At 61.3% G+C, this 56125-nt stretch carries 57 protein-coding genes, 1 pseudogene, 1 CRISPR repeat array and 1 riboswitch (2 of these 60 running past the window's edge); of the genes and pseudogenes, 45 read left to right on the top strand and 13 right to left on the bottom strand.

Going from position 1 to position 56125, the window contains the following annotated elements; all coding sequences use genetic code 11:
* The 3 genes from ACYQ0Z_RS10295 to ACYQ0Z_RS10285 all read left to right on the top strand — a co-directional run.
* Positions 1-390 carry the 3' portion of an FAD synthetase gene (locus ACYQ0Z_RS10295; RefSeq protein WP_459867650.1) on the top strand. 153 nt of this gene lie to the left of the window's left edge, so 390 of the gene's 543 nt are visible here — the last part of the coding sequence; the start codon falls outside the window, past its left edge; it ends in the stop codon at positions 388-390.
* 359 nt (positions 391-749) lie between these two features.
* A complete protein-coding gene (locus ACYQ0Z_RS10290) occupies positions 750-1430 on the top strand; it encodes a GntR family transcriptional regulator (RefSeq protein WP_459867647.1) in 681 nt (226 codons plus the stop codon).
* 47 nt (positions 1431-1477) lie between these two features.
* Complete coding sequence (locus tag ACYQ0Z_RS10285; RefSeq protein ID WP_459867644.1) at positions 1478-2335, top strand: alpha/beta fold hydrolase; 858 nt, start codon at positions 1478-1480, stop codon at positions 2333-2335.
* An 80-nt stretch (positions 2336-2415) separates the two neighbouring features.
* On the opposite strand, the gene ACYQ0Z_RS10280 is transcribed toward ACYQ0Z_RS10285, so the two are convergent.
* The 5 genes from ACYQ0Z_RS10280 to ACYQ0Z_RS10260 all read right to left on the bottom strand — a co-directional run bounded on the left by ACYQ0Z_RS10280 (position 2416) and on the right by ACYQ0Z_RS10260 (position 6308).
* Positions 2416-3180: a thiazole synthase gene (locus tag ACYQ0Z_RS10280; protein ID WP_459868890.1), complete on the bottom strand. Its 765-nt coding sequence runs from the start codon at positions 3178-3180 to the stop codon at positions 2416-2418.
* Positions 3181-3218: 38 nt separating this feature from the next.
* Complete coding sequence (gene thiS / locus ACYQ0Z_RS10275; protein WP_459867641.1) at positions 3219-3422, bottom strand: sulfur carrier protein ThiS; 204 nt, start codon at positions 3420-3422, stop codon at positions 3219-3221.
* Positions 3419-4588: a glycine oxidase ThiO gene (gene thiO / locus ACYQ0Z_RS10270; protein ID WP_459867638.1), complete on the bottom strand. Its 1170-nt coding sequence runs from the start codon at positions 4586-4588 to the stop codon at positions 3419-3421. The genes thiS and thiO overlap by 4 nt, the downstream gene beginning before the upstream one ends.
* A gap of 17 nt (positions 4589-4605) precedes the next feature.
* Positions 4606-5274 carry a thiamine phosphate synthase gene (locus tag ACYQ0Z_RS10265; protein ID WP_459867635.1) on the bottom strand — a complete coding sequence of 223 codons (669 nt, stop codon included), beginning with the start codon at positions 5272-5274 and terminating at the stop codon, positions 4606-4608.
* A 206-nt stretch (positions 5275-5480) separates the two neighbouring features.
* A complete protein-coding gene (locus ACYQ0Z_RS10260) occupies positions 5481-6308 on the bottom strand; it encodes a metallophosphoesterase (RefSeq protein ID WP_459867632.1) in 828 nt (275 codons plus the stop codon).
* Between the two features lie 188 nt (positions 6309-6496).
* Between ACYQ0Z_RS10260 and acsA the strand changes: the two genes are divergently transcribed.
* From acsA to ACYQ0Z_RS10240, 4 genes are all read left to right on the top strand, one after another.
* Positions 6497-8221, top strand: coding sequence for an acetate--CoA ligase (gene acsA, locus ACYQ0Z_RS10255; RefSeq protein ID WP_459867629.1), 1725 nt, complete (start codon positions 6497-6499; stop codon positions 8219-8221).
* A 156-nt stretch (positions 8222-8377) separates the two neighbouring features.
* Entirely contained in the window at positions 8378-8614 is a 237-nt protein-coding gene (locus ACYQ0Z_RS10250) for a ferredoxin (protein ID WP_459867626.1), read from the top strand.
* Between the two features lie 372 nt (positions 8615-8986).
* The gene (locus ACYQ0Z_RS10245) at positions 8987-9664 is read left to right on the top strand and encodes a TerC family protein (protein WP_459867623.1); all 678 of its coding nucleotides are present in this window, start codon (positions 8987-8989) and stop codon (positions 9662-9664) included.
* 453 nt (positions 9665-10117) lie between these two features.
* A complete protein-coding gene (locus tag ACYQ0Z_RS10240; protein ID WP_459867620.1) occupies positions 10118-10492 on the top strand; it encodes a DUF2642 domain-containing protein in 375 nt (124 codons plus the stop codon).
* Between the two features lie 81 nt (positions 10493-10573).
* On the opposite strand, the gene ACYQ0Z_RS10235 is transcribed toward ACYQ0Z_RS10240, so the two are convergent.
* Together ACYQ0Z_RS10235 and ACYQ0Z_RS10230 are read right to left on the bottom strand one after the other, a co-directional pair.
* Positions 10574-11137 (bottom strand): LabA-like NYN domain-containing protein, encoded by a 564-nt coding sequence (locus tag ACYQ0Z_RS10235; RefSeq protein ID WP_459867617.1) that lies wholly within the window; start codon positions 11135-11137, stop codon positions 10574-10576.
* 179 nt (positions 11138-11316) lie between these two features.
* Positions 11317-11811, bottom strand: coding sequence for a hypothetical protein (locus tag ACYQ0Z_RS10230; RefSeq protein ID WP_459867614.1), 495 nt, complete (start codon positions 11809-11811; stop codon positions 11317-11319).
* Between the two features lie 307 nt (positions 11812-12118).
* On the opposite strand from ACYQ0Z_RS10230, the gene groES reads away from it, so the two are divergent.
* Complete coding sequence (groES, locus tag ACYQ0Z_RS10225; RefSeq protein WP_459867611.1) at positions 12119-12400, top strand: co-chaperone GroES; 282 nt, start codon at positions 12119-12121, stop codon at positions 12398-12400.
* A 48-nt stretch (positions 12401-12448) separates the two neighbouring features.
* Positions 12449-14068 (top strand): chaperonin GroEL, encoded by a 1620-nt coding sequence (gene groL / locus ACYQ0Z_RS10220; protein ID WP_459867608.1) that lies wholly within the window; start codon positions 12449-12451, stop codon positions 14066-14068.
* An 86-nt stretch (positions 14069-14154) separates the two neighbouring features.
* Here the strand turns inward: groL and ACYQ0Z_RS10215 are convergent, their stop codons facing one another.
* Positions 14155-14487 (bottom strand): hypothetical protein, encoded by a 333-nt coding sequence (locus ACYQ0Z_RS10215; RefSeq protein WP_459867605.1) that lies wholly within the window; start codon positions 14485-14487, stop codon positions 14155-14157.
* Between the two features lie 315 nt (positions 14488-14802).
* On the opposite strand from ACYQ0Z_RS10215, the gene ACYQ0Z_RS10210 reads away from it, so the two are divergent.
* Genes ACYQ0Z_RS10210 through ACYQ0Z_RS10200 form a run of 3 tightly spaced genes read left to right on the top strand, consistent with a single transcriptional unit; the run spans position 14803 to position 18570 of the window.
* Positions 14803-15918, top strand: coding sequence for an inositol-3-phosphate synthase (locus ACYQ0Z_RS10210; protein ID WP_459867602.1), 1116 nt, complete (start codon positions 14803-14805; stop codon positions 15916-15918).
* Between the two features lies 1 nt (position 15919).
* Positions 15920-17323, top strand: a complete 1404-nt coding sequence (locus ACYQ0Z_RS10205; protein ID WP_459867599.1) for an NTP transferase domain-containing protein — start codon at positions 15920-15922, stop codon at positions 17321-17323.
* A 56-nt stretch (positions 17324-17379) separates the two neighbouring features.
* Positions 17380-18570 (top strand): MFS transporter, encoded by a 1191-nt coding sequence (locus ACYQ0Z_RS10200; RefSeq protein ID WP_459867596.1) that lies wholly within the window; start codon positions 17380-17382, stop codon positions 18568-18570.
* 41 nt (positions 18571-18611) lie between these two features.
* Here the strand turns inward: ACYQ0Z_RS10200 and ACYQ0Z_RS10195 are convergent, their stop codons facing one another.
* A complete protein-coding gene (locus ACYQ0Z_RS10195; protein WP_459867593.1) occupies positions 18612-19268 on the bottom strand; it encodes a YhcN/YlaJ family sporulation lipoprotein in 657 nt (218 codons plus the stop codon).
* 177 nt (positions 19269-19445) lie between these two features.
* Here ACYQ0Z_RS10195 and ACYQ0Z_RS10190 point away from each other — a divergent pair, with 177 nt between their 5' ends.
* The 20 genes from ACYQ0Z_RS10190 (at position 19446) to ACYQ0Z_RS10095 (ending at position 40768) form a co-directional block, all read left to right on the top strand.
* Positions 19446-20150: an N-acetylmuramoyl-L-alanine amidase family protein gene (locus ACYQ0Z_RS10190; RefSeq protein ID WP_459867590.1), complete on the top strand. Its 705-nt coding sequence runs from the start codon at positions 19446-19448 to the stop codon at positions 20148-20150.
* A 47-nt stretch (positions 20151-20197) separates the two neighbouring features.
* Positions 20198-21634: an RsmB/NOP family class I SAM-dependent RNA methyltransferase gene (locus ACYQ0Z_RS10185; protein WP_459867587.1), complete on the top strand. Its 1437-nt coding sequence runs from the start codon at positions 20198-20200 to the stop codon at positions 21632-21634.
* Positions 21635-21891: 257 nt separating this feature from the next.
* Positions 21892-22254 carry an ArsR/SmtB family transcription factor gene (locus ACYQ0Z_RS10180; protein ID WP_459867584.1) on the top strand — a complete coding sequence of 121 codons (363 nt, stop codon included), beginning with the start codon at positions 21892-21894 and terminating at the stop codon, positions 22252-22254.
* Entirely contained in the window at positions 22251-24716 is a 2466-nt protein-coding gene (locus ACYQ0Z_RS10175; protein WP_459867581.1) for a transglycosylase domain-containing protein, read from the top strand. The genes ACYQ0Z_RS10180 and ACYQ0Z_RS10175 overlap by 4 nt, the downstream gene beginning before the upstream one ends.
* Positions 24717-24773: 57 nt before the next feature.
* A riboswitch (cobalamin riboswitch) is annotated at positions 24774-24964 on the top strand.
* A gap of 351 nt (positions 24965-25315) precedes the next feature.
* On the top strand, positions 25316-26944 hold the full coding sequence (cobJ, locus tag ACYQ0Z_RS10170; protein ID WP_459867578.1) for a precorrin-3B C(17)-methyltransferase: 1629 nt from the start codon (positions 25316-25318) through the stop codon (positions 26942-26944).
* 67 nt (positions 26945-27011) lie between these two features.
* Complete coding sequence (locus ACYQ0Z_RS10165) at positions 27012-27986, top strand: sirohydrochlorin chelatase (protein WP_459867575.1); 975 nt, start codon at positions 27012-27014, stop codon at positions 27984-27986.
* A complete protein-coding gene (cobK, locus tag ACYQ0Z_RS10160; RefSeq protein ID WP_459867572.1) occupies positions 27983-28774 on the top strand; it encodes a precorrin-6A reductase in 792 nt (263 codons plus the stop codon). Before ACYQ0Z_RS10165 ends, cobK begins: the two co-directional genes overlap by 4 nt.
* The gene (locus ACYQ0Z_RS10155; protein WP_459867569.1) at positions 28771-29541 is read left to right on the top strand and encodes an energy-coupling factor ABC transporter permease; all 771 of its coding nucleotides are present in this window, start codon (positions 28771-28773) and stop codon (positions 29539-29541) included. Before cobK ends, ACYQ0Z_RS10155 begins: the two co-directional genes overlap by 4 nt.
* Before the next feature lies 1 nt (position 29542).
* Complete coding sequence (locus tag ACYQ0Z_RS10150; RefSeq protein ID WP_459867566.1) at positions 29543-29860, top strand: energy-coupling factor ABC transporter substrate-binding protein; 318 nt, start codon at positions 29543-29545, stop codon at positions 29858-29860.
* Positions 29841-30635 (top strand): cobalt ECF transporter T component CbiQ, encoded by a 795-nt coding sequence (cbiQ, locus tag ACYQ0Z_RS10145; RefSeq protein WP_459867563.1) that lies wholly within the window; start codon positions 29841-29843, stop codon positions 30633-30635. The genes ACYQ0Z_RS10150 and cbiQ overlap by 20 nt, the downstream gene beginning before the upstream one ends.
* Positions 30636-30639: 4 nt before the next feature.
* On the top strand, positions 30640-31500 hold the full coding sequence (locus tag ACYQ0Z_RS10140) for an energy-coupling factor ABC transporter ATP-binding protein (protein WP_459867560.1): 861 nt from the start codon (positions 30640-30642) through the stop codon (positions 31498-31500).
* A 14-nt stretch (positions 31501-31514) separates the two neighbouring features.
* Positions 31515-32168, top strand: coding sequence for a precorrin-8X methylmutase (locus ACYQ0Z_RS10135; RefSeq protein ID WP_459867557.1), 654 nt, complete (start codon positions 31515-31517; stop codon positions 32166-32168).
* A 30-nt stretch (positions 32169-32198) separates the two neighbouring features.
* The gene (locus ACYQ0Z_RS10130) at positions 32199-33395 is read left to right on the top strand and encodes a cobalt-precorrin-5B (C(1))-methyltransferase (protein ID WP_459867554.1); all 1197 of its coding nucleotides are present in this window, start codon (positions 32199-32201) and stop codon (positions 33393-33395) included.
* On the top strand, positions 33364-34785 hold the full coding sequence (cbiE, locus tag ACYQ0Z_RS10125) for a precorrin-6y C5,15-methyltransferase (decarboxylating) subunit CbiE (protein WP_459867551.1): 1422 nt from the start codon (positions 33364-33366) through the stop codon (positions 34783-34785). Before ACYQ0Z_RS10130 ends, cbiE begins: the two co-directional genes overlap by 32 nt.
* On the top strand, positions 34782-35495 hold the full coding sequence (gene cobI / locus ACYQ0Z_RS10120; RefSeq protein WP_459867548.1) for a precorrin-2 C(20)-methyltransferase: 714 nt from the start codon (positions 34782-34784) through the stop codon (positions 35493-35495). The genes cbiE and cobI overlap by 4 nt, the downstream gene beginning before the upstream one ends.
* A complete protein-coding gene (gene cobM, locus ACYQ0Z_RS10115; RefSeq protein ID WP_459867545.1) occupies positions 35492-36301 on the top strand; it encodes a precorrin-4 C(11)-methyltransferase in 810 nt (269 codons plus the stop codon). Before cobI ends, cobM begins: the two co-directional genes overlap by 4 nt.
* A 2-nt stretch (positions 36302-36303) precedes the next feature.
* A complete protein-coding gene (locus tag ACYQ0Z_RS10110) occupies positions 36304-37566 on the top strand; it encodes a cobalt-precorrin 5A hydrolase (RefSeq protein WP_459867542.1) in 1263 nt (420 codons plus the stop codon).
* The gene (locus ACYQ0Z_RS10105) at positions 37563-39032 is read left to right on the top strand and encodes a cobyrinic acid a,c-diamide synthase CobB (RefSeq protein ID WP_459867539.1); all 1470 of its coding nucleotides are present in this window, start codon (positions 37563-37565) and stop codon (positions 39030-39032) included. Before ACYQ0Z_RS10110 ends, ACYQ0Z_RS10105 begins: the two co-directional genes overlap by 4 nt.
* 128 nt (positions 39033-39160) lie before the next feature.
* On the top strand, positions 39161-39958 hold the full coding sequence (locus ACYQ0Z_RS10100; protein WP_459867536.1) for an SDR family NAD(P)-dependent oxidoreductase: 798 nt from the start codon (positions 39161-39163) through the stop codon (positions 39956-39958).
* A gap of 132 nt (positions 39959-40090) precedes the next feature.
* On the top strand, positions 40091-40768 hold the full coding sequence (locus ACYQ0Z_RS10095) for a MerR family transcriptional regulator (protein ID WP_459867533.1): 678 nt from the start codon (positions 40091-40093) through the stop codon (positions 40766-40768).
* A gap of 185 nt (positions 40769-40953) precedes the next feature.
* Here the strand turns inward: ACYQ0Z_RS10095 and ACYQ0Z_RS10090 are convergent, their stop codons facing one another.
* Positions 40954-41643, bottom strand: coding sequence for a lytic transglycosylase domain-containing protein (locus tag ACYQ0Z_RS10090; RefSeq protein WP_459867525.1), 690 nt, complete (start codon positions 41641-41643; stop codon positions 40954-40956).
* A 428-nt stretch (positions 41644-42071) separates the two neighbouring features.
* Positions 42072-43840: a CRISPR direct-repeat array (repeat unit 30 nt; unit sequence GTTTGGAGTCTACCTATGAGGAATTGAAAC).
* A 165-nt stretch (positions 43841-44005) separates the two neighbouring features.
* On the opposite strand from ACYQ0Z_RS10090, the gene ACYQ0Z_RS10085 reads away from it, so the two are divergent.
* A complete protein-coding gene (locus ACYQ0Z_RS10085) occupies positions 44006-45292 on the top strand; it encodes an IS110 family RNA-guided transposase (RefSeq protein ID WP_459863884.1) in 1287 nt (428 codons plus the stop codon).
* A 1025-nt stretch (positions 45293-46317) separates the two neighbouring features.
* On the opposite strand, the pseudogene ACYQ0Z_RS10080 reads toward ACYQ0Z_RS10085, so the two are convergent.
* Positions 46318-46707 (bottom strand): annotated as a pseudogene (locus ACYQ0Z_RS10080) (manganese catalase family protein); the annotation flags it as partial.
* A 16-nt stretch (positions 46708-46723) separates the two neighbouring features.
* A complete protein-coding gene (locus ACYQ0Z_RS10075) occupies positions 46724-48310 on the bottom strand; it encodes a recombinase family protein (RefSeq protein WP_459867522.1) in 1587 nt (528 codons plus the stop codon).
* A gap of 140 nt (positions 48311-48450) precedes the next feature.
* Between ACYQ0Z_RS10075 and ACYQ0Z_RS10070 the strand changes: the two genes are divergently transcribed.
* From ACYQ0Z_RS10070 to ACYQ0Z_RS10035, 8 genes are all read left to right on the top strand, one after another.
* Positions 48451-48705 (top strand): helix-turn-helix domain-containing protein, encoded by a 255-nt coding sequence (locus ACYQ0Z_RS10070; RefSeq protein ID WP_459867519.1) that lies wholly within the window; start codon positions 48451-48453, stop codon positions 48703-48705.
* Positions 48706-49017: 312 nt separating this feature from the next.
* Positions 49018-49209, top strand: coding sequence for a hypothetical protein (locus tag ACYQ0Z_RS10065; RefSeq protein ID WP_459867516.1), 192 nt, complete (start codon positions 49018-49020; stop codon positions 49207-49209).
* A 546-nt stretch (positions 49210-49755) separates the two neighbouring features.
* On the top strand, positions 49756-50133 hold the full coding sequence (locus ACYQ0Z_RS10060; protein WP_459867513.1) for an amidoligase family protein: 378 nt from the start codon (positions 49756-49758) through the stop codon (positions 50131-50133).
* Positions 50134-50399: 266 nt separating this feature from the next.
* Entirely contained in the window at positions 50400-51155 is a 756-nt protein-coding gene (locus ACYQ0Z_RS10055) for a hypothetical protein (protein ID WP_459867510.1), read from the top strand.
* 24 nt (positions 51156-51179) lie between these two features.
* Positions 51180-51638: a gamma-glutamylcyclotransferase family protein gene (locus tag ACYQ0Z_RS10050; protein ID WP_459867507.1), complete on the top strand. Its 459-nt coding sequence runs from the start codon at positions 51180-51182 to the stop codon at positions 51636-51638.
* Positions 51635-51916, top strand: coding sequence for an HU family DNA-binding protein (locus tag ACYQ0Z_RS10045; protein ID WP_459867504.1), 282 nt, complete (start codon positions 51635-51637; stop codon positions 51914-51916). The genes ACYQ0Z_RS10050 and ACYQ0Z_RS10045 overlap by 4 nt, the downstream gene beginning before the upstream one ends.
* Before the next feature lie 59 nt (positions 51917-51975).
* Positions 51976-52794, top strand: a complete 819-nt coding sequence (locus tag ACYQ0Z_RS10040; protein WP_459867501.1) for a conjugal transfer protein — start codon at positions 51976-51978, stop codon at positions 52792-52794.
* 189 nt (positions 52795-52983) lie between these two features.
* Entirely contained in the window at positions 52984-53616 is a 633-nt protein-coding gene (locus ACYQ0Z_RS10035; protein WP_459867498.1) for a sce7726 family protein, read from the top strand.
* On the opposite strand, the gene ACYQ0Z_RS10030 is transcribed toward ACYQ0Z_RS10035, so the two are convergent.
* Positions 53516-54634, bottom strand: a complete 1119-nt coding sequence (locus ACYQ0Z_RS10030) for a beta family protein (RefSeq protein WP_459867495.1) — start codon at positions 54632-54634, stop codon at positions 53516-53518. The genes ACYQ0Z_RS10035 and ACYQ0Z_RS10030 overlap by 101 nt on opposite strands.
* Before the next feature lie 238 nt (positions 54635-54872).
* Here ACYQ0Z_RS10030 and ACYQ0Z_RS10025 point away from each other — a divergent pair, with 238 nt between their 5' ends.
* The 4 genes in view from ACYQ0Z_RS10025 to ACYQ0Z_RS10010 are tightly spaced (at most 30 nt apart) and all read left to right on the top strand, a layout consistent with a single transcriptional unit that may run on beyond the window.
* Positions 54873-55469, top strand: coding sequence for a metal-dependent hydrolase (locus ACYQ0Z_RS10025; RefSeq protein WP_459867492.1), 597 nt, complete (start codon positions 54873-54875; stop codon positions 55467-55469).
* 14 nt (positions 55470-55483) lie between these two features.
* Positions 55484-55753, top strand: coding sequence for a hypothetical protein (locus ACYQ0Z_RS10020; RefSeq protein WP_459867489.1), 270 nt, complete (start codon positions 55484-55486; stop codon positions 55751-55753).
* 3 nt (positions 55754-55756) lie between these two features.
* Positions 55757-55894, top strand: a complete 138-nt coding sequence (locus tag ACYQ0Z_RS10015; protein ID WP_459867486.1) for a hypothetical protein — start codon at positions 55757-55759, stop codon at positions 55892-55894.
* 30 nt (positions 55895-55924) lie between these two features.
* Positions 55925-56125: the 5' portion of a hypothetical protein gene (locus tag ACYQ0Z_RS10010; protein ID WP_459867478.1), read on the top strand. Its footprint extends 258 nt past the window's final position; 201 of the gene's 459 nt are visible here — the first part of the coding sequence; it begins with the start codon at positions 55925-55927; its stop codon lies beyond the right edge, outside the window.

The raw sequence follows: 56125 nt of genomic DNA, 5'->3' as shown, positions 1-56125 counted from the left end.
GATCCGCCACCTCGCTGCTACCTTCAACGGGTTCCCATATTGACACCCTTAGAAGAGAAGGTCCGGCGGTTGGCGCAGTTGGAGGTTGACCACGTTGTCGTGGCCAACTTCAACGAGGCATACATGTCCCGAAGCGCCGAGGTGTTCATCGAAGAGTTGCGCGCGCTCCATCCGCTCGAGATCTGGGTTGGACGGAATTTCCGGTTTGGCCGGGGTCGCCAGGGCGGCCTCGATGAGTTAGCGGTTGCCTTTTCTGTTCGGGTGATGGATCCCGTTTGCTGCACCCGAGGTGAAGTGATCTCGTCCACCCGGATCCGATCGCTCATTGCTGCGGGACAACGGGAAGAGGCTTGGGCGCTTTTGGGCGGTTTGGATGGGTTGCCGGTGTAGGGAACGAGAAGAAGGAAGAGGTTCGCCTGCTGAGGTGCGGGGGAAGTGAATTCACCCGCGGGTGGAGCCGGAGATTGCGGTGCGTGTGGGACGCCACCTGTACGCTTTCGACCTGAAGCCGAACCAGGTGGCCGACGCGATCACGGCGGTGGCGCCCGCGCGGCCAACGCGCGGGTTTTCTCTTGGACAGAACGGCATCTGCACGGGTTCCGTTTGTGATCGAAGCAACGTGAGGAGATTGCGGCCCTTCTCTGTACAGGTTTGGAATATGATACAATATACGATATGGTACAGCGTTCGCAAGGGTTGGAACGAAGGGGCAAATCGCTTGAAGGGCTTTCCGGTAGGAGGTCGTGCGGATGGTGCGGATGCCGATCACCCGTTCTGAATGGGTTTATGAAAAGCTGAAGGAAGCGATTCTCTCCGGGGAGATTGCGCCGGGGGAACGCCTTGTGGTTGACCAGCTGGCCCGTGAGCTAGGCACCAGTCCAATACCGGTGCGGGAGGCGTTGCGGCGGCTGGAAGCTGAAGGGTGGGTGGAGAACAAGCCGTTTGTAGGGGCGCGGGTGGCGCCGGTGCGGGTGGAAGAGCTGGAAGAGCTCTTCACCATCCGCCTGGCTTTGGAGCCGATTCTGGCCCGGACGGCCGTGCAGGCCATTACGGATGAAGGCATCGATCGGTTGGAAGAATTGGTAGACGAAATGGACAAGTGCATCGAACAGAATGACGCTGCGCAGTTTAGCCGCCTGAACTACGAATTTCACCGCACCCTTTACGAGTTTTCGCCGTGGAAAGAGCTTTTCCGCATTGTGATCACCGTCTGGGAGCGCTCGGCTCGCTCGCGGTGGATTTTCGTGCAGACCCCGGATTCCATGCACGCATCCCAGAAGGAGCACCGAGCGATGATCGAGACGTTGCGCAAACGGAACGCCCAAGAACTGGAACGGTTGGTGCGTACGCAAAAGGAGCGGGCGTTTGCCCGTTACCTGGCCCTCGTGAAGGACGCCGCGAACGTGGGCGGACGAGATCGCGGGCAATAAGGGACAATTGTTGTCCTGATTTGAGCGAGACCGGAGGAGGGAGAGGAATGGGCGATGTGGCGTGCTTTCGGGTACAGACCGGCGCGTTCGAGACGTATGTGAACCGTGCGGGCGAGGGAAACCGTGAGGCCATTCTGTTCATTCACGGTTCGGGACCGGGGGCGACGGCCTGGTCCAACTGGCAATTTGCGCTGCCGTACTTCAGCGAGCAAGGGTTTGATTGCATCGCGCCGGACCTGGTCGGTTTTGGGCAGACCGACCACCCGCCTGCGCCTCCCCAAGGGATGCGCGCCTGGATGCGGCTGTGGCTCGACCAACTTCTCAATCTTCTGAACGAACTGGACATTGCGCGCGCCCATGTGGTGGGCAACTCCCTAGGCGGCGCCATTGCCCTCCATTTGTTGGTGGAAGCGCCGGAACGGTTCAGCCGAGCGGTGCTGATGGGTTCGGCGGGGGCTCCCTGTCGGTTGACCCCGGAACTTGACCGCGTTTGGGGGTTCTATGCGGATCCCTCTCCGTCCACGATGACGCAACTCATTCGCTGGTTCGCGTACGACGACCGCATTGTGGGGGATCAGCTGGAGCACATCAGCCAGATGCGCTTTGCGGCCGCCATGGATCCCGCCGTTCGCCGTTCGTATGAAGCAATGTTTCCCCCTCCGCGCCAGCAGCATCTGGATGCGCTGGTCGTGCCGCCGGCATCCCTGCGGCGCATCCCGCATCCCGTGTTGCTCGTGCACGGGCGGGACGATCCCATTGTTCCCCTGGAAACCAGCTATTTCCTCGTGCAGCACATTCCCCGCGCGAAACTGATGGTGTACGGCCAGTGCGGCCATTGGACGCAAGTGGAGCATCGGGACAGCTTTCATCGTTTGCTGTTTGACTTTCTAACCGGTGCCGTATAGGTTGAATCATCTCAATTCAATATCTTCATATGATAAACAGCCCTCGGTCGTATACCGAGGGCTTGCGCATCCTGCGAGGATCAAAACATGAGGCCTTCCATTGGGCTGGAGGCTGAGGCGTAGCGTTTCTTGGGGATGCGGCCGGCCAGATACGCCTTGCGTCCGGCCTCGACGGCCAGCTTGAAGGCTTCGGCCATCCGCACCGGGTCTTTGGCTCCCGAGACGGCGGTGTTGAGCAGCACGCCGTCGGCGCCCAGTTCCATCGCCTTGGCCGCATCGGCCGGTGAGCCGATGCCGGCGTCGATGATCACGGGTACTGTTGCTTCCTCGATGATGTAGCTGAGGTTGAGCGGATTAAGGATGCCGAGGCCGGTGCCGATCGGCGCCGCGCCGGGCATCACCGCGTGGGCGCCGGCTTCCTGCAGCTTGCGGGCCAAAATGGGGTCGTCGTTCGTGTAGGGCAGGACGATGAATCCTTCCTCGACGAGGATCTTCGTCGCTTCCAGTGTGGCCACCGGATCGGGCAGCAGCGTCTTCGGGTCGCCGATGATCTCCACCTTGATCATGTCGCACAGCCTGGAGGCGCGGGCGAGCCGGGCGATGCGTACCGCCTCTTCCACCGTGCGCGCCCCGGCGGTGTTGGGCAGCAGCTTGAACCGCGACAGGTCCAGTTCTTCCAGCAGGTTGGGCTGATTGGGGTCGTAGATGTTCATCCGGCGCACGGCGAAGGTGAGCACTTCCGCACCCGAGGCGGCTACGGCGCGCTTTTGCACGTCAAAGTCGGAGAACTTGCCGGTACCCAAAAACAGGCGGGAGCGAAACGTGTAGGGACCGATTTGCAGCACGTCGTCTTGTACGGCCGCAGGGTTGGCGGTCATGGCGATCATCCTCCTCCGACAAAGTGAACCAGCTCCAGCACGTCCCCCTCGCGGACCGGAACCTCTGCGTATGTGTCGCGGTCGAGCACGCGGCGGTTTTGCTCCACGATAACGAGCTTGCCTTCCAGGCCAAAGTGGCGAAGGAGATCGGCCACCGTCTGCACGCTGTCGGGCACGTCGTGCACCTCGCCGTTGATCGTCAGCTTCACGGCGTGTCACCTCCCTCCGCTGCCGCGGACACTTCCTTTGCTGACGCCCACAGGCGGTTGGGCGAAAAGGGTGCGAGCAGGACGGGTGTCTGCCCCGTGCGGATAAGCTCCGCGATCAGCTCGCCGGTGATGGGGGCCAGCAGGATGCCGTTTCGGAAGTGGCCTGTCGCCACGACCAGTCCGGGATGGCCTTCTACCGTTCCCAAAAAGGGCAGGCCGTCGGCGGAGTGGGGCCGCACGCTGGCCCAGGCCCGCTCGAAGGTCGCCTCGGCCAAGGCCGGCACGAGGGCCTTTGCCGCCGCCCCCAGCTTCGCGAGGGCCTTCAGCGTGACGGTACGATCGAAGCCGGCATGCACTTCCGTCGCCCCGATCACGACGCGTCCGCCCTGCTTCGGCACGAGGTAGCAGCCATGGGCAAACAGGGTCTTGCGGAAGGGGACGGCGGGCAACGTGACGGACAGCGACTCCCCTTTCACCGGCCCAACGGGGAGGCGAAGCCCGAGCCGCCGTCCGAGAACGCCGCTCCACGCGCCGGCGGCCAGGACGGTCCACTCGGCCCGGTGCACGCCCGTTTCCGTCTCCACGCCGACCACGCGCTTGCCGTCCATAAGGAAGCGTTCCACCGCGCTGTGCTCGACAATCCGCGCACCGCTGCGCACGGCCGCTTCGGCGAAGGCGCGCGTCAGCTTGGCCGCGTTCACCTGGTGGTCGCCGGGGATGGACAGGGCACCGACGACGGCATCGGACACCGCCGGCTCCATGTCCCGCAGGGCGGAGCCGTCTAGCCACTCGGCCGACTCGCCGAAGGCCCGCTGCCATTCGGCGCGCGCCAGGAGAGCTTGCCGCTCCTCTTCGCTTTGGGCCAGGCGCAAGAGTCCGGCGCGGTTCAGCTCGACGTCGATGCCCGTAACGGCGTACAGTTCGTCGGCGAGGCGGGCAAACCGCGCGCGGCTTTCCAGGCAAAGGGAGACGAAGGGACCGGGGTGGGTCGTTTCCACCTGCGCCCCCAGCATGCCTGCCGCGGCGCTGGAGGCGTGGGCGCCGACGGTGTCGCGTTCCACGATGGTCACGCGCGTACCATCCTTGGCCAGGGAGTAGGCGATGGCGCAACCGATGATCCCGCCGCCAACGATGACGACATCGGCGGACGGCTGTGTAATGGGCATGGAGGCTACCTCCTTCCCTAAAGGGTTCGCGGCGGCGCGCCGCTTGGGTGGGGACGCCATGCAGTGCGCGGGTGCACGGTACAACCGGCCATGACCTCGCGCAAGGCGCTCACCACCGCAGCCGGCCGGTCGGTGGACCAGACGGCGGACATCACGGCAATGCCGGCGCAGCCCGTCTCCAAAACCGCGCCCACGTTTTCTACCGTAATGCCGCCGATGGCGATCACCGGGATGGCGACGCGTTCCACCACGTCGCGCAGGGCCTCGAGGCCGCGGGGCGGCAGGCCGGGCTTGGAGTCCGTGGCAAAGACGTGGCCAAACAGCACGTAGTCGGCTCCCTGCGCTTCCGCCGCTTCGGCCTCCTCGACGCTGTGCACCGAAACGCCCACCGCCTGTTCGCTTTGGAGGACGCGGCGCGCCGCGCTGGGCGGCAGCCCGTGGGCGGGAAGGTGGGCACCAAAGGCGCCAAGCGCGCGGGCCACGTCGACGCGGTCGTTGACGATGAGCCGTTTCGGGTCGCCCAGCGCGTCGGCCAGGCGACAGGCCCACGTCCATTGCTCGCCGGCCGGGCGATGTTTTTCCCGCAGGTGTACGTAGTCGACACTGTCCCGGATCTGGCGGAGGCGCGCGCATACCCCGTCGAGCGGCGTTTTGCCGTCGGTGATCACGTGCAAGACGTGGGTCATGGCGGGTCACCTCCCGATGGACACGAAAAAACGGCATCCACTGCGGACGCCGTAATGATTTCCCTGTCCCCAATCGCATTCAGGCGGACAGGTGCCCGTTTCGCGCACCTTCCGCGCAAAACCCCAGTGGCGTGAACCTGCCGCGTATTCCTTTACTTCGAAGTGTACCAATTGGCACAAGATTCGTCAACGAAACGGGAGGCCGCTTATGCGCTGTGCTGAGCTTGGTAGATCGTGTGCAATGTCACTTCCGGCCGCGAGCGCAGGCGGATGTTCAGGGCGGTCTGGCCCAGCCCTTCGTTGATGTAGAAGGCTTTTTCGCCCCATATGTGCAGGCCGCGGATGATGTTGCGCCGCGGCAGCGCTCCCATTTTGGCAAGGTGGAACGGCTTCGGCCAGTGGATCTGTCCACCGTGGAAGTGGCCGGACAGGAGGTAGTCGCACGGATAGCCGTCCATATGGAGCACCAGGTTGGGGTCGTGCGTCAGCACCAGGCAGACGCTGTTTCCGTCGACGTCCTCGTAGGCTCGGGCCAAATTGCTGCGCCGCGTGCTGAAGTCGTCCACACCGATTATGGTCAACGTTTGCCCGCCAATGGAGAGGGTGCGCGATTCGTTTTGCAGCACGTGTACGCCGCGACGCATCATTTCCTGTTTCAGATAGGCCAGCTTCTCGGGCGGCAGCACATAGTCGTGGTTCCCGAACACGGCGTAGGTGCCGTAGGTGGGCTTGAGGCGCTGCAGGGCGTCCACATAGGTGAGGAACTTGCCGATGTTCGCGGGCTGGTCGAGGTAGTCGCCCGTGAGCGCGATCAGGTCAATCCGCTCGCTTCTTAGCTGCTCGTACAAATCCTCAGGGGTCACCGAGATGTTTTCCATGTGCAAGTCCGACAGATGCAAGATGGTCAGGCCCTGAGGGCACGGAACACGCCGGTTCAAGGGCAGATGGATGCGATTGAGCTGAAGCCGGTACGTGTTGTGATGGCCATACACCACGAGGGTGAGCAGGCCGATAAGGAGAAGCAAGAACCACACGGATCCATCTCTCCTTCATGCAAGTCAGCATTTTACACATCTATCATGTGCAATGCCAGTCAAAATATCATGCACGTCTGCCAAGGGAAACCGGGAAAGGTTCGGCGGAAGTGTTTGATCGTTGCATTGATTTCTATTATTCTTAAATATAGACCGTTCCCATTTCATCGTGCGGGAGGAGGGTCCACATGTTGCAACACGACGAGCGCATCGCGCCGATTCCGGGTGACTACAACCTGAAGGACTACGAGGAGGCCTATCGCACCTTTTCGTGGAAAGAGGCGGAAAAGGTCTTTTCGTGGGCTGAAACGGGCAGGGTGAACATGGCCTACGAATGCATCGATCGCCATTGCGAGGGGCCGCGCAAGAACAAGGTGGCCCTGTACTACAGCGATCCGAGCGGCCGCGACGAGAAATACACCTTTTACGAGCTCAAGCGCTTGTCGAACAAGTTTGGCAACGTGCTGCGGAAGCTGGGCGTCAAAAAGGGCGATCGCGTGTTTGTCTTTCTCCCCCGTTCTCCGGAGCTCTATGTAAGCGTTTTAGGGACGATTAAAATTGGCGCCATCATCGGCCCGCTATTTGAAGCGTTTATGGAGGGGGCGGTGCGCGATCGTCTCGCGGACAGCGAAGCCGTGGCCATCGTGACGAATCCGCAGCTGTTGCCGCGCGTCCCGCTCCAGGACCTGCCGGCGCTCAAGCACGTCATTCTCGTTGGGGCGGAGGGCGAACTGCCCGAAGGCCATTACGATTACCACAAGGAAATGGCCGAGGCGTCTGAAGAATTGGACATCGAGTGGGTGGATCGGGAAGACGGGCTGATCTTGCACTACACCTCCGGCTCGACGGGCAAGCCCAAGGGCGTCCTCCATGTTCACAACGCGATGATCCAACACTACTGGACGGCCAAGTGGGTGCTCGACCTCAAGGACGAGGACATCTACTGGTGTACGGCCGATCCGGGGTGGGTGACGGGCACGTCCTACGGGATCTTCGGCCCGTGGCTCAACGGGGCGACGTGTGTGGTGCGCGGCGGCCGCTTTAACCCCGACGATTGGTACGCCACCATTGAAAAATATGGGGTGACCGTATGGTACAGCGCCCCGACGGCCTTCCGCATGCTGATGAGCGCGGGCGAAGAGGTGGCGAAAAAGTACAACCTGTCAACCCTGCGCCACATTCTCAGCGTCGGTGAACCGCTCAATCCTGAAGTGATCCGCTGGGGTCTGAAGGTGTTCGGCAAGCGCATCCATGACACCTGGTGGATGACGGAGACCGGCGGCATGCTCATCGTCAACTTCCCGTGCATGGACATCAAGCCCGGATCGATGGGCAAACCGTTCCCGGGGATCCAAGCGGCGATCATCGACGACAACGGAAACGAACTTCCACCGTACCGGATGGGGCATTTGGCTATCCGGGTCGGCTGGCCGTCGATGATGCGGAAGATCTGGAATAACGACGCCAAGTACCAGGAGTACTTCCGCATCCCCGGCTGGTATGTTTCTGGGGACTCTGCCTATCGCGACGAGGACGGCTACTTCTGGTTCCAAGGTCGTGTCGATGACGTCATCAACACCTCTGGTGAGCGCGTCGGGCCTTTCGAGGTGGAGAGCTGTCTCCTGGAACACCCGGCTGTTGCGGAAGCGGGCGTCATCGGCAAGCCGGATCCCGTACGTGGCGAGATCATCAAGGCCTTTGTGGCGCTGCGGGACGGATACGAGCCCTCCGAAGAGCTCAAGCAGGACATCGCCCGCTTTGTGAAAGAGCGCCTGGCCGCCCATGCCGCCCCGCGCGAAATTGAGTTCCGCGATAAGCTGCCCAAGACACGGAGCGGCAAGATTATGCGCCGTGTGCTGAAAGCATGGGAACTGGGGTTACCCACCGGGGACCTGTCGACGATGGAAGATTGAGTGAATTCGAGGTGGACAAATCGCGCCGTTCCCACTATAGTGTTGTAGTAGAAGCAACAACTTGAGGGGAATCCTGGAGGATGAAGGCGGGTCGGCGGTCTTGCGGGGTCGCTGCCAGCCTGTCGGATGGGTCATCATGTTTAGGAGGGAAACCAGATGCCGAAGTATACGTGGGTGGACAAGGAGACTTGCATCGCTTGTGGGGCCTGTGGTGCGACGGCGCCGGACATCTATGACTACGACGAGGAAGGGTTGGCCCACGTCGTTTACGGTGGCGACAACAACACGGGCACGGTCGAGATCCCCGAAGAGCTGTGGGATGACATGCACGACGCCGCCGAGGGGTGCCCGACCGACTCGATTAAGATTGCGGACGAGCCGTTCAACAAGTGACGGCATTCCCAAAAGCGGAGGGTGTTGGAAAAAGCCCTTGGGTCCCCAAGGGCTTTTTGTTTTCAGGGTAAGCGTGCGGTCGAACCATCTTGTCAGGAAGCGTGGTAAAATGATATGTTGTTGCTGAAGCCACAACCGGTCAAAACGGCACAACAGTGCACGGTGTATTGCTCGTGCGAAGGGGAGTAGCCCCGGGAGCCTTCGGTGCTACCGGTTACAGGATCGTCAAAACGGGTGGCGGTGATGTGCCGGTGCCCCGGTCCTGTAGGGCCCGTAGCGGCAGGCGAGACCTTTGCCGTAAAGGCAAAGGTCTCGTTTTTGTTTGCTGTCGGGGCAGACTAAACGATGCGGGAAAACAAGGAGGGGATACGGTTGCCGTTCCTGTTGGATGCCGCCTGGTGGGCCGACCTTTTCAAAATCATCCTCCTCGATCTCATTCTTGCGGGGGACAACGCCGTGGTGATCGCAATGGCGGTGCGGGGGCTGCCGTCACGCCAGCGCAAGATGGCCATCCTATGGGGCACGGCCGGGGCGGTGGCTTTTCGTGGACTCCTGACGCTGGTGGCCGTATGGCTGCTGAAGATTCCCTTCTTGCAGCTGGTGGGGGGCGTATTGCTGTTGTGGATCGCCGTGAAACTGATGAAGGATGAAGAGGAGAAGCCGCATGAACACGCGGAAAGCCAGTCCTTCATCGCTGCGATGCGCACGATTATCCTTGCCGACGTGATCATGAGCCTGGACAACGTGTTGGCCATTGCCGGGGTGTCAAAAGGGAATTGGGTGCTCATCTTCATCGGTTTGGCTGTCAGCATCCCGCTGGTGGTCTACGGCAGCAACTTGCTCTCCGGGTTGATGAAGCGCTACCCGATTATCATCGCTGCGGGCGCGGCCATCCTGGGATGGACGGCGGGCGAAATGATCATCCACGATCTGGAGCGCCTCGTCACCCTGCCCTTCAATTGGCTGCCCGTTGTCAGCGCCCTTGCCGTCGTGGCGTGGGGGTACCTGACTAAGCGCCGGGAAGCTGCCGTGAACCCCGATTCGGAGTGAGGGGCCTCTTTCCCGGCGCTTCCGAAACCACGGCGCACGCGTTTGGAGGCAGATCCGGGCCACCTGCACGGATGTTCCCGGGGGACGCGCATACCTCTTAAGTAAAGGCGGTGCGGAAAAGGGGCAGCGTTTCGTGGGGTGGTCTTTCGTTTCAACGCATCGCCGTATGTTCCGGATGAGCGGATGACGGAATCGCCAGCGCCGACCCGTTGGCCCCGGTATGTCGCGGTGGTGGTGGGCAGCTTGGTTGGACGGCGGGGTGTTGGGCTTGGCGTTGATCGCCCGCTACCTTTGGGGATGGGACATCGGTCGCAGCGTGTAGTGCTGTACGGATTTGTTGGGCCGTAGGACGCCCAATCTGCCGTTCGGCCAGGCGGATGTCCACACGAGGGGCCGGCATCCCTGCATACCGTGAACATGCATGAATGTTACCGGAAAGGAGCGGATGTGCGAATGTACGGACCGCCTCCGGTGCCGCCGTACCGCTTTTCCTTGCAAGTGGGGATCCCACCGATCTTGCCGGTTCGTGAGCCGGCTCCACTCCGCCGGGATTCCACGAGCCGGGAGTCGACGCGCGAATCGATGCATGACGAGCCGAAAAGGAAGGAATCCTGCACGCGTTCGTCAGGGTATTCGCACCACTTCTACAAGCCCTTTCTCCTCCATGCCCAGCGCATGATGCGGCGGCGCGTGGAAGTGGGAACGACGTCGTGCAAGCTTGTGGGCGAGCTGCGTGGCGTCTTTTCGGACCACCTTCTCCTCGTGGTGGATGGAAGGGAATGTCACGTTCGCGTGGAGCAGATCGTGTACATCACGCCGGCCAATTGAATGCACGGCCTTGCGCGAGAAAAGTGGGCGCGCCAGCAAAAAAACCCGCCGCGACGGCGGGTTTTTGGCGATCGGCAACTCTTACGACGAGATTTGCGAGGTATAGGGACCAATCCAGCACCTGCGGAAGTCGTCTTCGTTGATCTCGATCACTTCGTCGGCATATTTCTTCAGTTCGGAGCGTTGTCCTTCCGGAAGGGCAATCTCGACAATCTTCCCCGTCTTGCGCACCTCTTCGATTACCCGTTTGTAGTCGCTGTCCGCGCTGAGCAGGACAGCCGTGTCGTAGCTGTTCATGTACGCACCGACGATCATGTCGGTTGTGAGATTGACGTCGGTCCCTTTTTCTTCTGCCCAGTAGGTGCTGGCATCCATCGGGTCGAACGTGTGTCCGGGGATCGGGTGTTTGACCAGTTTTCCGGTGACCACCAGAAACCGGGGTTTGTACTTCAAGGCGGTGATAATTCCCTGCTGCTGCGGTTCGTCAACGGTGTAAAAATAGGTTCGCATCAGATGACGGCCCGGCCGCTTGTTGACGAGGAGATAGGCCAGTTTTTCCAGGTCGACTTTCGGGTTTTGCTGCAGGTAGTGCCGGCACGTGTGATAAAAGTTGTTGCCGTCAATAAAGATCATGACGCGTTCCATCGGGTCACCTCCGGATAAAGAGAGAAGGCCAGACCGTGGCTGACCTTCCGAACGGATAGGTCTGGCTGGTATGCCGTAGCATACCAGCCTTTTCATATTTTATCCCGCTTTGCGGGGAGAAATACGGTCATGGGGGCACTTCTATTTTACACGAATCCCTTTCACGACAAAAGTCTTGCTTAGTCGGCAGGATGCGACAGCGTGACGAGCAGGCGGCCGTCATGATCGTAAAGGCCGTCGTGGTCGGCGTGAACGTAGCCGTTGCCGTGCCAGACGAAGAAGTGGAGAATGGCGTCCAGGAGGGTCCAGGCCCCTTCGTCGGCCTCCGTCAAGTCGCGGGGCAGCGAAACGCGCACAAGCTGCCGGGTCTGCGCCACCACGGCTCGGGCCTGTTCCGCGGCGTCCGTCGGGGGCAGGGCGTCGAGGGACGCCCGAAGGGCCTTCAGCTCTACAGCCAGGTCCTCGTCCTCCGGGGTCAAGCGCGTGAGGGTGAAGGGATCGCGATCGGGCGCGTGGTACACGGCGGCTTCCGTCCAGTCACCGGACGCGGCCTCGGCATCGTCGGGACCGGGCCAGACGCCAAAATGAAACCCTTCGTCCGCCAGTTCCTGATAGAGGCGGACGAGTGGGGGGAGATAGTCGCACAGGACGAGCACGCGCAGGGTATAGGCCATGGCGGTTCCTCCCACGGTAGGCGGTGCAATCCCATTCGCGATCGGGATACCGTTTTCCCTATTGTAGCGCGTTTTCCCCCCCAAGGCGATACCAGCGAAAGAAATCGCAAAAAATGAGATTAAGCGTGAGAAAAACCGAGAAAAAATGGCGATCTGCCCAGACTCCCTTTGTCCATGAAGGAAAAATACATAGTGGTTCCTTTTGCGGAGCACAATGGGTTATGGCACTATTGAAAGTGGTTGTTAGCACTCAATGACTCCGAGTGCTAACAGGCGTTACATAACCACGCCAGAAGGAGGAGTGCCCATGCTGAAGCCACTCGGCGACCACGTGGTGGTGGAACCGAAAGAGCGCGAGGAGAAGACACAAAGCGGCATTGTGTTGCCGGAGACCGCGAAGGAGAAACCGCAGGAAGGCGTTGTTGTCGCGGTGGGCAACGGCCGCATCGAAAAAGGGGAACGCATCCCGCTGGAAGTGAAAGTGGGCGATCGCGTCATCTTCTCCAAGTATGCGGGTACGGAAGTGAAGTACGAAGGGAAAGAGTACATCATCCTTCGCGAGAGCGATATTCTCGCCGTCGTCCAGTAACGGACACGCATTCCACCTTGGAAATCGCCGTGAGAAGGGGGATGACTGATGGCCAAGCAAATTCGCTTTGGTGAAGACGCCCGCCGGGCCATGCTGCGCGGGGTTGATTACCTGGCCAACACGGTGAAAGTGACGCTGGGTCCGAAGGGTCGCAACGTTGTTCTGGAGAAGAAATTCGGTGCTCCGCTCATCACCAACGACGGTGTGACCATCGCCAAGGAAATCGAGCTGGCCGATCCGTATGAAAACATCGGCGCCAAGCTGGTGAAGGAAGTGGCCACCAAGACCAACGACGTGGCCGGCGACGGGACGACCACGGCGACGGTCCTGGCCCAGGCGATGATCCGTGAAGGGCTGAAGAACGTCACGGCTGGCGCCAACCCGATGGCCATCCGCCGCGGGATTGAAAAGGCGGTCAACGCGGCTGTCGAGGAGCTGAAGCGCATCGCCAAGCCGATTGAGGGTCGCAAATCCATCGCCCACGTGGCGTCCATCTCCGCGGCCGACGAGACGATCGGCGAACTGATCGCCGACGCCATGGAAAAGGTGGGCAAGGATGGCGTTATCACCGTCGAGGAGTCCAAGGGCTTCACGACGGAACTGGAAGTCGTCGAGGGGATGCAGTTTGACCGCGGCTACATCTCTCCGTACATGATCACCGATCCGGACAAGATGGAAGCGGTCCTCGACGATCCGTACATCCTGATCACGGATAAGAAGATCTCCGCCGTGCACGACATCCTTCCGGTGCTGGAAGCGGTTGTGCAAACCGGCAAGCCGCTCCTCATCATCGCTGAGAACGTGGAAGGCGAAGCCCTGGCCACCCTCGTCGTCAACAAGCTGCGCGGCACGATGAAGGTTGTGGCGGTGAAGGCTCCGGGCTTCGGCGACCGCCGCAAGGCCATGCTGCAGGACATCGCCATTCTGACCGGCGGCGAAGTGGTGTCCGAAGAGACGGGCATGGACCTCAAGAACGTCACCCTGCGTCAGCTGGGTCGTGCGCGCCAAGTGAAGGTCGACAAGGACAACACGATCATTGTCGACGGCGCGGGCGACAAGGCGCAGATCGAAGCGCGCATCAAGCAGATCCGCAAGCAAATCGAGGAAACCACGTCCGACTTTGACCGTGAAAAGCTGCAAGAGCGCCTGGCGAAGCTGGCCGGCGGTGTGGCGGTGATCAAGGTCGGCGCGGCTACCGAGCCGGAAATGAAGGAGAAGAAGCTGCGCATCGAGGATGCCCTCAACGCGACGCGCGCGGCGGTGGAAGAGGGTATCGTCTCCGGCGGCGGTACGGCCCTGGTCAACGTCATCCCGGCTGTGGCCAAAGTGGAAGCCGAAGGCGACGAGAAAACGGGCGTGCAAATCGTCCTGCGCGCGCTTGAGGAGCCGGTGCGCCAGATCGCCGAAAACGCCGGGTTTGATGGCTCCGTCGTTGTCGAGCGCTTGAAGAAGGAGCCGCTGGGCATTGGCTTCAACGCGGCGACGGGCGAGTGGGTGAACATGATCGACGCCGGTATCGTCGATCCGGCCAAGGTGACGCGCTCGGCGCTGCAGAACGCGGCGTCCATCGCGGCCATCTTCCTGACCACGGAAGCGGTCGTGGCGGACAAGCCGGAGAAGAAGGAAGGCAACAACAATAACGCCAACATGCCGGACATGGATTTCTGATCCGGCGTGAACCAACCGGACGACCCATCGTGGAGCCTGTCCCCCAGGGGGACAGGCGTTTTTTTTTCGCGGGGAAAACCCGCGCGTTACCGCCGAGCCTCGTTTTCCCGTCGCGCCGACACCGGATGCGCCCATTCGCGTGGCGTTGGGGCGGCGTTGCGCCGCCAGGCCGACAATTTGAGCAGGGCCCAGACGAGCCGTTCGCGGGCCAGGCAAAGGTCGTCAGGCATAACCCCTTCCCAGGCCATGTCCGGGCGGATCTGGAACCTTTCGGCCGCGCGATGGGCTGCTTCGTCCAGCTTGATCAGGGCGGTGGCCACGGCTTGCCGCAGGGCCAGGTAGTCAACCACGGGTTTGTCCAGGACAGGAGCGTGCTCGCCGACGGTGCGGAACGCGCACCGCAATGTGGGAACGTACACGGAAGCCCCTCCTTTGCCGGGGTTCAGCTTCAGTTTTCCCGCCGATCCGGGTTCCCATCCACGGTTACCCACGTCTCGTTAGCACTCATCTTGATTGGCTGCTAAGAATTTGTTGACATATTCCCTAATCCTTATGTAAAATTAGAGGTGTGCCGACCCATTCGTGCATGGGATTGCCATCCACGATCGATCGCCGCACCGGTTGAAGCAACGCACGAGAAGCGGTCGGCGCCCCCCTCAGCGTTCGGTTCTTGCTGATGCGCGGTTGCTTCTTTCAGACCAAACAAACACCGGTTTGGAGGGAGGAGGTAAACCATGGGCAAAGGCAAGATTCGAATTGCCATTGCTGGGGTTGGGAACTGCGCCAGTGCGCTGCTTCAAGGGATCGAGCTGTATAAAAACGACCCCAGTCTGAAGGACGACCCAATTGGCTTGATGCATTATAATCTGGGCGGGTATGAGCCGGGCGACATTGAAGTGGTGGCTGCCTTCGACGTGGATGCGCGCAAGGTGGGCAAGCCGCTGAAGGAAGCCATCTTCGCCAAGCCCAACTGCACGAAGGTGTTCTATCCGAACTTGCCGGACTATCCGGTGACCGTGCAGATGGGGCCGGTGCTCGACGGTGTCTCCGAGCACATGAAGGATTATCCCGAAGACGATACCTTCGTTGTGGCGAAGGCCGAGCCGGTCGACGTCGTGAAGGTCCTCAAAGAGAGCGGTGCGGAGATCCTGATCAACTACCTGCCGGTGGGTTCGGAGCAAGCGGCGCGTTTCTATGCCCAGGCAGCACTGGATGCGGGCGTGGGCTTCATCAACGCCATTCCGGTGTTCATCGCCTCCGATCCGGAGTGGGCGCGCAAGTTTAAGGAGAAGAACATCCCGATCATCGGCGACGACATCAAGTCCCAGGTCGGGGCGACGATCACCCACCGCGTGCTGACCAAGCTGCTGGAAGACCGCGGTGTGAAGATCACCCGTACCTACCAGCTCAACTTCGGCGGGAACACCGACTTCCTGAACATGCTGAACCATGCCCGCCTGAAGTCGAAGAAGAAGTCCAAGACCCAGGCGGTTACGTCGGAGATGGCCGTGGAACCGGACAAGAAGAATGTGCACATCGGCCCGTCCGACTACGTGCCGTGGCTGAACGACAACAAGATCGCGTACATCCGCCTGGAGGGTCTGGGCTTCGGCAAGGTGCCGATGGAGCTGGAGGTCAAGCTGTCCGTGGAGGACTCGCCCAACAGCGCCGGTTCGATCATCGATGCCATTCGCTGCATGAAGCTGGCGCTCGACAACAACGAGGGCGGTGTCCTGGAGGCGATTTCCGCGTACACCATGAAGTCTCCGCCGGTGCAAATCACCGACAGCGTGGCGAAGCAGAAGGTCGAAGAATTTATCCGCGAGCGGTCCAAAGCACCGGTGGCGTAACGTGCGGGCCGTGGTGCTCGCCGCGGGGGAGGGGCGACGGCTTCGGAGCGTCCATCCGGGGCCAAAGCCCCTCTTTCCGCTCTTGGGCCTACCGCTTATCGTTCGGACCTTCTGCACGCTGCGCGAAGCGGGGATTACCGACATTGTCGTGGTGCTGGGGCACCGCGGCGACGAAGTGCGCGAGGCGCTTGGCGACGGCGCGCGATGGGGTGTGCGCCTGACGTATGCCGAGTGCCCCGATTGGGAGAAGGGCAACGGGGCGTCGGTGCTTGCGGCGGCGCCGCATGTGGCCGGCGAGCGGTCGTGGCTGCTGCTCATGGCCGACCACCTGGTGACACCGGAGCTGGTGAAACGGGTGGCGGAATGCGCACCGCCGGAGGGGGGCGTTGCCGTCGGGGTTGACTTCAATCCGGGGCGCGTTCCGGACCTCGATGAGGCGACAAAGGTGCAGACCGATCGGCTGGCGTCGTACGCCGAGACGGCTGCTGCCGCGGCGCCTGCAGCGAACGCCGTGGCGACCGCCCGCGGGGTCCGGCCGGCGGTGGTGGCCATCGGCAAAGACCTGACCGCTTTTGACGGTGTGGATTGCGGCGTGTTTCATGCCACGGGCGGGCTATTGGACGCCCTCCGGGAATGCGCGGCGGAAGGGCGGCATACGCTGTCGGATGGTGTGCGTCGCCTGGCCGCGGCGGGACGGGCCCTGGCCTGCGACATTGGCGACGCCCGTTGGTGCGACGTGGACGATCCGGCGGCGGTGCGTTATGCGCGGCGCATGCTTCTCGAGCAGCTGCCCACGCCGCGCGATGGCCTCATCTCGCGCCACCTGAACCGCAAGCTGTCGGTGCCCATCAGCGCATTCCTCGCGCGCTTTGCCGTGACACCCAACCAGCTGTCGTTTGCGACGTTCCTTTTGACCGCGCTGGCCGCCGGCCTGTTCGCGGTGGGGGCGTTTGCCGCAGGGGGCGTCGTGGCGCAAGTGGCGTCGGTGCTGGACGGTGTCGATGGGGAGATCGCGCGCTTGAAATTCTTGCGGTCGCGCTTTGGCGAGCTCTTCGACGCCATCCTCGATCGCATCGGCGACGGGCTTCTCCTCGCCGGACTTACCTACGGCACATACGCGGCCACGGAGAGCCGTTGGGCCCTGCTGTTCGGCGCCTTGGCGCTGATTGGCTCGCCGCTGTCGATGATGATCAAGGACCGCTATCGGGCGATGACCGGTGACCTCTACCGTCCCGATGTTCATGACGGCTGGGTACGGTACCTTTTGGCCAACCGCGACGGCAGGATGTTTGTCCTGTTTGTCGGCGGGGTGTTTGAGCTGGGGCTGGCCACGCTGGCCGTCCTCGCCCTTACGAGCCTGACCCAAGCCGTTGTGCGCCTGATACGGATAAGGAAATTCCTGTAAAGTGGCTATTGGCGGGGGGAGCTGGGCAGGCTAATGGCTTGTAGGGAGGGGACGGCATGTCGCGGCAAGCCTGGCTCCTCGTCGCCATCAGCGGCCTGTATGTCGGCGCCACAGCGCTGTCGAACACCTTCGTCAACGCGTACCTGTGGAAGCTGGAACGCAAGTTTGCCACCCTCGGGTGGTTCAATTTGGCCCAGTCGGTCGCCATGGGACTGGCATTTGTCACGGCGGGCTATCTCACCAACCGCTGCGACCGTGTATGGGCTTTGCGCCTGGGAATGCTGGCCCATGTGGCCTTTTACCTGACCGTGCTTCAGCTTGAGCGGCACGCGCCGGCCTATGCCCTCCCCCTTGGCCTGCTTTTGGGGGTGGGCATGGGCTTTTTCTGGTTTGGCTACAACGTGATTTTGTTTGACGTGACCGATCCGGAAAACCGTGACCGTTTTAACGGTACCAACGGTCTCGTTATGTCGGCTATGGGCATCGTGGCACCTCTTGTGGGTGGCTGGCTGATCGGGCGCGAAACCTTTGCCGGATACCGTTGGGTGTTTGGGCTGTCGCTCTGCATCTTTGCGCTGGCCACGGTTCTCAGCGGTCTTCTGCGTCCCCGCGCCGACGCCGACGGGTTTCACTTAAGGCCGGTATGGCGTGCCTCGTGGTCGCGGCATACGCGCTGGCACGCGGTGATAGTGGCCATGCTCCTGGAAGGCCTGCGCGAAGGGGTCTTTGCCTTTCTGGTGGGCGTGCTGGTCGTTGTGGCCACGGGAAGTGAGTGGCGCCTCGGGCTCTATGCCACCCTTTCCTCGCTGGTGTCCCTCGCGTCCTATGGTGTGGTGGGACGCTTTGTAAAGCCGCACCGGCGCCGGCAAGCGGCTCTCGTGGGCAGCCTGCTGGCGACGGCCTCCGTGCTCCCGCTTTTGGCCGAGGTTTCCTTTGCCACGCTGGTGGTCCTCGGCGTCGGTACGGCGATCGCATACCCGTTGTTCATTGTTCCCGTGACCTCGACGGCCTTTGACGTGATCGGCGCCGCCCCGCACGCGGTGCGCGATCGTACCGAGTACGTGGTGATGCGCGAACTGGCCCTCAACGTTGGGCGCGTGCTCAGCGTGGCGGGGTTTCTGCTGCTCGTGGCCTGGCGCGAGACGCTGACGCTCCTTGCAGCCTATCTGGCGCTGACCAGCTCGGCGCTCGTCGGAGCCGCGCTGTGGATGGGCCGAAGCGAACCGGAATGGAAGGCGAAGGAATGAAAGAGGGCGGAAACGCGATGTTTCCGCCCGGAGGTGATCCGTTACCGCAAACCCCGCAGCGGGGCCGTCGCCGTCCGCCCGATGTCGCGGATCAGGTCGGCAACGTCGTTGACGACCATGCGGGCCATCGTACCGTCGCCCATGCGGTTGGCGATATCCCGGGTGCGCCGCACGAGTTTTGGATCCGCCGTCACGTACACCCGGTACTGGGCCGGAACCACGGAACGCACATTTTTGTGAACGTTCCGTTCCATGGTTCGCACGTCGCCCGCATTTCGGAACGGCCGCGCAGGCTCAATGCCGATGACCACGTTATTGCCGGAGATGAGGACTGTGGCGTTCTGCACTCCGCGCACGCGTTCGGCGACCGCGTCAACGCGGCTGGCCAACTGCCGGTTGGTGAGGGCGGTGGCGCCGTCGGGACCGCTCCGGTTGGCCCAGGGACCGGTCCGCGTTCCGTACGGGGCGACGGACCAGTCGTTTCGGTCATACATCAGGCCGTCGCGCATAAAGGAACGACTGGTGTACGGGGACGCACGGTCCGGGGCGGCGGGCCCGGGGATCATGCGCTCGTTGGCCGTGTACGGTGCCGTGCGCATGTCCGCGTTCGGGCGGGTGTCGGGCGGCGCCGCTGTTTGGCACGCCGCCAGCGTCCCGGTCAAGCCGGCAAGCACGGCAAGGGTCAACAGCTTTTTCAAGCGGATTCACCTCCACGGTTAGTGTGGCTGGCGGCGCACGGACGTTATGTGTGGAAAGGGCCGCATGGGCACCCAGCTCTTCACACGCCCTGGCATACAAGCTGCAGGCTTCTCGGAGGAACGTTAACGACTGATGGACGAAAACACGATCGGAAACGGGAAAGCGGATGAGCGAGGATGAACGGAAGACGAATGGGAGCAGCGGTTTGCGCCGCCCTCACAATGGTGCTTGCGTGGATCGGCACTGCGGCCGCTGCGGCAGATGGACGGCCTTTTCTCCCCCTCGTCCCCTGTGATATTCTGGTGGATGCCGGTCATGGCGGCATCGACAGCGGGTGTGTGGTGGGCAGCGTTGAGGAGAAAGATGTCAACCTGGCCCTTGCGATGGAGTTGGGCAATCGCCTGCGCGCGTTGGGGTACCACGTTGTGCTGACCCGCACCACCGACCGGGCCCTGTCCGACGACACACCGGAAACCGGACGGGGACGCCACGCGCGCGATTTGCTGCAGCGTAAGCGTTTGGCGGATGCGCTGCGCCCTCTGGTGGTCATCAGCCTGCACGCCAACTGGGCGAAAAGCGAATCCACACGCGGTGGGGAGGTGCTGTATCCGGCAAACGGGCAAAGCCTCATGTTGGCCACGCTGCTTCAGGAAGCGCTGAACCGGCATTACGGTTTGGTGCGGCGCCCTGTACCTGCGCGCACATACTTTTTGCTCAATGCGGTACGAAGCCCAGTCGTGATTGTCGAAGCCGGGTATTTGAGCAACCCGGAGGATCGCCAGCGGCTTGCCTCTCCGGTTGAACGGACGCGCTTGGCCGAGGAATTGGCTGGTGCTATCCACCAGTTTTTGCTTGTCTTCCCAAATGTGCGCCCACGCTAACCAGACGATCAAGGCGTGTGGCGAGGGACAGTGAGGGGGGATGGAGAGTGGAACTGCCCCAGTCCTTTGAAGAGCGCATGGCCCGATGGCTCGGGGCGGAGTACCCGGATTTTCGCCAGGCGCTGGAGGCCGAAAGCGTGCACGGTCTGCGCGCCAACCGTCTGAAGGTGACCCCGGAGGCGCTGGCGGCGCGCCTGCCCTTTTCCCTCGAGCCGGTTCCGTGGGCCCCCGATGGTTTTGTGTACGGTCAAGGAGAACGGCCTTCCCGGCATCCATATTATTTTGCCGGCCTGTACTACCTTCAGGAGCCGAGCGCCATGCTCCCGGCCACGCTGCTCGACGTTCGGCCCGGCGAGCGGGTTCTCGACTTGTGTGCGGCCCCGGGCGGAAAGGCGACGCAGTTGGCTGCTGCCTTGGGCGGCCGCGGCTTGCTGGTGGTCAACGACGTGCATCCCAAGCGCATCAAGGCCCTCGTCCACAACCTGGAAGTGCACGGTGTCAAAAACGCCGTGGTGACGAACGACTATCCGGCCCATTTGGCCCGCGTGTTTCCCGCGTTTTTTGACAAGGTGCTCGTCGACGCGCCGTGTTCGGGGGAAGGCATGTTCCGGAAGGACCCGGCCCTCATAAACGAGTGGAGCCTGGAGCTGGTCACCTGGTGCATCCAGCAGCAAAAGGGCCTCTTGCGCCATGCCGCGACGATGCTCAAGCCGGGTGGGCGCTTGGTCTATTCCACGTGCACGTTTAACCCCGAGGAAAACGAGGCGATCATCGAATGGTTCTTGCGCCGTCATCCCGAATTTGAGCTCGTAGAGGTGCCACGGCAGCCGGGATGGGAGAGCGGTCGTCCTGATTGGGTGGACGGCGGCCGTCCCGAACTGGCGCGCTGCATTCGCCTGTGGCCGCATCGCGTACGAGGTGAGGGGCACTTTGTCGCTGTGCTGCAGAAGCGCGGGGATGCGGAAACCGCCGTCGATGCCGCTCGCGCGCAACGCACGGGGCCTCCGCCGCATTTGGGCAAGCAAGCCCTTGAGGTGACGCCGCCCGACCCGTGGATGGCGGAGGCGGTGGCTCGTTTCGAAGCGCGACACTTTACGCGCCCGGTGCTGACCGGTAACGAGCGGACACTGGTCCGGTTTGGGCGGCGTCTGTTCCTCATGCCGCCCAACCTGCCGGACTTGTCGGCGGTGCGCCTGGTGCGCCCGGGTTGGCTGATCGGCGATGTGAAGAAAGATCGCTACCGTCCGTCCTCTGCACTGGCCTTGGCCTTGTCCGTTGACGACGTGCAGCCGGAGCGGTGTGTCCACTTGCCTTCCGACGCGGACGAGGTGATGGCGTACCTGCGCGGAGAACCCCTCGCGCGCACCCTTCTTCCCGGCTGGAATCTTGTGACGGTTGACGGGTATCCGTTGGGTTGGTTGCGCCAATTGCCGGGCCGGCAGAAAAATCTCTACCCGGACGCCTGGCGCATAAAAAAAATCTAAGTATGTATTTTTCCTATAATAACAATAAATTACTATTGATATCGATATTTCGCTTGTTTATGCTAAAGACAGACCCCCTTGAAGAAGCGTTGAGTGTTGCCCACCACTTCTCCTCCTGAACGGTTGTTGCCGAATCCGCCTGTCCACGGTGACAGGCGCTTTTTTTGTCACCGCCAGTGGCAATTGCCCGTGTGCGGAATTCGTGTCAGAATGGAATACGGTGGAGCCGTCAACCGAACGAGAAGGGAGGTTGCGGGGTGGAACCCATTGATGATGTGGCCAAGTTGGCCAAGGCGCTAGGCCATCCCATCCGCGTGTGCATCCTTGACATGTTGCTGGCCAAACGACGGTTTTGCGGTGACTTGGTGGCCCTCCTGGGCTTGGCACAGTCTACGGTCTCGCATCATCTGAAGATCTTGCGCGAAAGCGGCCTGGTCTTGGCCCAGGAGCAGGGCACCTGGGTGTGTTACGAGGTCAACCGCCAACGGCTTTACGATCTCCGGAACCACCTGGATCGGTGGTTGGCCGGTGAGAAGATGTGTGGCGGGTTCCCCCCGGAAATCGGGCGCCCCCGTTCGAATGCGTTACAACGGGACGGCGCGAAAGGAGGGAAACCGTGAGGGGCTGGGTCCTGATTGGATTGGCGCTCATGGTGACGTGTTTCTTGGTTGTGGCGGGCGGTGTGGTGGCCGTCTACGCCTTGGGCAACGCGTGGCTCGACGAACGCCAGCTTGACGCGGCCGAGGCGTCGGTGGTCTACGATATCGACGGCAAGGAAGTGGCCCGCTTGTACGTGCAAAACCGGGAGAAGGTTTCCCTTGACCGCATCCCGGACCACCTGAAAAACGCGGTCATTGCCACGGAGGATCGCCGGTTTTACGAGCATTACGGTGTCGACCTGTGGGGCGTGATGCGCGCGCTGTACAAGGACATTCTGGCCATGGAGAAGGTGGAAGGGGCCAGCACGATTACCCAGCAGCTGGCGCGCAACGCGTTCTTGTCGTATGAGAAGACGTGGCTGCGAAAAACGAAGGAGGCCATTTTGGCCTTTGCCATTGAACGCCGTTACTCCAAAGAAGAGATCCTCGAGATGTATCTCAACTACATCTACTTTGGGAACGGCGCCTACGGCGTGCAAGCCGCTTCGGAGCTCTACTTCGGGAAAGATGTCTCCGAGCTGACCCTCGACGAGGCGGCGCTGTTGGCCGGCATGCCCAAAGCGCCGAACCGCTACAACCCCTTTAAGAATCCCGAGGCGGCCAAGGAACGCCGCAATCTCGTCCTCCGGCTGATGGAGGAACAGGGGTATATCACCCCGGCCGAACGGAAACAGGCCGAACAGCAGCCCATCCACGTGGTCAGGCCGAAGAAGGAGCGCGAGCCGTACAACGCCTACCTTGACTACATTATCGAGGAAGCCGAGAAGCGTTACGGCATTACCGAAGAGGAGCTGCTTCGCGGCGGTTACCACATCTATACCAACCTGGTGCCGAGCATGCAGCGGGTGGTGTACGAGAAGTTCAGCGACGACTCGCTGTTCCGGTACAAAAAGCGCGAAAAGGAACCGCTGCAGGCCAGTATGGTCATCCTGAATGCCAAGACGGGCGGCATCGCCGCCATTGCCGGCGGTCGCGACTACGTGCGCAAAGGGCTGAACCGCGCCGTGGACATCAAGCGCGACCCCGGTTCGGCCATCAAGCCGCTCGTTGTGTATGCCCCGGCTCTTGAAGAGGGCTGGTCGCCGTACGATTTGTTGCCTGACAAGCCGATGACCTTTGGGCGTCAAAAGTACCAGCCGAAGAATTACGACCGCAGGTACCGCGGCCAAGTGACGATGATCGAGGCCGTGCGCATGTCGATCAACGTACCCGCCGTGTGGCTGCTGAACCAGATCGGGGTGGAGACGGGCTATCGGTATGGTCGGGCCTTTGGCCTCCCCTTGCCGGAAAACGTCGCCAACCCGGAACATTACTCCCTGGCATTGGGCAGCGGTGTCGGCGTTTCGCCTCTGCACATGGCGCAGGCGTACGCGGCATTGGCCAACGGGGGCGTATGGACCGAAGCCCACGCCATTCGGAAGATCACCAGCCACGACGAACAGCTGATCGTGGAGGCCAAACCGGATACCCGCCGGGTGTTGTCCCCCAAATCGGCGTACTACATGACGGAAATGCTGCAGGAGGTCGTTCGCTCCGGGACGGGGAAATCTGCCTACTTCGGCCGCCCGCTGGCCGGCAAGACCGGAACCACGCAAAATTCCCGCGACGCGTGGTTCGTCGGCTATACGCCGACATGGGTGGGGGCGGTGTGGACCGGATTTGACAAGAACGTAGAAGGTGTGGAAATTAACGGGGGGAAAACGGCGGCGCCCATTTTCCGGGCCGTGATGCGTGAGGCGCTGCGGGGAACGAAATGGGAGGACTTCAAGCGCCCGGAAGGCACCAAGCCGCTGAATCCGCCCGTGGCGCTCAAGCCGGTAAGCGGCCTTACCGGAGAGATCAAGGTGACGCCGAATCTCACGGTCCACATCACCCTGCGCTGGACGCCCTTCGACGACAAGCGCGTGCGCTATCGCGTGTACGAGCTGACGTCCGATGGCCGGCGGATCGCACGGGGCGAGACCGGTGGCGGCGTATGGTCGTACGAGACGCCCACCATACAGTCGGAATACCGATTTGAAGTGGTGGCGGTGAATCCGGAGACCAACAAAGAGGGGCCGCCAGCCGGGCCGATCACGCTGTCGCTCGCGCCCTTCTTGGCTCCGGACGGCACCTTGAAGCCGCCAGCGCCGGAGATGCCGAGCGATCAACCGCTGCAAGAAGAGGACCAACCGGCAGAACCGGGCGACAATCTGCAGCCGTCACCGGGGCAACCGTCGCCGGGGCTGGGTCGGTCGCCCGGTCAAACGCAGCCCCAACAACCGCCGAATCAACCGCCGTCAACTCCCCCGGAGAATAAGAGCGGATTGTTGCCCAAGCCCGGAAACCCGCCGCAACCCCCGGGCACGGGCACCGGCGGATCTCGGGAAAGCCGCTCGGAACGGTCGAGGGATTCGCGTGTCTTGCAGGACACGCACGGGTAGACAAGCGGTCGGCTCCGTGATAAGATGAGAATACAATCCAGCGTTGACAACGATAGAGGAAGGCGCGTAGAAGCAGGTGCCTGTCGCTGCGGCGACGGGTGAAAAGGGAAGTCCGGTGCAAATCCGGCGCGGACCCGCCACTGTGAGTGGGGAGCGAACCGCGAGCAGCCACTGCGACAACGGTCGCGGGAAGGCGCGGGGAGCGAGGATCCACGAGCCAGGAGACCTGCCTGCTTCGACGGCACCTTTAACCTACGGGATCCTAGGGAAAGGTGCTCGCATGGGACAACGCCCGGCTTTGTTGCGGGCAGCACGGCTTGTTGTTGCCTGGGCAACAATCGAGTGGGACGTGCGGTTTTGCGCATCCGTTGCGAGCCTATCCACCTTTCCCGGTTGGATAGGCTCGCTTTCGTTTGTGTGGCGGCGTGGACGGCCGAGAGGTGGGAGCGGCGGTCAGGTTAGTTCGACGGAAGATTAGGTATTATCAATTATTTGTAAAGATTTTTAACATAAAGGAAAAACATGGGCCACCTGGAGGTTAACCGGTGGCAGCGGGAAACCGGGAATCCGGGTGTGACGGCGAGGAAGGAGGAGGGCAGATGAGGGCAGAACGCGGAACTTCACATGGCAAGCTGCTTATCGTCGGTTTCGGTCCCGGAAGCCGTGCGCACATGACCGAACGGGCGCGGCAGGCGATCGAGGAAAGCGAGGTCGTCATCGGCTACAACACCTACGTTGACCTGGTTCGCGACATGCTGGCTGACCAGAAAATCATCCGCACGGGGATGACCGAGGAAGTGAGCCGGGCACGGGCCGCCGTGCGCGAAGCGAAGGCAGGCAAGACGGTGGCCGTCATCTCGAGTGGCGACGCTGGCGTGTACGGCATGGCCGGGCTGATCTTTGAGGTGCTGGTGGCAGAAGGCTGGCGGCCGGGGGAGAACCCCGACGTTGAAGTCATCCCGGGGATTTCCGCCGCCCAGTCGTGCGCTTCGCTCCTCGGCGCACCCTTGATGCACGATTTCGTCTGCATCAGCCTCAGCGACCACCTCACGCCATGGTCACTGATTGCCCGGCGTGTGGAACTGGCGGCCCAGGGCGATTTCGTCATCGTCCTGTACAATCCGAAGAGCGGTCGACGAACCCGGCAGATTGTGGAAACGCAACGCATCCTGCTCCGCTACCGCCGTCCCGATACGCCGGTGGGCCTGGTGAAGAGCGCCTACCGCCAGCGGCAGCGCGTGGCGATCACCACACTGGAAAACCTGCTCGACGAAGACATCGGCATGTTGACCACCGTGATCATCGGCAATTCCACCACGTTCGTCCATGCGGGGCTGATGATCACCCCGCGGGGGTACCAGCGCAAGTACACCCTCTCCCGCGACGAGCAGCCCCTCGCGCTCCACGAGCGATTGCGACCGGAGGCGGAACCGTGGTCGCTGGAGGCCCGTATCGGCGGGGAGCGGGACGCGACGGGTGGTGGAACGCGGGAGGCCGCGGCCGCGACGGTACCGAACGGCTCCGCCGCAACCGTGGCGTTATCACCTGGAGCGTTCACCACCGCTTCGGACGAGCCGCGTACCGTGCTGGAGATGGCCGTTTCGCCGGGTGTAGCGAACAAGCGCTTTAGGCCGCACCAGCTCCTGCTCCTTGCCGAGCTGGCCGGCGAACGGGGCGAACTGGTGTACACGCCGGACCACTGCATCGTGCTGCGCCTCGCCGACGTGCCGGATGGGGAAGCCGTGCGCCGGCGGCTGGAGGCGGCGGGCCTGCGTGTGCTGCCCGTCGGCAACGTGGTGCGGGTGAAGGCGTGTGACTTTTGCGACGGCAAAAGGGCGGATTCCATTCCCTACGCCGAAGCGCTGGCCCGGCGCCTGGAGGGCCTGCCGGTAGAAAAGGAGCTGAAGATCGGTTTCAACGGCTGTGGCATGGCTTGCTACGGCGCGATACAAGAGGACATCGGCATTGTCTACCGGCGTGGAGCCTTCGACCTGTTTCTCGGGGGCAAGACCGTGGGCCGCACCGCTCACCCGGCGCAGAAGGTGGCCGAGGGCATCCCGCCGGAAGAACTGGTCGACCTGGTGGCACGCATCGTGGAGGCGTACCGAACCCATGCCCATCCCGGCGAACGCTTCCACAAGTTCTTCAAGCGGCGGGGAGCGGCGGGGTTCCGCTGGCAGTCCGATGTCGGAACCGCCCAGGCCGAAGCGCCCGTGTGCGGGGAATAAGGGGGCCGGAGCAGCCCGGAGGGGCAATGGGCTCAGGACGGTTACGGAGGAAGGAGGAGCGGAACGTATGAGCCATTCACTGGCATGGGCGGCGCCGCAGCGGCCGGGGGGCTTGGAAGGGGCGCGGAGATTTTTGGCGCAGGCGAAGGCGGAGCAAACGGCGGTCCTCTTTGTCGGGCATGGCAGCCGTGACCCGGAGGGCAACGCCGAGTTGTTGCGGTTCACGGCCGCCTTGGCCTCGCGCCTTTCTGTGCCCATTGTTGAGACGGGGTTTCTGGAACTGACGCGACCGACCATTGCCGAGGGGATCGCGCGCTGCGTTGACCGTGGGGCGGCGCATGTGGTTGTCGTGCCGATTAGCCTCTTTGCCGCCGGCCACGCCAAGCTGCACATCCCGGCGACCATCGACGAGGCCCGGGAGCGGTATCCGTCGGTGCGCTTCACCTACGCCCGTCCCGTGGGCGTGCACGATAAGGTGCTGGCCATCTTGCTCGACCGCCTGCGTGAGGCGGGCTTTTCCCCCGACGATCCCGATCGGGAGGAAACGGCGGTGCTGGTGGTGGGGCGCGGGTCGAGCGATCCCGACGCCAACAGTGATCTTTTCAAAATCAGCCGGCTGCTGTGGGAACGGACACGCGTGGGGTGGGTGGAGACGGCCTTCGCCGGCGTCACGGCGCCGCTTCTGGAGGAGGGGCTGGCACGCTGCGTGCGTCTGGGAGCCACACGCATTTTTGTCGTGCCGTATTTCCTGTTCACGGGTGTCCTGATCCGGCGCATGGCCGAGCAGGTGGCGGCCTTCGCCGCGCAGCATCCCGACCGGCAGGTTCGATTGGCGCGGTATTTCGGGCTGCATCCCCTCATCGGCGACATCCTCCTCGAGCGGGCCGAGGAGGCGCTGCGTGGTGAAGTGCGCATGAGTTGCGACCTGTGCGCATACCGGTTGGCCGCGAAAGCCGGCTCTTCCCACCATGCCCATGACCATCATGATCCCCATCCGCACCCTCACGGGGAGAGGGTCGCGGGAAAGGAGGAGGCCCGATGATCTTTGTGCTCGCCGGAACGAGCGATGCGCGGCAGCTTGCCGTGGGCCTGGTGCGTGCGGGCTTTCCCGTTCTCGCCTCCACGGCCACCGAAAACGGGGCGCGCGAGTTGGAGAAGGACGGCGTGGCGGTGCGGTGGGGCCGGCTCGATGAGCGAGCCATGGCTGCCCTGCTGAAAGCGCGCGGGGCGCGCCTTGTCCTCGATGCCAGCCATCCCTTCGCCGAGGAGGCGCACAAGACGGCCATGCGGGCGGCCGAGGCGGTGGGCATCCCCTACCTCCGCTACGAGCGGCCGTCGCAGGAGGACGAGGTGGCACACGATCCCCTCGTCACCGTCGTCGACTCCTATGAAGCGGCGGCGGAGGAAGCGCGCCGGCGCAAGGGAACGGTTTTCCTCACCACCGGAAGCAAGACGCTGACCTTGTTTGCCGAAAAGCTCCAGGGTGATCCGGCCATTCGCCTTGTCGTGCGCGTGTTGCCGACCGTGGAGAACCTGGAGCTGTGCCGTCGGCTTGGCATTGAACAAAAGAACATCATCGCCATGCAGGGACCCTTTTCCCAAGCCCTCAACCGCGCCCTGTACGAACACGTCAAACCGGACGTGATTGTCACCAAAGAGAGCGGGAAGGAAGGGTCGGTGACGGAAAAGTTCGGCGCGGCGCGGGAGATGGGCATTCCCGTCATCCTCATTCGCCGCCCGCGCCTTTCGTACGGCCGGGTGTACACCGCCTTCGACGCGGTGCTGGAGGCCGTCTCCCATTTCTATGGCAATCGGAGGGAGGGGCGATGAACCGCCTTCATCCCGGCAAATGGGCCTTGGCGCTCGGACTTGCCCTCTGGTGGGGGATGGGTGTTCCGTCTGAAGCGCACGCCATGCACATCATGGAAGGATTTTTGCCGGTGGAGTGGTGTCTCGTTTGGGCTGCGCTTTTTCTGCCCTGGTTTCTCGCCGGGCTGTATGCCGTCCGCAAAACCATCCGCCAACACCCGGAGCGCAAACTGCTCTTCGCCCTGGCCGGCGCCTTCATGTTCGTCCTTTCGGCGCTCAAAATCCCCTCCGTGACGGGCAGCAGTTCGCATCCGACGGGCACGGGGCTGGGCACGGTGCTCTTTGGACCTCTGCCGATGGCTGTCCTCGGCACCGTCGTCCTGTTGTTTCAGGCGCTCTTGCTGGCCCACGGCGGGCTCACGACCCTCGGCGCGAACGCCTTCGCCATGGCGGTTGTCGGCCCGCTGGTGGCCTACGGGGCTTACCGGCTTCTGTCACAACAACCCAAAGGTCGCAAAGCGGGGTGGTTTCTGGCGGCATTCCTTTCCGATCTGGTCACCTACTTGGTCACCTCCCTGCAGCTGGCGTTGGCCTTCCCCTCCCCGGTCGGCGGTGTGACGGCCTCCTTTTTGAAATTTGCCGGGATCTTCGCCGTGACCCAGATCCCGCTCGCCGTCAGCGAGGGGGTGCTCACCGTTCTCTTGCTGGATTGGGTTGCGAAGCACCCGCAACACGACCAACTTGAGGCGATAAGGGGGCGCCTCGAACAGGAAGGAGGAAGTGGGTGAGATGTCTCGCACCTCCATCCGATTCGGCATTGTCTTGGTTCTCCTGTTGGGATTCGGGCCGTTGTGGTGGGCCCGCGGCGCCGAATTTTCCGGGACCGACGAACGGGCGATGGAAGCGATCCGGTCCGCCGCCCCGGGCTATACGCCCTGGGTCCAGCCGTTGTTCGAACCCGCCGGCAGTGAAGTGGAAACCCTGCTCTTTTCCCTGCAAGCGGGGATCGGTGGCGGCATTCTCGGCTACGTGATGGGGTGGTACCGGGGGAGGGGGTCGACTCGGAAGGAGAACGAAGAAACCGGCGATGCGGGCACGACAGCTTGACGGTCTCGCGTATCTCAACCGCCTCACCCGCTGGTCTCCCGCCTGGAAAGCGGGATTTGCCCTCGCCACCCTCACGGTTTGCCTGGCCGGCGATTGCCTCGTCCAAGCCCTGATCGGCCTGTGGATGGGCGTGTGGACGGTGGGATACGCCGGCATTCCGCTCAAGGTCTACGTGCGCTTGCTGCTGTTGCCCGCCGCCTTTCTGGCGGCCGGCGCGCCGGCCTTTCTGCTCCACGTCTCCGCGCCCGGCGTCGCCCCCGGGACCGCGGGGGCCTTTCTCGCCGCGTGGACCGCTTTGGGGTGGGAATGGTCTGTGTCCCTCCAGGGACTCCAGGCTTACGGGCAAGCGGTCCTCCGGGCGATGGCCGCTGTCACGTGCCTGTACTTTTTGTTGCTGACCTGTCCGGTGACGGATCTTGTCACCCTTTTGCGCCGATGGGGCGTGCCGGCTGTGCTGACCGATTTGCTCAGCTGGACCTACCGGTTTGTGTTTGTCCTTCTCGAGGTTTCGGAACGGCGATACGTTGCGATGACGGCCCGGGGCGGATTTCCCGGGGGCCGGCGCTCGTTGCGGGACGCAAGCCGGTTGGCTGCCCACCTGCTCCAGGACGTGAAGTGGCAGTACTACCGCAGTTCATTGGGGCTGGCCTCCCGCAACGACACCGGCGTGTTTCGCGTCCTCCCCCGCTCTTATTGCCGGCCCGCGCCCCGCTACATGATGGAAGCGATCGCCGGGTTGGTCGTGCTTGCCCTATGGGTGCTCTGGAGGGGATGAACGGATGACGTGGATCTTGGAATTTGACGATGTGGACTTTGCGTACCCCGATGGCGAGGAAGTGGCGGTTTTCCGCGGCCTTTCCCTGCGCGTCCCGTCTGGAAGCCGCTGCGCGGTGCTCGGCCGAAACGGCTCAGGAAAATCCACCCTGTTTCTCCTCGCCAACGGGATTCTACGTCCGCAGCGCGGCACCGTACGGTTCCGCGGGACGCCTTTGCGGTACAGCCGCCGTTCCTTGGCGGCCCTGCGCCGCCGGGTGGGGTTGGTGTTTCAAGATCCGGAACAGCAGATCGTCGCCAACACGGTGGCGGAAGATGTGTCGTATGGCCTGTTCAATCTGGGCATTGCGGAAAACGAAGTTGCGCGGCGGGTCGAAAAAACCCTCGCGCGGTTCGGCCTGACGTCCCTGGCCGACCGGCCGATCCACCGGCTCAGCCTCGGGCAGAAAAGATGGGTGGCCCTGGCCGGGGTGATGGCCATGGAACCGGACGTGTTGCTTCTGGATGAACCGACGGCGTTTCTGGACCGTCCCCATGTATCCACCCTATTGGCTCACCTGGCGGAGATTCACCGCCAGGGGACCACCGTGCTCATGGCCACCCACGACGTCGACGTGGCGTTCGCCTGGGCCGATTGGATCGTGGTCCTGCATGCGGGGCGTGCGGTCCATGAGGGACCTCCGGGCGACCTGGCTTCGCATCCCAACGTGTTGCGACGGTATGGCCTGGGTGTTCCCCACGGGTATTGGTTGCGTCGCGCGTGGCGGGCGCAGGTTGCGGCGGATGCCGAGGCCGGCTCCGCCGAAGAGGACCTGGCGATCGTCCAATGGTTGATGAGCCTGGAAAGAACATCGGTGCATGCTTGAAGGAGGGACCGCCGATGGCGTTCAAGCCCCCGACCACACAGCCGAAGGAGATTGAAGCACGGAGTTTTGCCATCATCGCCGAGGAATTGGGACCCCACCCCTTTACCCCGGCACAGTTTTCCGTCGTCCAGCGCGTCATTCACGCCACCGCCGATTTCGAGCTGGGGAGAAGCCTCGTTTTCCACCCGCGGGCGATCGAGACGGGGATCCGCGCCATCCGCGCCGGCAAGCCGGTCATCGCCGACGTGCAGATGGTCCAGGCGGGCATCAACAAGGCGCGCTTGGCCCGCTATGGCGGGGAGGTGCGCGTGCACATCGCCGATCCCGACGTGGTGGAGGAGGCCAAGCGGCTGAACACGACGCGGGCCATTGCGGCCATGCGTAAGACGGCGCGGGAGACGGACGGGGCCATCTTCGCCATCGGCAACGCCCCGACGGCGCTTCTTGAGCTGATTCGCCTGATCGAGGAGGAAGGCGTGCGTCCGTCGCTGGTGATCGGCGTGCCGGTGGGGTTCGTGTCGGCGGCGGAGTCGAAGGAAGCGCTGCGCCAGTTGAGGGCCGACGTGCCGTATATCACGAACATCGGCCGCAAGGGGGGCAGCCCGGTGGCCGTGGCCATTGTCAACGCCCTGGCGCTCCTTGCCGACGTGCCCGATCACCGGGTGTGAGCGTACTGCGGAGGGAAGGGGGGAGGGGGCATGGCGATTCCCAGGGCAGGTGCTGACGAGACCACGGCCGCGTTGGGGAAGCGACGCGCCGCTGCCGGCGCGGGTGACGGCGGCGAGCCGTCGGCCAGACCGCTGCGACATGGCTACACCACGGGGGCCTGCGCCGCCGCGGCGACGAAGGCGGCGACGCTGGCGCTGGTGACGCAGCGGCCGGTGGCGGCCGTGACGATCCCCCTCCCCGCCGGCATCGAGGCGACTTTTCCGGTGGAAGACCTGTCCTACTCGGCCGACGCGGCCCGGTGCTGTGTGGTGAAGGACGCCGGCGACGATCCCGACGTCACCCACGGGGCGCGCATCTATGCCACGGTGGCGTGGCGGGATGAGCCGGGTGTCGACATCGATGGCGGGCCGGGGGTGGGGCGGGTGACGCGACCGGGCCTGCCGGTGCCGGTGGGCGAGGCGGCCATCAATCCCGTACCGCGGCGCTTGATCCGCGAGGCGGCGGAAGAGGTGCTGGCCGCCCACCGGGTGGGGCGCGGCGTGCGCGTGGTGATCTCGGTCCCCGGCGGCGAGGAGATGGCCCAGAAGACGCTCAACCCGCGCCTGGGCATCGTTGGCGGCATCTCCATCCTCGGCACGCGGGGCATCGTTGTGCCCTATTCCACCGCCGCCTACAAGGCCAGCGTGGCCCAGGCCATTCGCGTGGCCAAGGCCAACGGCTGCGACCATCTCGTCCTCACCACCGGCGGACGCAGCGAAACCTATGCTCGCGCCCGCTTTCCCCACTTGCCCGAGGTGGCCTTTATCCAAATGGGCGACTTCGTGGGCTTTGCCCTCCAGCACTGCCGCAAGCAAAACGTTGCCCGCGTTTCCCTCGTGGGGATGATGGGGAAGTTTTCCAAGGTGGCCTGCGGGGTGATGATGGTGCACGCCAAGAGCGCACCGGTCGATTTCGCGTTCTTGGCCCGCTTGGCCGCAGAGGCCGGGGCGCCGCCTGAGCTGGTCGAAGCGGTGCGCGCGGCGAACACGGCGAACCAGGTGGGCGATCTCATGCGTGAGGCGGGCTGCGCCGCCTTTTTCGCGCGACTGGCCGAGGCCATAAGCCGCCAGTGCCTGCGCCACGTGGGGGGTGGCCTGGTCGTCGAGACGGTGCTCGTGACGCTGGACGGCGAAGACCTCGGGAGGGCGGTTGTCGATGGAACAGAACCGACAAGTGGAACGGACTGACGCGTTCGGGGTGGGAACGGCTCCTGCGCAGAAAGGAGGGAAGGGATGCGGGAAGGGCGGGGCACAGCGCCGTGCCCCCATCCGCGTTCTCGGCATCGGTGCCGAAGGTCCGGCGGGCTGGAGCGAGCGCTACCGCCGGTGGACAGAGGAGGCCGACATCCTTGTCGGGGGCGAGCGGCAGCTGGCGTTCTTTCCGCAGTTTCGCGGGGAGAAGTGGGTGCTCAAAAACGGCCTCGGCGAGGTGGTGGAGCGGCTTTCCGCCCTGCCGCCGGGGCGGAAGGTCGTCGTCCTCGCCTCGGGCGATCCCCTCTTTTACGGCATCGGCGCGTATCTTGTAAGCAAACTGGGTCGCGAGCGGGTCGAGATCCATCCTCACCTCAGCGCGGTGCAGCTGGCCTTTGCCCGCATGGGGGAAACCTGGCACGACGCCGTGTTCGTCAGCGCGCACGGGCGGTCCCTCGACGGTCTGGCGGAGAAGGTGCAACACGCCAAGAAGGTGGCCATCCTCACCGACGACGTCAACACACCGGCCGCCGTGGCCCGCCATTTGCTTGCGGCTGGCGTTGACGGCTACAGGGCCTTTGTCGGGGAGAACCTCGGTGCCGCCGACGAGCGGTGCACGTGGTGGGACGACCTGCGCGCATTGGCCGAGGCCCAATTTGCCCCCCTCAATGTCGTCGTGCTGCTGCGGAAGGAGGCGAAGGCGACGGGAAAACGTGAGGCCTTCTCCGTGGCGGACGCCCGGCCGCCGGCGGCTGCCGGGCCTGCCGAACGTCCTCCAGCCGGAGTTCCGGATGCCTTCGCGTTCCTCGGCATCCCCGACGATGCCTTTGCCCAGCGCAAACCGGACAGGGGGCTGATCACAAAGAAGGAGGTGCGCGTGATTAGCCTGGCCGAACTGCGCATCCGGTCCGACAGCGTGGTGTGGGACATCGGGGCGGGCACCGGCTCGGTGGCCATTGAGGCGGCCGGATTGGCGCCGGAAGGACAAGTGTTCGCCATCGAGAAGAATGCTGAGGACGTGGCCAACCTTCGCGAAAATGTGCGCCGGTCTGGGCGGCGGGTAACCGTCGTCCACGGCACGGCGCCGGAAGGCCTCAACGCGTGGCCCGATCCCGACGCCGTTTTCATCGGCGGGACGGGGAAACAGATGGCGGCCATTCTCGATGTCGTGGCGACACGGCTCAAACCGGGCGGCCGCGTCGTGCTGAATGCGGCGACGCTGGAAAACCTGCACGAGGCCTACGCGGGGCTCGCCGCGCGGGGATTTGCGGTGGAAGTGCGCCTGGTGCAGGTAGCACGCTCGAAGCCGATCCTGGACATGACGCGTTTCGAAGGGCTCAATCCCGTGTTCATATTGACGGCGTACCGAAAGGGGGAACCCACATGACGCGCGTGGGAACGCTGTACGGCATCGGCGTCGGGCCGGGCGACCCGGAACTGATCACAGTAAAGGGGCTGCGCATCCTGCGCGAGGTCCCCGTGGTCGCCTATCCGAAGACGCGCATGGGCAAACCGAGCTACGCCTATGGCATTGTGGAGCGGTATCTCGATCCCCAGCGACAGGAGCTGCTCGGCCTCGTCTTTCCCATGACCCGTGACCGCGCCGTGCTGGAGGCCCAGTGGGAAGCGGTCGTCGCCCAGGTGTGGCGCGTGCTGGCCGAAGGGAAGGACGTCGCCTTTGTCACGGAAGGCGATCCCTATTTCTACAGCACGTTCATTCACCTCAGTCGGCTGATGAAGCGGCGCCATCCGGAAGTGGAAGTCATAGTCGTCCCCGGCGTCACGTCGGTAAACGGCGCGGCGGCGCGACTCGATCTGCCGTTGGCCGACGGCGACGAGCGGATCGTCGTCGTGCCGGCCACCGAGGACCTCACGGCGATGGGACAACTGCTCGATGCCTTCGACTGCGTGGTTTTCCTCAAGGTGGCCAAGGTTCTCGACGCGATCCTCGGCCTCTTGCGCGAGCGGGACCTCCTCGACAAGGCGGCGGTGATCACCAGGGCTACCGCGCCGGGCGCCGAGCGCATTGTCACCGACGTGGCCGCCCTCGAAGGAGAGGAGCTGGAATACCTGTCGCTGATGGTGGTGCGCAAATGACGGGGGCGAGGGGGAAGGGACGGGAAGGAAAAGTCTGGTTTGTCGGTGCCGGACCGGGTGACCCCGACCTGATCACGGTGAAGGGGCTGCGCATCATCCAGGAGGCCGACGTCGTCGTGTACACCGATTCCCTCGTCAGCGAGGCGCTGATTGCTCGGGCCCGCCCCGACGCCGAGGTGCTCAAGAGCGCGGGCATGACGTTGGAGGAAATCGTCGCCGTGCTTGTCGACCGCGCCCGCGCGGGGAAGGCGGTGGCGCGCGTGCACACCGGTGATCCGTCGGTGTTCGGGGCGGTGCTGGAGCAGATCGTTGCGCTGGAGCGGGAGGGAATTCCCTATGAGATCGTTCCCGGTGTCTCGGCCGTCTTCGCTGCTGCGGCCGCCGCGCGCGTCGAGTTGACCGTGCCGGAGGTGTGCCAGACGGTAATCCTCACCCGCGTCGAGGGGCGCACCCCGATGCCGAAGGGCGAACGGCTGCGCGACCTGGCCCGCCATGGCGGCACGCTGGCCCTCTTTCTGAGCGCCGCGCTGACGAAAGCGGTGACGGCCGAGCTGCGTGCCGCCGGGTGGCGCGACGACACGCCGGTTGTCGTGGTGTACAAGGCCACCTGGCCGGATGAGCGGATCATCCGTACGACCCTCGGGGAGCTAGATGCGGCCGTGCGTCGCGCCGGTATCCGCAGCCACGCCATGATTCTGGCTGGACAGGCCCTCGATCCGGCCCTGGCCCGTTCGGGCGCGTTTCGCTCGCGCCTGTACGATCCCGCCTTCACGCACGGCTTCCGCAAAGGAAAGGGGGAGGGGTAAGGATGGCGCATGCTGACCAACCGGCTGCTCGACCGTCCGCCGCGCCGGGTGCAACTGCGCACCACCGGCTACCGCCGGGCGGCGGCCTGCCCCATCGCCGCCTGGCCCTGGTGGCCATCACGACCCACGGCGCGGATATCGTGCGGCATCTGGCGGCGTCGTACCGGCACGATCCGGATGCCCCGGCCGTCGACGTCTTCTACATGAAAAAGCACGCCCGCGGCGACGAGGAGGGCAAAGGCTTCCGGCTGTTCGAGGGCTCGGTGCGCCGGCTGCTTCCGGACCTCTTTTCCCGCTACGACGGCCTGGTGCTCGTCATCTCCCTCGGTGCCGTGGTGCGCATGATCGCCCCGCTTCTGGCGGACAAGAAGACCGACCCGGCCGTCGTGGTCATCGACGACCGGGCCGAGCACGTCGTCAGCGTGTTGTCGGGCCACCTCGGCGGAGCCAACGTGCTAACGCGGGACATCGCGCGCCGTCTGGGCGCGCGGCCGGTGATCACCACGGCGTCCGACGTGCAAGGGACGATCGCTGTGGATCTCTTCGGCCGCCGCTTTGGCTGGCGCCTCGTCAACTGGGACAAGGTGACGCCGGTCAGCGCCGCCGTGGTCAACGGGGAGCGCATTGCCGTGGTGCAGGAGTCGGGGGAGCCGGACTGGTGGGAGCACCCCCACCCCCTCCCCCCGAACATTGCCGTGTACCGCTCGGTACGCGAGGCCCTCGCCGCCGGCGCCGACGCTTATCTCGTCGTGACGCACCGCCTGCTCGATCCCGACGAGGAGGCCGTCCTGGAAAACGGGGTCCTGTACCGTCCCCGTTCCATCGTTCTCGGCTTTGGCTGCAACCGCGGCACGAGTGCCGCGGAGATCGAGGGGGTAATTTACGATACGCTTGCCGAGCTGCGTTTTTCCGTAGACAGCGTGCGGAACGTAGCGACAATTGACCGGAAAAAGGACGAACCCGGCCTGATGACCGTGTGTGCCAAGTACGGCTGGCCCCTCGAGACCTACACACCGGCGGAGCTCAACGCTGTGCCCATTGCCCATCCGTCGGCGACGGTGTACCGCTACACCGGTGCCTATGGCGTGAGCGAGCCGGCGGCCAAGCGCTCGGCGAACACCGAGACCCTCGTGCTGGAGAAAAAGCGGTGCGGCAACTGCACGATTTCCGTGGCCCTCGTCGACTATGGCCCGCCGCGATGGGGAGCACCGGCTCGTGGGGCGGCAAGGATGGGAGAATCGGCAGGAAAGGAGGGGCCGCGATGACGAATGCGCAACCCCATGTCGAGCCGGCGGCTCATGGCGGTGCCGCCGGTGTCCACCGACCCCGCCTGGTCATCGCCGGTGTGGGCAGCGGGGTGGGCAAAACGACGCTGACCATCGGCCTGATGGCGGCATTCCAAGCGCGCGGCCTTGTCGTGCAGGGGTTCAAGTGCGGGCCGGACTACATCGATCCGACCTATCATACGGCCATCACCGGCCGCCCGTCGCGCAACCTTGACGTGTGGATGACCTCGCCCGCGGCGGTGCGGGAGATTTTCCTCCGCGCCAGTGCCGGCGCGGAACTGTCCGTGATTGAAGGGGTGATGGGCCTCTTCGACAGCAGGCGGGCCACCGACGACGAGGGCAGCACGGCGCACATCGCCCGCCTGCTTTCCGCCCCGGTGCTCCTTGTCCTCAACGCGGCGAGCATGGCCCGCACGGCAGCGGCCGTCGTCAAGGGCTGTCAGGCGATGGCCGAGGGGTTTGCCATCGCCGGCGTCATCGCCAACCAGGTGGGCAGCGCCGGTCACGCCCACCTCATCCGCGAGGCAGTGGAGGGCGTGTGCGGTGTGCCGGTTGTCGGCTACCTGGTCCGTGACGCGGCGCTGGACATTCCCGAGCGGCACCTCGGCCTTATTCCAGCCGTCGAGCGGGGCGAGCTGACCCCGTTGTTTGCCAGATTGGCCGAGCGCATCGCGGAAACGGTCGACCTTGACGCCGTCCTCGCCCTGGCCCGGTCGGCCCCGCCCTTGCCGAACGAACCGCCGTGCCTCTTTTTCCCTGCGGCACGTCCCAGCGGGACACCCCGCGCGCGCATCGCCGTGGCGCGTGATGCGGCGTTCAATTTCTACTACCCTGAAAATCTCGAGCTGCTCGAGCGTTGCGGCGCCGAGCTGGTTTTTTTTCGCCCGACGTGCGGGGAGCGGCTTCCGGAGGACGTCGACGGCCTGTACATCGGCGGCGGCTTCCCCGAGGTTTATGCCGCCGAACTGGCGAAAAACCACGCCCTGAAGGCCGACATCCGCCGCGCAGCGGCCGCCGGCATGCCGGTCTTCGCCGAGTGTGGCGGCTACCTGTACCTGTGCCGATCGGTCACCACCACCGACGGGCAAACGCACGAGATGGTCGGCCTGATCCCGGCTCGCGCGCGCATGCAGGAGCGTCTTGCCGCCCTTGGCTATCGCGAGGTGTGTGCCGTACGCGACACGCCGCTGTTGGCCGCCGGCGAGACGGCGCGCGGCCACGCGTTTCACTATTCGGTGCTCGAGCCGGAGCCAGACGCCGTCGACACCTGGCCCCATGCCTATCGTGTCCGGTCGCGCTTCGGTGCGCGCACAGAAGGCTATGCCAACGGTTCGGTTCTCGCCGGCTACACCCACCTGCATTTTGCTTCCCACCCGCGCATCGCCGAGCGCTGGGTGACCGCGTGCGAGGCGTTTCGGCGCCGCCGCAGACAAGCGGGCAGGTAACGCTTTACGCACGGAACCGCATTTCTACCCACGGGAAAACGGGGGCGTTGACCCGTTGGGCAAGCCGCGCGAAATTTGGCGTAGACTTGGAGGGGAGGGAAAGCGAAAACCAAAAGGGAGGGAGAACCGTGGGTGCAAGCGGCAAAACGGCGCTGATTACTGGAGCGTCTAGCGGCATTGGCTACGAGTTGGCCAAGTTGTTTGCCCGCGACGGGCACGATGTCGTGCTGGTGGCGCGCGGCGAGGAGAAGTTAGCGGCTGTGGCCGATGAACTGGAGCAACGCTATGGGGTGAAGGCTGTCGCGTTGGCAGTGGATCTGGCCCGCCCCGATTCGCCGCAGGAGATATACCATGCCCTCCAGCAGCGGGCCATCCCCGTTCATTTCCTCGTCAACAACGCGGGGTTTGGGCTGTACGGCCCCTTTGTCGAGACCGACTGGTCCATCGAGCGTGAGATGCTGCAGGTGAACGTCGTTGCCTTAACGCACCTCACCAAGCTGTTGGTTCCGGACATGGTGCACAGGGGAGAGGGGCGAATTCTCAACGTGGCGTCGATGGCCGCCTTTCAACCGGGGCCCCTCATGGCCATCTACTACGCCACCAAGGCGTATGTGCTGTCCTTTTCCGAGGCCCTCGCCGCCGAATTGGAAGGCACGGGGGTGACCGTTACGACGCTGTGTCCGGGACCCACGAAGACCAACTTCGATCGGCGCGCCCGCCTGGGGGCTTCCAAGTTGTTCAAGCGGAGATTTCTGATGGCGGATGCGTCGACCGTGGCTGCCGCCGGATACCGCGGCATGATGGCCGGCCAATCCCTCGTCATTCCGGGATGGTCGAACAAGCTGCTCGTACAAGGGCAGCGGCTCGCCCCGCGCAAACTGGTGGTGCGGGTGACGCGTAAGTTGCAGGAGCCGATTCATCGGTAAAAATGTGCCCCTTCCATCCCCCGAAATTGGGCTGCCGGGGTTCTTCACGGTATTCGTGGGGGATGGCGGGGCTTTTTTCTTGACTCTCACGCATACGTGATCCCTTATCCTTGACCTTGAGGGGGTGAACCCATGCCCTACACGGTCAAGCAGCTTTCGGAGATCGCCGGCGTCAGCGTCCGTACCTTGCACTACTATGACGAAATCGGCTTGCTCAAGCCGGAGTACTATGGCGAAAACGGCTACCGGTATTACGGCGAGGAGGCGCTGTTGCGGCTTCAACAGATCCTGTTTTTCAAGGAACTGGATTTCAGCCTCCGGGAAATCAAGAAGATCCTTGACAAACCGGATTTCGATATGCTGGGAGCGCTTGAGGCGCACCGGAAACTGCTCGTAAGCAAGGTGGAACGGCTCAACCAACTGATCGCCACCATCGACAAGACCATCCGCAACATGAAGGGGGAGTTGGACATGGAGAAAAACGAGTATTTCGGCGGTTTCAGTGAGGAACAGATCGAGAAGTACAGACAGGAAGCCCGAAAACTGTTCGGCAAGGAGGTGGTGGCGGAGTCCGAACAGCGGGTGCGACAATTTTCCCCGGAAAAGATGCGGCAGTTGCAACAGGAATTTGATTCGATTATCACTACGATCCGTGCGCACATGGACCGGGGATACGACCATCCAGAGGTGCAGCGGCAGGTGGCACGCCTCCACGATTGGCTGAACAATTACTATGATTGTTCATATGAAACCTTGCTTGGCGTTGGACGGTTATACAAAGAGCACCCGGACTTCGTGGCCATGTACTAGGCCAGGTACCAGGCGCAAGGGCTACCCGAGTTTCTGTACCAGGCGATTGCGCATTACGTGAAGGGGAGGAAAAACTGATCATTAAATATAATTAAATATAGGCGAATTAAATATAGGCGAATCTCGACCCGCTGCGGTCGAGATTCGCCTTACGAGTGAATTTGATCGGTTTCCTTGATGGATGGTTATCCTCTCGCGTCGAGGGCTTGTCCCAATACCTTGGCCACGTAGGCGCGCGTTTCCGGATACGGCGGGATGCCGCGGTAGCGATCGACCGCGCCTGGTCCGGCGTTGTATGCCGCCAATGCCAGCTCCACGTTCCCGTTGTAACGATCCAGCAGGTATCGGAGGTAGCGCGTGCCACCGTCAATGTTCTGTGCCGGATCGTAGGGGTCGCGCACGCCAAGCCAGCGGGCCGTCGCCGGCATGAGCTGCATCAGGCCCATCGCGCCCGCTCGCGATGTGGCGCGGGGGTTGAAACCCGATTCGGCTTGGATGACGCTGCGGATGAGCCGCTCGCTGACACCGTACTTGCGAGCCGCACGGGCGATCAGTTCGTCGAAGGTGGACGGATTACGGGTTGCCTTGGCGGACGTGTTCACAGACTGGGCAGTGGCCGGCGTTCTTTCCGCTTGTATTGCTGTCGCTGTGTTTGCCGGCGGCGGAAGCGATGGCACAACAGTACCGGTGCGCGCGATGTTTTGCGGTGGTTCTTGGCCTGCCACGACATTCTCAGCCGTAACCTGTCGCAGCAGTTCGTTCAGGAGCGACGCGAACAGTTCGTCGTTGGTTGTTACGGACTTTGGTGCACCTGGCGCGGGCAACTCGCGCATGGTCTGCAGTTGCACCAGGCGTGCGAGAATGTCGGGGCGCACAACACCTTCCTCCTTCCTGTTCTCTATCTTCTTCGACAAAAGGGGGCGAATTCCTGTTGGACGACCGCAAAACACCGCGGCCATGCTGCACATGTCCCCGGACCTGATAGGTGAAGGGGATCCCAATGGGGAAGAAAATTTATCATAATTTAAGAGAACATTTTGTTGGGTGTGATGCGTGCGAAACCACTCTGTTGTGGTTTCCGTTGCCTCTTCAGCGAACGGTGTGCATAAGGCTGTGCCGCTTGGGTTGTCGTCGACCTCCAGTAATGCAAAAACCCCGGGGGGTCGACGACATTTGTGAATTGGAACCATAACCCGGACAATCCGCTTGCCATATGGATTTTTGTTGTATAGAATGCTGTTCAGAAGATTCCATTCCTACAATATGTGTATTTGCATTACTCGGCAGCGTCAAAGGCTTTTGGGTTTGGAGTCTACCTATGAGGAATTGAAACTCCTCAAACAGACGCCTCCACTGGTCCTGCACTTCCGGGTTTGGAGTCTACCTATGAGGAATTGAAACAAAAGACGATCCAAGAGCGGGTCCCAACCGGACAAGGTTTGGAGTCTACCTATGAGGAATTGAAACTGTTTGGTGGCTTATATGATTTGGTGGCATTTGTAATGTTTGGAGTCTACCTATGAGGAATTGAAACGTGCTGACCGGTGAGCGCCTCATCCCGCTTCCGAAGTTTGGAGTCTACCTATGAGGAATTGAAACACAGGGTACAGGAACTAATCGACCCGCCGCCACAGGGGGTTTGGAGTCTACCTATGAGGAATTGAAACCTGTCTCAATGAATTGGTCGTTGAGCACATCGTCGAGTTTGGAGTCTACCTATGAGGAATTGAAACATGTAGCTCTTCAGGTTCTCAACAACCGCTGATTTCGTTTGGAGTCTACCTATGAGGAATTGAAACATCCTCCGACAGCGCGTAGCTGCCGACATTGGAGCCGGTTTGGAGTCTACCTATGAGGAATTGAAACTTGGTCGGCAAAGTCAACAACACGCCCGACGGCCGTTCGTTTGGAGTCTACCTATGAGGAATTGAAACTACGCCGAGATGGCTTGCCGGCTTACTCCTAACTCCTGTTTGGAGTCTACCTATGAGGAATTGAAACTTATGAGCACGCTGTCTTCTTCGGTGATGATGTGCGGGTTTGGAGTCTACCTATGAGGAATTGAAACGCAATGGCGTGGATCGCTTTGGATTGCTGCTCCGTAGGTTTGGAGTCTACCTATGAGGAATTGAAACCCGAACGAGGAAAACCCCAGCGCATGCGGCGTGTCGAAGCACGTTTGGAGTCTACCTATGAGGAATTGAAACTGGCCTGCCACGTCTGGGACAAAAAGGACTTGATGGCGTTTGGAGTCTACCTATGAGGAATTGAAACTCCGTCGGGTTGATCAGGCTCAAGAACATCTGTTTCAGTTTGGAGTCTACCTATGAGGAATTGAAACCGCCGTGTTCGGCGTGCCGCCCATCCTCGTCGGCGCAGTTTGGAGTCTACCTATGAGGAATTGAAACCCGGAGCGCGAGCAGAACCAAACCTGACGCCGGAGGTTTGGAGTCTACCTATGAGGAATTGAAACCGAATCGCGTGGCGGAAGGAGGAAGCGCAGCATGTGTTTGGAGTCTACCTATGAGGAATTGAAACCAATGCAGGCTAACAAACAGAGCGGCCCCTAGCCGGGTTTGGAGTCTACCTATGAGGAATTGAAACATGAGGGATACGTTCCGCACATGTTGACGTTGACTAGTTTGGAGTCTACCTATGAGGAATTGAAACATCCGGCTGTAGTCCCTGTCCCAGTCCTCGCCCTCCACGTTTGGAGTCTACCTATGAGGAATTGAAACAGGCAGTCGGGAGGTGAACCGGTGCAATCAGTCCGCGCGTTTGGAGTCTACCTATGAGGAATTGAAACATTGGCGCGCTGTTTGATGAGCAGAACGAACGCGAGCTGTTTGGAGTCTACCTATGAGGAATTGAAACTGTTTTTGTTGATGCCCTCGCTGGCCAGCGCCTGCGTTTGGAGTCTACCTATGAGGAATTGAAACGCGGCTGATCCACCGGTACGCTGCTCGATTATGTCGCGTTTGGAGTCTACCTATGAGGAATTGAAACCTGGACGAAATTCGTTCAGCCGCCGCGCATCCAAATGTTTGGAGTCTACCTATGAGGAATTGAAACGACACAGCCGATCGCAGATCTTTTATCCACTTGTTCGCGTTTGGAGTCTACCTATGAGCATTCCTGTAATGAAACAAACGGGGGTTTGAACAAAACGAAAACCTCCTGATATCGTGGTGGTGTCGAAAGAATCCACCACCACGAAAATCAGGAGGTAGTACCCCTATGATAGCACAAAATCGCAAGCTTGCCACCATTAACGATTCCACGCTCATCGTAGCCGTTGACATCGCGTCCCAGAAACACGTGGCACGTGCGATTAACTGGCGTGGGCACATCCTTGGCGAACCGTTGATCTTTGACAACCGACTTGAGGGGTTTGAGGTGTTCTTAAAGTGGATCCGCCAGCTGCAGGCGAAACACGGGCTTTCAGAGGTCGTGGTCGGCATGGAGCCGACCGGTCATTACTGGCTGAACCTTGCCGCTTATTTGCGTGCTTGCGATGTCCCGGTCGTCCTTGTCAACCCCTTCCATGTCAAGCAAACCAAAGAGTTTGTAGACAACTCGCCGACCAAAAACGATCGCAAGGACGCCTTGGTCATTGGCAAGCTCATCAAAGACGGGCATTTCGTCATTCCCACATGGCCGCAAGGCGATTTCGCCGAGCTGCGCGGCCTTGTTCATCTCCGCCACCAGCTCATGAAGAACCTTCAGCGCCTGCACGCGCGCATCCGCCGCTGGTTGGACCAGTACTTCCCGGAGTTCCTAGATGTGTTCCCGGACTGGGAAAGCAAAACGGCCCTCGTGTCGCTTCGTCTCTTCCCGCTTCCGCAAGATGTATGTGCGTATACGCCCGAGGAGCTGGTTCGCCAGTGGCGAGAACACGGGGTACAGCGGGCCGTGGGACTTTCGCGCGCTCGTTCCTTGCGCGCAAGCGCCGAGCGTTCCATCGGTCTGACCCAAGGCCTGCATGCCGCGCGCCTTTCGCTTCACTGCTGGTTGCAAGAATACGACCTCCTGCGCCAGCAGCTTGAGGAGATTGAGCAGGCAATCGCAGAGCTCCTCAAGCGCATTCCCGGGGCTATGGAAATGCTGAGCATTCCCGTCGTCAGCGAAATGACGGTGGCGGGGTTTCTGGCCGAGACGGGTGACTTGCGCCAATACCGCGACTGGCGGCAAATTCGCAAGCTGGCAGGGCTGAACATCGTCGAAAACCGCTCCGGGAAACACGTAGGCAAAACGCGCATTTCCAAGCGCGGACGTGCGCGCCTGCGCGCGCTTCTGTACCGCTGTGTCTTCGTGCTGGTGGCCAAAAATGCGGAGTTCCGGGCCTTGCATCGCTATTACACGAAGGAACGCCCAAACCCGCTGAAACCCAAACAATCTCTCGTTGCGTTGTGCTGCCGGTTGATTCGCCTGCTCTATGTTCTGGGGACGCGCAAGATCCGCTACGATGCCAGCCGAATGCCCAAACCTCCGCAATCCATTGCGACGGTAGGTCTCGTCGCCTAGGGTCAGGAATGCTCCTGATGGTGTGACGAACGCCTTGATCCGTTCTCGCTCATTCGTGCACGCAGAGAGCCGGTATTTCAATCCATTCGGGCTGAGACCCTGCCTAGGAGCAAACGTGGCCTCCTCCCTCGACAGGTTGGACGAAGGAATGTGGTGGGCACAAGACTCCGTGAGATATGGGAGGGTAGCTGCGAGGGAAAACAGGGGAGGCCTAGGAACGGCCTAATAAATGGAAGTTCGTTGATCTTTTCCCTCAACAGCACCCCTCAAACCAATATTCAACTTATAATCAACAAATAGGAAATAATTCTGATTTCGCCGAGGGAGTAAACGTGCAAATGGGTGAGCAAAACGAAGAAAATAGCTTTTTGCTTGAGGGAGGAATTGAAACACGCTTCTCGCGCCGGATGTGTGTCTGGTACCTGTACCGTTTGGAGTCTACCTATAAGGTCACCTATAAGGAATTGAGACGCACCCTCACTGGCCAACGCCTGCTTGAAGGCGTCAATGTTTGGAGTATACCTATGAGGAATTGAAACAGTATGGATTTGATCGTTTTCGGTGCGAGTTCCTTTCTGTTTGGAGTCTATCTAATGAGGAATTGAAATCTGATTTTTCCGGTCGGCGCCGGTGGGTGGCTATTTTCTTTTAAAGCCTACCTATGAAGTTTCGGATTTGAAACGATTGAGAAATTGAAACGGGCACAAGAAAGCCCGGTTCACTGGCCGGGCTGCTCGTCTGGAGTCTACTTCGTGAGGAATTGAGGCTCACGATCTGCTGCACCGCAGCGCTGCGAGAGGATCAGGTTTGTAGTCTATCTATTATGAAAATTAAATCAAATTACAAGACAGGCCATCGGCGACCGGTCAACCGGGTGTCGCCGGTAAATCACCTATTCCTGTCTTTCCGATGCTCTGTCCACCTTACCAAATGACAAGCTTGCAAATATAATGCTTTACAAAACGTAAAGCCAGCGCGTCCGCAAAGGGCCGCTGGCGTTTTCTTTGCATTCGCGGTATACGGGGTCAAAAGTACTTTTTCCGGTCCCGTTCTTCCTTCAGGATTTCTACTGCTTCCCGGAAACGTTGGGAGTGCACCACTTCTCGCTCGCGTAAAAAGCGCAGAGCGTCCTTGAGGTCCGGATCGTCGGTCAGGTCGATGAGCCACTGATACGTGGCGCGGGCCTTTTCCTCCGCGGCAATGTCTTCGTACAGGTCGGCGATGGGATCGCCCTTGGCCTGGATGTACGCGGCTGTGAAGGGTACGCCGGAGGCATCATGATAGAACAGCGCCTTGTCGTGGCTGGCGTAGTGTTCGCCGAGCCCGGCTTCTTTCAGCTGTTGCGGCGTGGCGTCTTTGGTCAGCTTGTAGACCATCGTGGCGATCATCTCGAGATGGGCTAATTCATTGGCTCCAAAATGTTGTCGGTGATCACTTGGGAAGCTTGGGGAACAGCGTGAGTGAGAACTGATCCATGGCTCCCGACCACCGGCCACCTTTCTCTTTACGGTAGGTAGCGTATTCAAGAACCGATTTGAGAAGCGCGTTTTTCTTTGCCGGATCGTCGGTCTGGTGGTACACGTCCAAGACATGCTCTACCCGCGGGATTGTCTCCGCCCGAGCTTCTATCCGTTTGCGCTCCATCTCCAACTCCTGTTCGGCATTGGCGAGTGCAGCTTTTGTTTCCTCGATACGCTGCGCGAGAATCTGGGAGCGCTCCAAGAAAACCTCAACCGTATAGATGCGTTGCTCTAGGAGGTCGTGCAGCGTGTTTTTCTGCTCGTGCAGTTCTTCCAGCTTCCGTCGGAGAGACTTCACCAAATTCTCGTGGGCCTGCAGCTTGGTTTCGTCGCTTTCCCGGATCTGAGGTTTTCTTTGCTCCCATTGGGCTTTGTAAGAGATCAACCAGTCCTGAAGAGCCTTGAGCAGTCGCTCCTCTACCAGATGGAAGTAGGAGCTGACGTTTCGACAACCCTGAGTGGGGCACATGATGGTGGGTAAGGTATTCTTGCCGGTATAGGGCCGCATGATCATGGAAGCACCGCACATGTCGCATCGTATGAGACCGGCTAGCGGATTGCTAATCTTACCGGCCGGCGCCGGTGGGTGACTATTTTCGCTCATGATCTCCTGGGCCCGGCGGAATGTGTCCTCATCGATTAGGGGTTGATGCAATCCCTTCACCAGGATCCAATCGTCTTCCGGTTTTCTTGGACGACTTCTTCCATCCCTGCGTTTAATCTGTGGTCGAAATCCCCAACGGACGTATCCGGCATAAACCGGGTTACGAAGAAGGTTATTGACTGAAGCTACGGTCCATTTTCGCCCCATAGCGGACGGGATTTTCAATTCCTCGTTCAGATACCGGGCAATTCGTCCAGTTCCCATTCGTTTTTCCGGGTCTGGGTTAGTGTACAGTGAGAATATCAGCTGCACTACTGGTGCCTGTTCGGGATGGGGCTCCAACGTATATCCCTTTCCGTTCGGGCACTTCACCCGTATGTACCCATAGGGCGGCTTGTTTCCCACGTATTTCCCTTCCTTCACCGATGCGATGCGCCCGCTTTGCAGGCGGCGGGTGATCGTTTTGAATTCGCGGCGGCTCATGAAAAGGCCGAACTCGAAGTATTCCTCATCGTCCGGATTTGACGGGTCATACACCCTCATGGGCGTCACGATGAGGGTATTCGAATACTTGAATGCCTGGGCCACAATCCCCTGGTCCATCGTATCCCCGCGGGCCAGACGTTCAACTTCGACCACGAGAACCCCTGTCCAACGGCCGGCCTCTACATCCTCGAGGAGTTTCATCATCTCGGGGCGGGCAGAGATGCGTTCACCCGTGATCGGCTTTTCCCGGTAGATCTTCGTTATTAGGATCCCGTGCCGTTTGGCCAGATCAAGCAGAATGCGCTCATGGCGGGCATAGGTGTCTTCTTCGCCGCGGGCCTCGGCTTCGAGATCAGCGCGCGACTTTCGGAGGTATGCGCAGTATTTGCCGTCTGGGAGCTTGTACATAGCAACCACCCCGGAATTGGCTAGCCTCGTTCGAGAAGAAAATCGGTGCTCTTCTTGCAAAATGATGGGGATGTCTTCTGCGGCACTCCCGTTTCGTTACCGTAAGTAGTTTGCCAGAAGGTAATGGGGGTGAACAAAGAATGGTTCTAAGGCTCAACGTCCCGGTTTTGAGGGAGTTCTTAGCCAAGAAAAACTGGACTGAGCGCGATCTCGCTGAACACATGGGCGTTTCGTACACCACCGTTTACCGGGCGTTGCGTGGTAAAAGGGGAGTCGGTGCTTCCTCCGTTGCTAAGTTGCTCGAAGTAACGGACGGTGATTTGACGTTTGATGACCTGTTTTGTCGTGATGGTGTTTTACCAGTTGGTAATGAGAAGAAGGGGGTAACAGTATGAGCACGGAGTTTGGAATCGCCGCTCCTAACGGGTTTATCTTGTTCCCCTTTCAAGAAAGGTCTTGAGAAGTTCGGTAAACTTCTGCCGTTCTTCCGGCGTTAGTTGCCTGGCCGTTTCGATAAGTTGGATGAGTCCTACTGTTAGGGTTTTACAAAAGTTGGCTATGGCATTAGACGTATCAGTCATTGAGTTATTTAGTGAGGATCAAGATTAACCGGAGTGATGTGAAGTGATACCCCGATTACCTCTCTTGTACAGAGGGCAGTCCTTAACGCATCGTCGCATACCCTCGTCACGAGGGGAGATGCGGCGATGCCGAAGCGGCGCCAATTTAAGCGGGAAGGAAACGTCGTGTATACCACCCAGATCGGCAACACGACGATCCGGATATGTGACGACTTCGTCGCCCGGACTCAGGAGGAGATCGAAAAGGTGCTCGATGAGATGCACGCGGCCGGGTGGGCGATCATTGAGAGCCTGCAACGAAATGAGACGGTCAAGTGAGTGCCTTGCTGAAGGTGTGTCCACTTAAGGATCAGAAGCAAGACACCACCGCCACCTACGCCATGGGTCTCACGGGCACGGGGTAATCCCGGGCCCAGAGCTGTGGGACAAGCTTATTGTTCCCTCTACACTAAGCTTATTGTTCCCTCTACACTATTTTTTAACGGCTTCGACGGTCTACATTACCGATCCTGCGGCGTACGAGGAATTGTGATGCTGACGTATTAGCGTTGATTCCGTGGGAGGTGTCAAAAGAATGAAGGGCCTGATACTTATGTGCTTGATTCTTGCGGTTTTTTCCGGCGTGATTCTCACACATGGACAAGCTTTGGCCGCGGTTCTTTGATTCACGTTCGCGGTACTGTTTACACTAGCAGTCATTGCCAAATTGGAGAAAGAAAAGCCCACCACTGAGCGGTGAGCACAAAGCAAGTATGGAGCCTTAATTCAGGATACCCAACGAAGACAAAGATATTGGCTCGACTATTAAAAGTTTCCCTTTCTACGGCCATTGGTCATCTCCAATCTGCTATGGTGGTGTGGGCCATGGACTTTGCGCAGGACGGAAACGTGGAAGCGGCTGGCCCCCGGATCGGGGTGGCCTTCGAACGCCAGTTCTACCGGATGGGCGCCGCAGATGCAGAAAGGTACCGTCGGGAGGGCCTCCCTGGCGTTCACCGGGGTACCCGATACGCGCAGCCGCTTCCGCGAAACCTGAGCTTCGGCGGAGGGGTGTCGGCGGCAGAGGCACGGCGGCGAATCAGCGCAGTCGATGGCCGCTACACGATTTTCAACACCACGAACATTGACCGCGTGTACGGGCGGCCGGCCATCGAGTTTCGCTACCCCAACGGGACCCTGGACCACCGCCAGATCCAGGCCCAGATCCAGGTTGCGAATGCCGTCGTGCATCAGCGGCGGTGATTCGCAACGATTCGCCCCAGTCGCCGTTTACGCCGCGGTTCAGCGAATACGACAGACACGTTTGCCGTTTTGACGACGTGTCCGCGGAAATGGAAAAACAAAACTTCCGCGAGTTTCTCGACGTGCTGGCCAACCCAGCGGATCGCCTGGCGGCGACGTGGCTGTGGCTTCGGGGACGGGTGTCTCAGGAGTAGTTGACAATAGGAAAACGAAATATTATTCTATAGGAAAAAGACGTTCGCTTTCTTAAGAAGGGAGCTGACACGATGCCCGAAAAGCCCCACGTGCAGTTCGTCAACATCGAGGAACGACGTCACTGGCTGGAGCCGGGGCAGGAGCCCCGGATGCCGTACTACATCGTGTTTGCCGACGGCCGGCGGGGGGAGGCGGCCAACCCCTCCCGGCTCATGGACCTCATTATCCACGAGTTTTTCAGTGACGTGACCGACCCACACACGTTCTATTTGCTGGGCGTGCTGCGCCTGCGGGACATCGCGGCCGGCCCGCTGGCCATGCAGGGGATCCGGGCCCGGGTCTACGACGGCGTGGGCCCGGTTTACGACTCGGCCATCAGCCGGTACAAGGACGAGGAGGAAGAGGCGGGCGAGCTTGCGTTCGTGAACCCCGATGACCCCGTGATTCTGGACGGCTGGGACTCTTGGACCGTGGTCGCCAGCCTGATCCGGGCCGGGTACATCAAGCTGTACGAGAAGTACCCGACCTGGAGCGGGGACGGGAAGGAGAAGCAGAAGCGGTGCCAGGGCTGCATCTTCCGCGGCGACGTGGTGGTAGAGGACGGCGAGGAGTGGATGTACTGCCACTGCTTTGAGATGGAGCTCTTGGAAGAGAAGGTGGGGCCGAATTGCCCGTACATCACATGCGGCGCCCCCTATCTGGGCTACCGCGAGGTGCGGCCCGAAGACCTCCCGGACCCGGCGGACTGGAAGCCGGACTGGACGCCGCCGGAGCGGCGGACGAAGGAGTACGTAGGCTTCCGGCGGCAGGAGGAACAGGTGGAGTAATCAGCACTAAAGGGGGAGAGCGCCATGGCGCTGTACTTCGCGTATGGTTCCTGCATGAATCAAGCGGACCTTGCACGGAGCGAGCCGCGGGCCGTGTATGTGGGGCCGGCCGTGCTCCGAAACTTCCGTCTGGCGTTCTCCCGCTACTCGTTTAGTAGGGGAGGGGGTGTTGCGGACATTGTACGCGCGTTGGGGGAATGGGTGGAGGGGGTTCTGTACGAGGTGCCGGATTTCGAGCTGCTCGACCGGCGGGAGGGCGCGCCGCTTTTCTACCGGCGCCGCCGGGTTCGGGTGTATCCGAAGGCCCTCGGCGGCCGGTGGCGGTGGGCGTGGACGTATGAGGTGGTTGACAAGGCTCCGGTCGAGATTGCGCCATCCCCCGAATACGCCCAGCTGATCTGGGAAGGCGCGAGCGTACTCAGTCCCACGTATCGCGCCAAACTGCACGAAAAACTTTTCAGAAAGGGAGATGATGTAAAATGACCAAACAGGAGCTCATTGCAAAGGTGGCGGAAAAATCGGGGTTGAGCAAAAAAGCGTCTGCACTGGCTGTAGACGCGGTGCTGGATGCGATCGCCGAGGCCCTGGCCGCAGGTGAAAAGGTGCACCTCATCGGTTTCGGGACGTTCGAGGTGCGGGAGCGCGCGGCGCGAATTGCGCGCAACCCGCAAACCGGGGAGCCCATTGAGGTGCCGGCCACCAAGGTGCCGGCCTTCAAGGCTGGAAAGGGCCTCAAAGAGGCGTGCAAGGCGGCATCCTAGCGGAAAACCAAGCGCGTTGTTCTCTCGCCCCCCTTTCTTGGTGAAAGGGGGGTTTTCATTTGATCCGGAAACTGACCAGCACGGCTTTGTGGATCCTGCTGGCCCTGGGCGCCCTCGGCGGGATCGGGACCCTTACCCGGTTCTTTGCCCCCGTCCAGGCGGACGTGGTGGTCCCGCAGGATGACCACGAGGTTTCGGCGCTGGCCCTCCACGCCGCCAACGTGTGGCTGACGTGGAACAAGGGGGAGACGGCCGAGCAGCGAAAGAAGGCCGTCGAGAAGTACTGGCCGGATCTCGATCTGCAGGGCTGGGTGCCGCCGGCGCAGGGCCAGACGCCGCGGGAACTGTACGTGCGGGACATCTCCCGGCCGGCGGGGGACTTCGCCGTGGTGTCGGTGGAAGCCTGGTGTGAGGTGTCGGACGGAAAGACGTCGCAGACCCGGCACCTGGTGCTTAACGTCCCGGTTCTGCGGGCAGACACGGGGTATGTGATCACGGCGCCGCCGACGGTTGTCCCGCCTCCCGCCCTGGGGCAAGCGCCGCCGCCCACGTCGCAGAGCGCGCCGCAGGAGGTCGTGGAGGTGGCCAAGCCGTTTGTGACCGACTTCTTGCGCACCTACCTGACGTCCACGAACCCGACGGACCTCGTGAACATGGTCGCGCCGGGGGTGACGATTGAGCCGATGGGTGGGTTTGTCCAGTTCCGCGAGGTGGCCCGTCTGGACATCCTCGACCTGGGCGACGGCCATTACGAGGCGGTGGCCATCGTGCACGTCCGGGATCCGGTCACGCAGGCGGTCTTGCCGTCGCAATTCCTGGTGGACTTTCGGCAAGACGAAAAAGGACGCTTGGAGGTGGTCAAGGTATGGCAACATTGAACCGGTTTGCCGGTTCCGTCTTGCTTCTGGAGCCGATGGGTGCTTGCGAACCGCAGGGAACTATAAAGATTGCAAAGGGCGCCTCCACTGTGGAGGGCGCCCTTGCAGCAGCTGTGGGTGACCATATCGTTGACCCGAACTGACAGTCACGGGTAAACTTCAAGCTATGAGAGTTATTCGGTACCTAACGTGATCAGGGGGAGAAACAAGGTGCGTGACGCAGACATTCGCAGCGCACTCCATCGATACCTCAGTAAGGAATATGAGAAAGATCCAGAGACGCTCATAATCGATGAACTGGGTCTTTGTGAGGGTGAAGCGCGTGTTGATATTGCGGTCGTCAATGGTATCTTGGCGGGGTACGAGATTAAGAGTGACAGGGATACCCTTGAGCGTCTGGCTCATCAAACCCATATTTACAGCTCTGTGCTGGACCAAGTTGTAATTGTAGTGGCTCCTCGCCATCTTGAGAAAGTGGTAGATTTAGTTCCTGAATGGTGGGGTATATGGGAGGCTTTAAAAGATTCAACCGGGATACGCATCGAATCGGTTCGTTCTCCCCGTCAAAATCCCTGTGTCGATCCAGCAGCATTGGTTCAATTGCTATGGCGAAATGAAGCATTGGATATTCTCAAGAGCCTGGGCGCAGAACGAGGCATGTTAAGCAAACCAAGGTGGATGATCTGGGAACGGTTGGTCGAATTGGTGCCAGCTTCACAACTTAGGAACCTCGTGAGGGAACAACTGAAGCGTAGGACAAACTGGAGATCTGATCGACCACAAAAGCGAGATGGTGGGAGGTACCGACGTGTCGCCAAGTAGTCGCGTTGCCAGGTCCCCCCTGATTGTGTGCACATTTATAGATGTACTCATCCCCCCAACTGAACGACTTTCCACAATACGCTTGGTGTTTAATTAGTTGTTGGCAGAGCAATGGGTATTGGTCTTTGGCTCGATTAGCGCTGTTAAGAACTCGACCCTTGGCAATAAGCCAGTGGTTGTCCGTCGTATACCGGATGTTAGCTGTCATCCGAATAAAGGGCGGCAGTTCTGGAGGTTCAGGATGTTGTACAGCATAATCTCCAAAGGTTGGAAGTCTAGGTACGCGCTCTTTCAATGCCGTGACGATGTGCTTCCAAACCTTCCATTCCTTTCGCTCGACATAGTTAAACCCCTCTTGAAGACCGGTCATGTTAATCGGAAATGCCGACGCGGCTAGTGTCAATGTGCGCCACCGATTAACATACGGCAAGTCTTCCAGCAGTGATACAACTGCCCGAGCTAGGATGGTGACTTGACCAGACGAAACATCCTTCAAGTCAAGAATTAAATCTGCGTCTTCTGGAACAACGTTGAGGAATTGCAAGAGGTTGTCAAGCTCGGTACTAAATTGATCAGGGTTTTCAAGGTCGCTTTGGAAAACACGTAGACAGACTCCAAACCCATGGGCTGCCGAAGTTTGTTTCACAGCGGATACGTATTCTTCATCGCGCAACATGTCGACTACAGGAATGATGTGGAGACCGTTCTCGAGTGCTTTGTCACTCAGATACTTCAGCGGGTGCCGCCCATCTTCTGTGTGCTCGTCTTCAGCATCCCATAAAAGGTCTATAAAGAAAGGTCTTTCTTTTTCCCACGAGTCAGCGATGTATTTGACGATGTGATCGAGATGGGTTTCCAGTTCTTTCTTTGGTGTCTCGTTTTCATAGTCCCAAGGTACTGCTGGGATTTCCAACAAGGGAGTTAGGTGCAGTTTTCTGTTGGGATCCATGGTACGAAGAGCGCCAAATTCCCCAGCTCGCCCCTTAAGGATGGGTACATAGTGTTTGTGGTTAAACACGATTTATCCCCCCATTATGCAGGTGGTATAAATTTTCCTAATCGTAATTTCGATATGACATGAATGAAATCCTGCCGTGCTGATACCCCACAAGCACCTTAATGGGATAAGCGACTCCGTGGTTGTTACGATGTGCATAGTGTTTCTTGTGCTGAATATAAGACAGGTAGCGAAGATTGTTCTATCACTTGGGGCCGGTTTTTCTCCCGGCCCCCTTTTTAATTGGAGGGGATGGACCTTGAACTACAAAACCCACCATGTCGCGGCCCTCATCGGGGCCGAGCTGTGGCTTTTGCACACGCACCAGCCGGTTCTTTCGTGGCAGGCGGCCGCGGCTCTGCTCGGGGCCTACCTTGCGGGGCCCATAGCCGACATGGATCACCCGCAGTCGGATGTGGGCCGGAAGGTATGGCCGCTGGCCGTGGCGCTGAATGCGTTGGGCATTCGGCACCGGACATTCACCCATTCGCTCCTCTTTCTGGCCGGATTGTGGGCGGCCTTGCAGCTCTTACCGATACCGGAGGTGGTGCGATGGGCCATTTGGATCGGGTACGCTACGCACCCGCTCATGGACCTCCTCAACGAACAGGGGGTGGAACTGTTCTGGCCGCTACGCGTCCGGGTGCGCCTCTTGCCGGGAATCCTGGCTATCCCGGTGGATTCCGTTGCCGAAACCCTGCTGAGGGGGGTGATGACTGCCGTCAGCTACGTGCTGCTTTTCCTGTACGTGCACCCGGCTGTCGATCACCTGCCGCTGATGGGGCCGGTTGTGAGTGAAGTTGCAGAAGTGATATTCCACATGATGCCATATGCCATTCAAACCTGGATCCGATAAGGAGGGATGATCAAATGCAGACGGGCATTGGACCGATTGACAACTTTGTGCGGTTGGTGTTGGGGATTTTCGTGGCCGCCTTGGTCGTCATGATGAGCGGTCGGATGCTCCGGATGCTCCACCGCCACGAGTACGCGCAGTTGGCCGCGACGCTCCTGCTGTTTCTTGTGGCTTTCTGGTTCATTTACAACCCGGACAGCATCCTCAACATCTTCGACCGCATCACCGACAGCGCGTCCTCGAAGATCGGTGGCGGTGGCGGCGGCGCCGGGACGGGGCAGTGAGCGATGGCGTACCGCACGTACCGGAACCTCTACCGCATCCGCCCGTCCCTGTCCAGCATCGGGCAGGGACGGCAGCGGATCCGGTTGCCGAGGGGCGTGCAGATCACGGTGGACACCGTGCTGCTCACCGCCGTCCTGTAGCTGCCGTGCTCCATTCTCGTCGGGCCGCTTTTGGCCCGCTGGATGCCGCTCAGTCCCTTTCTCACCGGCCTCGCGGTGGCCGGCTACATCGGCTACCAGCTCGGGAAGTTGGATCCCGCCGGTAAGACCGTGGTGGCGTTCCTGTATGACTGGGCGCGGTACCTGGTGCGTGCCAAGGTGCACGATGGATGGGAGAGCCGGCCAAACCCGAAGGGCCGCCCGGAGACCGTT

It is taken from the genome of Calditerricola yamamurae (genome assembly GCF_054654135.1).
Note: the sequence above shows the minus strand (reverse complement) of the source record. Positions and strands in the feature narration are given on the sequence as shown.

Bases quoted from the DNA above. Each gene is read 5' to 3' on its own strand.
- ACYQ0Z_RS10290 (WP_459867647.1), top strand. From the start codon at position 750: ATGGTGCGGATGCCGATCACCCGTTCTGAATGGGTTTATGAAAAGCTG.
- ACYQ0Z_RS10285 (WP_459867644.1), top strand. From the start codon at position 1,478: ATGGGCGATGTGGCGTGCTTTCGGGTACAGACCGGCGCGTTCGAGACG.
- thiO (WP_459867638.1), bottom strand. From the start codon at position 4,588: ATGCCCATTACACAGCCGTCCGCCGATGTCGTCATCGTTGGCGGCGGG.
- ACYQ0Z_RS10265 (WP_459867635.1), bottom strand. From the start codon at position 5,274: ATGACCCACGTCTTGCACGTGATCACCGACGGCAAAACGCCGCTCGAC.
- acsA (WP_459867629.1), top strand. From the start codon at position 6,497: ATGTTGCAACACGACGAGCGCATCGCGCCGATTCCGGGTGACTACAAC.
- ACYQ0Z_RS10250 (WP_459867626.1), top strand. From the start codon at position 8,378: ATGCCGAAGTATACGTGGGTGGACAAGGAGACTTGCATCGCTTGTGGG.
- ACYQ0Z_RS10240 (WP_459867620.1), top strand. From the start codon at position 10,118: ATGTACGGACCGCCTCCGGTGCCGCCGTACCGCTTTTCCTTGCAAGTG.
- ACYQ0Z_RS10235 (WP_459867617.1), bottom strand. From the start codon at position 11,137: ATGGAACGCGTCATGATCTTTATTGACGGCAACAACTTTTATCACACG.
- ACYQ0Z_RS10230 (WP_459867614.1), bottom strand. From the start codon at position 11,811: ATGGCCTATACCCTGCGCGTGCTCGTCCTGTGCGACTATCTCCCCCCA.
- groES (WP_459867611.1), top strand. From the start codon at position 12,119: ATGCTGAAGCCACTCGGCGACCACGTGGTGGTGGAACCGAAAGAGCGC.
- groL (WP_459867608.1), top strand. From the start codon at position 12,449: ATGGCCAAGCAAATTCGCTTTGGTGAAGACGCCCGCCGGGCCATGCTG.
- ACYQ0Z_RS10210 (WP_459867602.1), top strand. From the start codon at position 14,803: ATGGGCAAAGGCAAGATTCGAATTGCCATTGCTGGGGTTGGGAACTGC.
- ACYQ0Z_RS10200 (WP_459867596.1), top strand. From the start codon at position 17,380: ATGTCGCGGCAAGCCTGGCTCCTCGTCGCCATCAGCGGCCTGTATGTC.
- ACYQ0Z_RS10190 (WP_459867590.1), top strand. From the start codon at position 19,446: ATGAACGGAAGACGAATGGGAGCAGCGGTTTGCGCCGCCCTCACAATG.
- cobJ (WP_459867578.1), top strand. From the start codon at position 25,316: ATGAGGGCAGAACGCGGAACTTCACATGGCAAGCTGCTTATCGTCGGT.
- ACYQ0Z_RS10165 (WP_459867575.1), top strand. From the start codon at position 27,012: ATGAGCCATTCACTGGCATGGGCGGCGCCGCAGCGGCCGGGGGGCTTG.
- cobK (WP_459867572.1), top strand. From the start codon at position 27,983: ATGATCTTTGTGCTCGCCGGAACGAGCGATGCGCGGCAGCTTGCCGTG.
- ACYQ0Z_RS10155 (WP_459867569.1), top strand. From the start codon at position 28,771: ATGAACCGCCTTCATCCCGGCAAATGGGCCTTGGCGCTCGGACTTGCC.
- ACYQ0Z_RS10150 (WP_459867566.1), top strand. From the start codon at position 29,543: ATGTCTCGCACCTCCATCCGATTCGGCATTGTCTTGGTTCTCCTGTTG.
- cbiQ (WP_459867563.1), top strand. From the start codon at position 29,841: ATGCGGGCACGACAGCTTGACGGTCTCGCGTATCTCAACCGCCTCACC.
- ACYQ0Z_RS10140 (WP_459867560.1), top strand. From the start codon at position 30,640: ATGACGTGGATCTTGGAATTTGACGATGTGGACTTTGCGTACCCCGAT.
- ACYQ0Z_RS10135 (WP_459867557.1), top strand. From the start codon at position 31,515: ATGGCGTTCAAGCCCCCGACCACACAGCCGAAGGAGATTGAAGCACGG.
- ACYQ0Z_RS10130 (WP_459867554.1), top strand. From the start codon at position 32,199: ATGGCGATTCCCAGGGCAGGTGCTGACGAGACCACGGCCGCGTTGGGG.
- cbiE (WP_459867551.1), top strand. From the start codon at position 33,364: ATGGAACAGAACCGACAAGTGGAACGGACTGACGCGTTCGGGGTGGGA.
- cobI (WP_459867548.1), top strand. From the start codon at position 34,782: ATGACGCGCGTGGGAACGCTGTACGGCATCGGCGTCGGGCCGGGCGAC.
- cobM (WP_459867545.1), top strand. From the start codon at position 35,492: ATGACGGGGGCGAGGGGGAAGGGACGGGAAGGAAAAGTCTGGTTTGTC.
- ACYQ0Z_RS10110 (WP_459867542.1), top strand. From the start codon at position 36,304: ATGGCGCATGCTGACCAACCGGCTGCTCGACCGTCCGCCGCGCCGGGT.
- ACYQ0Z_RS10105 (WP_459867539.1), top strand. From the start codon at position 37,563: ATGACGAATGCGCAACCCCATGTCGAGCCGGCGGCTCATGGCGGTGCC.
- ACYQ0Z_RS10095 (WP_459867533.1), top strand. From the start codon at position 40,091: ATGCCCTACACGGTCAAGCAGCTTTCGGAGATCGCCGGCGTCAGCGTC.
- ACYQ0Z_RS10085 (WP_459863884.1), top strand. From the start codon at position 44,006: ATGATAGCACAAAATCGCAAGCTTGCCACCATTAACGATTCCACGCTC.
- ACYQ0Z_RS10075 (WP_459867522.1), bottom strand. From the start codon at position 48,310: ATGTACAAGCTCCCAGACGGCAAATACTGCGCATACCTCCGAAAGTCG.
- ACYQ0Z_RS10070 (WP_459867519.1), top strand. From the start codon at position 48,451: ATGGTTCTAAGGCTCAACGTCCCGGTTTTGAGGGAGTTCTTAGCCAAG.
- ACYQ0Z_RS10065 (WP_459867516.1), top strand. From the start codon at position 49,018: ATGCCGAAGCGGCGCCAATTTAAGCGGGAAGGAAACGTCGTGTATACC.
- ACYQ0Z_RS10060 (WP_459867513.1), top strand. From the start codon at position 49,756: ATGGACTTTGCGCAGGACGGAAACGTGGAAGCGGCTGGCCCCCGGATC.
- ACYQ0Z_RS10055 (WP_459867510.1), top strand. From the start codon at position 50,400: ATGCCCGAAAAGCCCCACGTGCAGTTCGTCAACATCGAGGAACGACGT.
- ACYQ0Z_RS10050 (WP_459867507.1), top strand. From the start codon at position 51,180: ATGGCGCTGTACTTCGCGTATGGTTCCTGCATGAATCAAGCGGACCTT.
- ACYQ0Z_RS10045 (WP_459867504.1), top strand. From the start codon at position 51,635: ATGACCAAACAGGAGCTCATTGCAAAGGTGGCGGAAAAATCGGGGTTG.
- ACYQ0Z_RS10020 (WP_459867489.1), top strand. From the start codon at position 55,484: ATGCAGACGGGCATTGGACCGATTGACAACTTTGTGCGGTTGGTGTTG.
- ACYQ0Z_RS10015 (WP_459867486.1), top strand. From the start codon at position 55,757: ATGGCGTACCGCACGTACCGGAACCTCTACCGCATCCGCCCGTCCCTG.